Here is a 56,491-nt window from a genome sequence, read left to right on the forward strand (position 1 = left end):
TCGGCATCTTCCTCGACGAAGGCATCGAGATTCACGAGGCCATCCACGAGTGTCTCGCGCAATGGCGCGACGAGCCGGAGGCGCTCGCGGGCATTACCGCACTCCAGCAGGAGCTGCACACCCTCAAGGGCGGCGCCCGGCTGGCCGATGTCGATCCCATCGCTGATCTGGCCGAAGCCTGGCACGACCGCCTGGAAGACGTCATTGCCGACCGCGCCGACAGCGGCGCGACCGTTGCGCTCAGCGAAAAGGCCGTGGCGGATTTGGGCCGCATGCTCAAGGATATCGAGAACGGCACGACACCCGTCGCCGATACGCCGTTGATCGAAGCGCTGCGGCAACGTGCGACCGGAGCGACCGCGGTAGCATCACAGCCGGTTGAGGCTGACGCCAAAGCGACGCCGGAAGCCATCGACCCTGAAGTGCTCGAGATCTTCCTGGAAGAGGCCAGCGAGCTGCTCGACCAGATCGAAAACCTGCTGGCTGATTGGCGCAAGGAGCCGGCAAGTACCCACTTCAACCAGGAGCTGCAACGAGCCCTGCACACGCTCAAAGGCGGAGCGAGACTGTCGCAACTGGCGGAGCTGGGAGACCGGGCCCATGGTTTCGAGACCCGCTTGATCGACTTGGGCGGCAACGAACCCGACGCGGACGCCTGGCAAGCCATTACCCAGGATCACGACGCCCTGATGGAAATGGTCGGCGCGATCCGTAAGCGCTACGAAGAAGCCGGCTCAGGCCCGGTTGAGCTTCCGCGGACCGCCGAGCCGGCACCCGCAAAGCCTGAGGCTTCAGAGCCGAAGCAAGCCGCGGTACCGGCCAGCAAAGCCCCCGCATCCAAGCCGGCGCCGAAGAAGGCCGATCTCGCCAAAAACCGCAAGGCGGAAGCCGCCCGTACGGCGGCCCAGGAAACCATCCGGGTCTCGGCACCGTTGCTGGACGATCTGGTCAACCTGGCGGGCGAAACCAGTATTACCCGAAGCCGTTTGGAGCAGCAGTCCAGCGACTTCAGCCATACGCTGGACGAAATGGCCGCTACCATCGAGCGTCTGCGTGAGCAGCTGCGCCGCATGGATATCGAAACCGAAGCCCAGATCCTGTTCCGTGCAGAGAAGGAACACGGCCCGGATTATGGCGAGGATTTCGACCCGCTGGAGATGGACCGTTATTCGTCCATCCAACAGCTATCCCGCGCCCTGAGCGAATCGGCTTCGGATTTGGCGGATCTGCGTGAAACCATGTCCGACCGGACACGGGATACGGAAACCCTGCTGGTGCAGCAATCGCGGATCAATACCGAGCTGCAGGAAGGCCTGATGAAAACGCGGATGAACCCGTTCTCATCCATGGTGCCGCGCCTGCGCCGGATTGTTCGTCAGATCAGTGGCGAGCTGGGCAAAAAAGTTGAGTTCGATGTACGCAACGCCGAAGGCGAAATGGACCGCAACGTTCTCGAGCGTATGGTTGCGCCGCTGGAACACATGTTGCGGAATGCCCTCGATCATGGCATCGAGACGCCGGAAGAGCGCCGCCAGGCCGGCAAACCGGAAACCGGTGAAGTTACCCTGTCGCTGACCCGCGAAGGCGGCGAAGTGGTGCTGAGGATGATCGATGACGGCGCTGGCGTGCGTACGTCGGCGGTACGCGAAAAGGCCATCAAACAGGGTATGCTGCGTCCGGACGAAGAGCTCTCCGACCGTGAAATCCTGCAGTTTATCTTGCAGCCGGGCTTCTCCACTGCCGCCAAAGTCACCCAGATTTCAGGGCGTGGCGTGGGTATGGATGTCGTCGCCAGCGAAATAAAACAGCTCGGTGGCAGCCTGGATATCGATTCGATGCTGGGCCAGGGCACCACCTTCACCGTGCGCTTGCCGTTCACGGTGTCGGTCAACCGCGCACTGATGGTGTCCACCGGCGAGGACTTCTACGCCATCCCCCTGAATACCATCGAGGGTATCGTGCGGGTCAGCACCTATGAGCTGGAAGAGTATTACAAACCCGACGCACCGATGTACGAGTACGCCGGTCAGGAATACCGCCTGCAGTACCTGGGCAGCCTGCTGCACAGTGACCACCATCCCAAGCTGCAAGGCCAGGCTCTACCGCTGCCGGTGATTCTGGTGCGCGGTGCGGAGCAGCCGATGGCCCTGCAGGTGGATAGCCTGATGGGTAGCCGGGAAATCGTGGTCAAGTCCCTGGGGCCGCAGTTCACCTCGGTGCGCGGCGTCTCCGGCGCCACCATCCTGGGTGACGGTAACGTGGTCGTGATCCTCGACCTGCCGGCGATGATACGTTCGGACATCCTGTCCGAGCGCCAGCGCATCGCCGACTTGGAAGCGGCCCAGGAGCATGCTCGCCGGACGGCGGATCGCGCCACGGTGGTCATGGTAGTGGATGACTCGGTAACGGTCCGGAAGGTTACCTCGCGTCTGCTGGAGCGCAACGGCATGGAAGTGCTCACGGCGAAGGACGGCCTGGACGCTGTCGCGCAGCTGCAGGATCACCGTCCGGATATTATTCTGCTGGATATCGAAATGCCGCGAATGGACGGCTTCGAAGTGGCCAGTTTCATTCGTCACGACGACAACCTGCGGGACACACCGATCTGCATGATCACCTCGCGGACCGGGCAAAAGCACCGTGAGCGGGCCCTGGCTATCGGCGTGAACGAATACCTGGGCAAGCCATTCCAGGAAACCCAGCTGCTCGAGACGATTGAGCGGCTTACCGGGAACAACTGATGGCAACCGGCGAATCGCTGCAGGGGGTGGCTATCGTTTCGGATAGCCCGCTGCAGCGCCATCGTCTGCAGGACGCCATCGGCAAGTTCGGGCTCAGCTCGGCTTTTATCGGCGATCCCGCACGGCTGATGGCCTATCCGGCCATACCCGAAGTTCAGCTTTGGCTGGTGACCCTGGAAGACGAGGCGGACCACCCCGCCCTGTTCGACTACCTGCTGGAAAACACTGACGCGCCCATCCTGTTCGGGCTCGACGAGGCGCCCAGTCCCGGCAGTACCGAATTCTTCCGCTGGGAGCGGCGCTTGCTGGACAAGCTGGAACAGCAGCTCGGCGCGCTGGAACAGCTCGACGGCGAAACCACGCTGGAAGCACTGGATCAGCCATCGCAAAAGGTCGCGGCGGCGGAACGTCCATACTGGATTCCGGCCGGCCGCGAAGGCGAACCTGCCGAGGAGATTTGGGTGCTCGGCGCCTCGTTGGGCGGACCGGCTGCGGTAAAGACGTTTCTGGACAGCCTGCCCCCCGGCCTGCCGGTTGGCTTCGTCTATGCTCAGCATATCGACGCCAATTTCACCGATGTGCTGACCCGGGTACTCGGACGCCATGCGCACTACGCCCTGCGCCGGGCCGAGGAAGGGATCCAGGTGCGCAACGGCGACGTGGTGCTACTGCCCGTGGAGAACGAGTGGTACCTGGATAGTGCGGGCTGCCTGCAGCAAAAGGCCAGCCCATGGCCTGGACCCTACGGGCCGTCCATCGATCAGGTTCTGCTCAACGTGTCGGACCATTACCGACACCGCTGCCATGCTATCCTGTTTTCCGGGATGGGCAACGATGGCGCCATTGCTGCCCCCATACTCCAGGCTTACGGCAGCCGGATCTGGGTACAGGACAGCCACAGCTGCGGCAACAGCTCGATGCCGGATTCGGTCAAGGCCACCGGCTGCACCAGTTTCGCCGGTGACCCGGCGCAACTGGCGCGAAAACTGACGCAAACCATTGAAGAGGCCTGCCTGCTCAAGCGCAGGCAACAACGCGATTCCGCCTGAGGACACAACCATGGCTGATAATTCCCAAGTCCTGCCCTGCGTACTGATTCCGGTAACGGATCGTCAGCTGCTGCTGCCCAACGTCTCGATCGCGGAAATCGTCGACTACGCGGAACCGGAACAAGCCGAAGGAGGCCCGGAATGGCTTGTGGGATATTTGCACTGGCGCGGCCTGAAGCTGCCCGTGCTCTCCTACGATGCGGCCAATGGCGGCACCAAGCTCCAGCCAGACGCCATGCGTGGGCGTATCGCGGTACTCAATACGATCAGCGAAAGCCACCACAGCATGCCGTTTCTGGCCTTGTCGACCCAAGGTATCCCCAGCCAGGCCAAACTGACCGAGACCCAAGTGCAAGAGGCCGAGGGCGAAACCGGACCGGCAGACCTGATGGTCGTCGACGTGGATGGTCATACCGCCTACATCCCTAATCTGGAGTACCTGGAGTCGCTGGTTCTGGAATCAGCCGCCTGACGGCATCTCCGCGGGGGCCTACCCGGTTGGGCGCGACGCCTATCCGGTCGACAGATGCGATGTTATAATATTGCATTATTTGTCTGCCGGGATTGCCCATGACCCAAACCCCGCTACCCTATCGTCCGCATAACCATACCGCTTGTGTCGATCAAGCTCTGGCCGACGCCCATCGCATCTGCAACGCAGCCAAGGCACGCCTAACGCCGACCCGCGAGCGCGTGCTGGAGCTTATCTGGCAATCCCACAAGCCGCTAGGCGCCTACGACCTGTTGGGCGCCCTGACCCAGGACGGCCACAACGCTGCACCCCCCACGGTCTACCGGGCGTTGGATTTTTTGCAGCAGCACGGCCTGGTTCACCGTATTGCCTCGTTGAACGCATTCGTAGGCTGCGCCCACGCCGGCCACCACCATACCGGTTTTTTCCTGATTTGCCGGGAATGCCGCAATGTGCTGGAACTCTCCGCGCCTAATATCGCCGCATCCGTCGAGCAGGCCTCCAGTGACGAGGGCTTCGCCGTAGAGGAAACAACGCTGGAGATCGCCGGGCTGTGCCCAAATTGCCAGGCTAAGGACACTGACGAACCGGAGGCCGCCGGTGAGTAAGACGCTCTTAACCCTGCACGATGTCGGCGTCACCCTCGGTGGCCGGAGCATCGTCGAGCGTATCCGGCTGTCCATTAGCCGCGGCGACATCATTACGGTGATCGGACCTAATGGCGCCGGTAAAACAACGCTGATCAAGGCCATCCTCGGATTGCAGTCCATTAGCACGGGGCGTATCGAAAAGCACCCGGGCCTGAAAACCGGCTACGTGCCCCAGCATATTCAATTCCAGCCGACGCTGCCGCTGACGGTCAAACGTTTCCTCAGCCTCACCGGCGCCTCGGAAGCCGAGTGCCGCGATGCCTTGTCGCAGACGGCGGTGGGCCATCTATACGAGGCGTCCATTCATCACCTGTCCGGTGGCGAAATGCAGCGCCTGCTGATCGCCCGGGCGCTGGTGCGCCGTCCCGACCTACTGGTGCTGGATGAGCCGGCTCAAGGTGTGGACGTCAACGGTCAGGCAGCGCTTTACGATCTGATCCGCGCCCTGCGGGACCGGCTCGACTGCGGCGTGATCATGATTTCCCACGACCTGCATCTGGTGATGGCGGCCACCGACAAAGTGCTTTGTCTCAACCAGCATGTCTGCTGCAGCGGCTACCCGGAACAGGTCTCCCACGACCCCGCCTTCGTCGATCTATTTGGCCGGCATGTCGCCGATAGCGTGGCGGTGTACCACCATCATCATAATCATCGGCACGATCTCCATGGCGATGTGGTGGATCACGCCCACAATTCGGAGAGCTGTGAACACCATGCCCATCATTGATGCCATTCTCGGCGACTTCTTCTGGCGGGCTTTGATCGGCGGCTTGGGCGTCGCGCTGGTAGCCGGGCCGCTGGGCTGTTTCGTGGTCTGGCGCCGGATGGCCTATTTCGGCGACACCCTGGCCCATTCCGCCCTGCTGGGTGTGGCGCTGGGTACGCTGTTTCAGATTCAGCTCAGCCTCAGCATCGCCGTGGTCTGTATCGGCCTGGCCCTGCTGCTGGTGGTGCTTTCGCGCAGCCAGGCACTGGCGACCGATACCCTGCTCGGTATTCTGGCCCATAGTGCATTGGCCATCGGCCTGGTGACGCTCAGCTTCATGCCCGACGTTCGCCTGGACCTGACGGGCTACCTGTTCGGCGACCTGCTGGCCATGAGCCGCCAGGACGTGGCCTGGATCTACGGTGGCGCCGCCATCATCCTGAGCCTGCTGGTCTGGCTCTGGCGCGGCCTGCTGATGAGTACTATTCACGAGGAGCTGGCCAAGGTGGAAGGCCTGCCGGTGGAGCGGCTGCGGCTGGGCCTGATGCTGATGTTCTCGCTGGTGATCGCGGTCGCCATGAAGATTGTCGGCGTACTGCTGATCACCGCGTTACTGATTATCCCCGCTGCCACCGCAAGGCGCCTGGCCTCCAGTCCCGAGCGCATGGTGGTGCTGGCGGTTGTTACCGGCATGGTGGCCGTCTCTGGCGGCCTGTCCATGTCCTGGTTCCTCAACAGCCCGGCGGGGCCTTCGATCGTGGTCTCGGCCTTCCTGCTATTTCTGCTGGTGTACGGCCTGGTCCGCAATCCCCGAGCCCAGTAACTAGTGTGCCAGCGTGCTTTTTTGTGGGGCGCTACGCCGAGATTTTAGCGGGAACTTACCCCTGACTTTGGGCTCAATGAAACAGAGTCCGATGACGACACTGGACGTTTCCCGCGACCCGCACCTAAAGTAATGACTAACGACGGCCTCTTTCAGTATCTCCTTGGAGACTTTGAGCGCCGCTGTCTGTTCGGCGATGGAGAACGCCCATGACCATGCCTGAGGGAAGAAGCCTGCATATCTGGCTTCCAGGGCTCGTACTGATTATTGGCCTGTTATGCACGGTCGCCGTCAATCACCAGATCGATAAAGGTCTATCGACCCTGCGCACAGCGCTGCTGGAGAGCCATCACCAGCATTTCACCGACACCGTGCAACAGGCTCTCACGAGCCGGGTGTTCGCGCTCGATCTAATAGCTGGGAGTCTCGGCGCCGGCGATCGGTCAGCGAATATTTTCGAGCGACAGTCCGAGAACCTGCTGCGGCGGTTGCCGGACGTGCTCAACCTCGACCGTATCGTTCGCGTAACCGACGCCCAGCGCGAGACGATGGAACAGCGGCTTTCTCGTGAGAATGGCCAGAACATCACGTTTGGCGAGTGGCAGAGCAGCGGCAATACCCGTCCCGCTGGCCAACAGGCCGAGTATCAAGTGGTCTCGCAGGTCGCGGGCCGCGACAGCAGCAAGATCAGCTTGGGCTTGGTGGCGCCCTCCGTGCCCCACTGGCGCCAGCCCATGGATTCGGCGCTCCAGCACAATAAAGTTTCAGCCACCGCTCAGACCCAGATTCAACGCAATGGTCGCAGCCAGTCGGCCGTCCGTCTGTTTCGTGCCGTGGAGAACGGCGCGCCGGCCGGCGCGCGCACATTGATCAGTCTCGCTTTCTCGCCCGACATGCTGTTGCAAGAGGCGCTGCCTAATCGTATTAACCCGCGCCTGCAGGTCACCGTATTCGATCTGGATCAGCATCTGAAAACACCGCTGTTTGCGACCGATCCGGTCAATCAGCCGCAACGTCCACAAGCGTTACGCTCCGCGATCGGCCTGGCGGACCGGGAATGGATTTTGACCACCCTGCCGGACGCCGGCTTCGCCGATGGCATCCGCCAGCACATTCAGCAGGTGGTCTGGCTGGTGGGCTTGTTGACGACCCTCGCCGCGGCCCTGATCGCCCTTTGGCTCTGCCGCCGAGTCACGGTGGCACGTGCCGAGCAGTCCCGCCTCGGCACGGCGCTGCAAACCGAGGAGCAACGCCTGGAAAACGCCCGCATCGAAAAAACCGCCCTCAAGCAGGCACTGCAGGATAGCGAGCAGCGTAGCCGTGACCTGGTGGCCATCGCCGGAGGGTGCATTGCCGAACTGGACGAGGAAGGCTGCATTGGCTTTATCTCCGCTCAAACCGTCGAGCTGCTGGGTCGTGCGCCAGCCGATCTACATCGTCTGCCGATAACGGATTTGGTGCCGGACGACGACAAGTCCCGCTTCGATCAAGGCTTGACGGCATCACGCCAGGAGCGCCAAGTCATCCGGCTCGATCTGCACATGCTGAATAGCGGCGGTGAGGCCGTACCGGTCACCGTGCGCGTCAAACCGGTCGTGGACACCCTGACCGGCTGTGCCGGCTTTCGCCTCTCCCTGCATGCCCGACCGGGGATGCCTGAGGAGCCCTCAGGGCCGCCATCGAGTGTTACTTAATCAGATGTCCGCCGGCGGTTGTGCCAAAATAACAGCCGTGCCCGTATGAACGGCGGCATGCGGGCACGCTGACAGGAAACTAGAAGAAAATTGGAAGCAAATCAGAGAGGCTGCACGACATCGGCGATGCGTCCGTTTTCCAGCAGCTCGAGAAAAGCGTCCCCCAGCCGGTCGCTTTCCGCTGCCGCCCGGCGCCACGCCCTCTCTCGAGCGTCGTCGTTACCGATATAGCGCTCGAAATCCTTGCGATCTGGCAGCTTCTTATCCGGCAATTGCGCCAGATAGTCCCGCGAAGGCGCGATGAGGACCACGTCCTGCATGCGCGTGGCATCGCCCCGGCGCCACGGCAGCGTCTTGTCGAACCAGCCGGGAATGATCCGGTCCGTGAAATGCGGATAAAGCACCACCCCCGGCTGCTCGTACGGCAGGTCGAGGTGATAGTCGAGCAGACCGCCGTCCCGATAGAGGCCCTCCGGCGCACCGGCAATACTCTTGACGCCGGACATCACCATGGGTATCGACGCAGACGCCAACAGCGCTGCCGTCAGATTATCCCGGCTTAGAGGCACGTGATGGCTACGGAAATCGATCAGGTCGCCCAACGGGGCCTTGTCACGCGGATCATGCAGGATCCCGCGTTCGAGAAAACGTCCCAAGTGGCGACGACTCACCATATTGGCGCTGATGGCAGTCATCAGGCCCAGCGCCAGGCGGCCCCGGGTATCGTGCTGGAGCATCCCCAGGCTGCGGACCACCACAATGCTCAAGCGATAATGCGGATGGCTGAGGATCGCCTCTTCCCGACCGCCGAGCAGCTCTTCCAGGAACGTCACGCTGCGCCGCGTCACTTCCGCCATGCTAACACCCTTGGGGAAACGCTGACTGGTGTAGAGGTCCGCCAGCCGCGACAGCTGTTCGCGCGGCTCGCCGGACGCGATGGCGGCAAACCGCCAGCTGCCAATGGACGCGCCGATCAGCGAGCGCACCTGGGGCGCCGCCGGCAGCCAATCGCCAAAAATCGCCTTGTCCAGCCCGCTGATGCCCAACGCCTTGGGACCGCCGGCAGCGCCGGGAATCACGTGCACGTCTCCGGCGTTCAACCCATCGGCGCGGATACGCTCGTAGGCACGGCGACCGGCACGAATCGTCAAAACCGAGGACAGTGGCAAAGGTGAAGACATAGCGCTTTCCTGCACGGCACAAAACGTAGAGCGCGAGTCTAGCGAAGATCATCGGTAGCGGCCAGAGGACTTGTTCTGCCGCGCGACGCCGGTGTGCTGTCTGGTTATACTGCCCCGACATTTTACCGAGTCCCGAGCATGGCCCGCGCAACCCACGGCGAAGCGACCCGACAGAACATCGTTCTTACCGCCCTGAAGCTCTATGCCGAGCACGGCCTGGACGGCGTTTCCCTACGTACCCTCAGTGCTGAATCCGGCACCCGTAACTCGGCCGCCGCCCATTACCACTTCGGTAGCCGGCTGGGGGTGCTGGAAGCGGTGGTCACATTCATCACCGACTATACCCGGCCTCGGTTCGAAAGCGGCTTTACGGCGATTGAAGCCCATCCGTCCCCATCCCTGCGGGACGTCGTGAAAGCGATGACCACGCACTATCTTTCCCTCACGCTATCGCCGGATTGGGGGCCATCCGCGCTACGCTTCATGGCGCATCTGCATGCAGACAACACACCGGACATCGTACAATTAATGAACACCCACTTCCGCCCGGATGTCGAACGCATCGAAGCACAGCTTCACCGGGTGCTGCCGCATATCCCGCGGGATATCCTGCGCATTCGCCTGGCTTTTACCTTCGTCAGCCTGATCCATGGCGCAGCGGAGATCGATAGATTGTCCAATACCCCGTTCGGCAATATCCGTCCAGACGACCGTACGCTGTTCGCCTATTTTGTGGATTTCGTCGAGGGTGGCCTCTCGTTCGTCCCGAAGAACTGCTCATAAATTATCCAGCGATAGCCGGTATTTTCTTTCTGCTGTCGCTTCGAGAAGCGCTGATCGTCAACACCTTGTTTATCGCGACCCTGTCCGCGGTGTCCTATCTTCGCTTTCCGGAGCCGGAGTTCTGGCGCATTACGTTCTCCCTGAGTCTGACCGGCATCTTTGGGCGGCGAGGAGTTCATGATCGTACTGCCGGAGACCCGGCTGCAATCCGCTGTAGAACAGGCGCGGCAACTGCTGACGACCCTCAGCCTGGCGCCGTTTCACAGCGATATCCAAATCACCGCCAGTGCCGGGGTCACGGAAGTTATCAAGGGGGAAACCTGGTCAACCTGGCTCAATCGTGCCGACCAGGCGCTCGACTCCGCCAAGGCAGCGGGCCGTAACCAGGTCGTCAGCCTGGATGGCTGGAGCCGGAAAACCCATCCGGAAGCCGATTCCATCGCCGCGGACATCAGGCCGCAGAAATCACAACGCTGAAATCGCGATCGAGAAGATAGACAAGTCGGGCGTCAATCCCGCTCCCAAAATTGCTGCAGGGCGAGCAGCACCTTCACCGGCGCCTCGAAATGCGGGTAGTGGCCGACACCTTCCAGCGCAACGATATCCGGCTGTTCGATGATCTGACGATAACGGTCTGCCATAGCGATGCCGGACACCGGATCAGCCGTCCCGGAGATCAACCGCATGGGCTGCCGGGCCTCGACAAGTGCCCCGACCCAGCGATTGCGGTGGCAACGCCGCTCCTCCATGTAGCGGATCAGCCGAGGCAGGATACCGCGGCCGTTATTGTAGTCCAGTAGCTGCCAGAAGTTGTCCAGCTCCGCCGCCGAGGGTTTGCTGGCGGGCGCGAACAGCTTGGCAAAGTTGTGGTCGAATACCCTGCGGGTCAACCCGCGGCTGACCAGACCGCCTAAGGGCCCCGCCAATAGTCGTTGGATCAGGATGGGCTGGTGCACCTCTGGAAACAGGGCTCCGTTCAAGAAGCAGACGCTGGCAATCTCGAACGGCAGCCCCTCCTCCTGGTCACGGGCCAATAGCTCTTGGGCCACACTGCAACCATAGTCATGGGCCAGCAAATGGACACGCTTTACGCCAAGCGCCTCCAGCCAACCCTGCTGCAAATCCGCCTGATCGACGATGCTGTAGTCGTAGTCAATCGGTTTATCGGAAAAGCCAAAACCCAGCATGTCGGCGACCAGCAACTGACGGGCCTGGCTCAACGGCCGCCAGAGACGGTTCCAATCCCAGGAGGCGGTGGGGAAACCATGCAACAACAGCAAGACTTCCCCACTGCCTTCCATGCGACTGAAGATGGCATGTTCACCGTAAGAAAACCATTTGCCACCCTGCTGCCAGCGGTGGACGGGAATCCCCGTTGCAGCGTCGCTAGCGGGTATATCCAGAGAGACCACGCGTTCCATAAACCCTTTTCCGTTACTGTGGCTGGTCAAATACTGTAAAGCAGAGTTTACACCCGTCGGCCGTCCGCGCCTGTGACTCGCCTGCAGCCTTTAGCACCAAGCTCTTCACATTCTCTGGGCATTAGGGAAAGCCGCTACCCCACTGCTCTTGGTTCAATGTTATCCGCCCCCACATCCGATGGTACGGATAGTGCTTCAATCCCAGTGTAGTCATTTTTTGATCCCTTTCTTGACATCGGGATCGCCTATTTCGCGTGCGAGGTAATTCCATGCGCATTATCGAACCGTCCCAACCGATGTCGCCGGCACATAGCCGTCTTGATCGTCTATATCGTCTGAAACAGCAACAGTTGCAGCGTGCCGCCGGTAAGCGCAAGGACAGCCTGCTGTGCCGGGTCCTGGCTGCCGAGGCTGATGCCATCAGCAACGCTATCCAACGGGAAGCGCCGAAAAACCGACGCTAGTGCATTAGGCGCCTACCCAAATTTGGGCTTTACGCCGGAAATAGCTTAATCTCTTCGAATTACTGACGCCTTTCACGACCTGCCCGACCCCGCATCTGGCCCGGTCAGAACAACGTACTTGGTGTGATAACACGGTGTTGATGTGAAACCACTGTTAAAAGTACGTGGCTAAAAGTACAGGGTGAGGACAGACAACGTCCGATACCGTTCAGGCAGTCTGACAGTAGCTCAAGAGAACCGGTGATGACGGATAAAACAGACGCAATCGCGCAATACTACGAGAAAATCATGCAGGCGCTGGGCGAGGACACCCAGCGCGAAGGCTTGCGCAACACCCCGCAGCGGGCCGCCAAGGCGATGCAGTTCCTGACGCAGGGTTATGACCAGGACCTGGAAAGCGTGGTGAACAACGCGACCTTCGAGTCCGATATGGATGAGATGGTCGTGGTGCAGGACATCGAACTCTACAGCCTGTGCGAACATCACTTGCTGCCGTTTATCGGCAAGTGCCATATCGCCTATATTCCCCAGGGCCGGGTACTGGGCCTGTCCAAGCTGGCCCGAATCGTGGACATGTACGCCCGGCGCTTCCAGATCCAGGAAAACCTGACCCGCCAGATTGCCGAGGCGGTCGAGAACGTGACCGGCGCCGAAGGTGTGGGCGTCGTTATCGAGGCTCAGCACATGTGTATGATGATGCGCGGTGTCGAAAAACAGAACTCCCTGATGAAAACCTCGGTGATGCTCGGCAGCTTCCGCAAATCCCAAGCGACCCGTAACGAGTTTCTGACGCTCATCAGCCGGCGCTGACCACCACCGCGCCCTTTATCGAGAAGTTGCCATGACGCCACCGACCATCGAACACCAGGCTACCGTACGTATCAAGGATCTTTTGCTGCGCACCTATATCGGTATCAAGGAAGAGGAAATCAATAACCAGCAAGACGTGCTGATCAACGTCAAGTTACGCTATGACGCCACCGCCGCTGTCGACAATAACGAGATCGAATCGGCGCTGAACTACCGCACCATCACCAAGGAAATTATCCACCACGTGGACGGCAATCGCTTCGCCCTGCTGGAGCGCATGACCCATGAAGTGTTGATGATCGTGATGGCGCACGATGCGGTCCAATGGGCCCAGGTGGAAATCGACAAGCCTCACGCGCTACGCTATGCCGAATCCGTCTCGGTGTCCCTCCAAGCCCACCGCGACGCTGCCTGACCATCGCTGCCGAGAGAGCGCAAACCATGCCGGAAAGCCGTCCCGACCAGTTACGCCAGATCCTTGAAACCGTCCGTACGATTGCCCTGGTGGGCGCCAGCGAAAAGCCGCACCGCGACAGTCATAGCGTCATGGCTTATCTACAAGGCCGCGGCTACCGGGTCATTCCCGTAAACCCGAGGCTGGCCGGCAGCCAATTGCTGGGGGAAACGGTCTACCCCAATCTCACCAGCATCCCTGACGCCATCGACATGGCAGACCTGTTCCTCGCCAGTCACCGGGTGGGTCCGGTGGTAGACGACGCTATTCGCAAGGGCGCAAAAGTGGTGTGGATGCAGATCGGCGTGATCGACGAGGCAGCAGCACTGCGCGCCGAAGAGGCCGGCCGGCAGGTCGTCATGGATCGCTGCCCCAAGCAGGAAATTCCTCGCCTCGGTGTGCCTCTGGCCAGAGCGGTATAAAGTGACCGAACAGGTCACTTTTTTACGCTCCGCAATCTCGCCGTAAAGCGGCTAACGCCTCCCACGTTTCCGACCTCGCCCGCCGTACAGCGGCAACCGTTCAGCACACCGTTCTTTGGCGTCACCTTTCTTTACAGCGGCACCCGGACGAAGTCTAGAGTGCACATGAGCTTCTCGACTCAACCTGGCCTGGCGTTTCCGGTTTTCATCAAATGGACTCATTCTTGCGACATGTAAATAGGTGGGCGTGTCCCGCTGCCCAATGATCCACTACACAATGAACCGCGAGCCCTATTCGCCAGTATCCGCTCAAGACGAGCGAGCCGGCGCGCCACAACTGGAGGTGTCACATGGTCGATCAGCTGGTCTCATTCGCAAAGATTACCGCCGTTACCGGCGTCTTCTTCGTCGCATCAGCCTACGTAGGAGGGGTGGGCGTATAGCCCCCCAATAAGCGTTGAGGCCACGTTTATTCGAACGGTCTCAAGCACATGCTCGCCCCGGATCGGGATTTCGGCGAACCACGCTCCCATCCGGTGGCGAATTGTATAAAAAATCGTCAAATCCAATCGCAATGCGACACACTGATGTCATAATAAGGTTCAGGTTACACTGAGATCCGTCGCATTATGCCGTTCCGACGCCCTACCCAAAAGAATGCTTCCAGCAAGACGCCCCGCCGCTACACCGATACACTTGTGCGTACGCGTCTACCGGTCGATCTTCTTGGCGTTGGGATGCGGGTGGTCAAGCTGGATCGCCCCTGGGCCGAAGTACCCGTCCTGTTCCAGGGTTTTACCGTCGAAACCGACGAACAGTTGGGGCTGCTGCGCCACTATTGCGATTGGATCATGGTGGAAGCCACGGCTCGGGTGCTGGCACCCTTACAGGCACAGATTGAAGCCCGACGCCAGCGGCGCGAGCAGCCCCTGCCGGAATCCCGCAGCCTACACGAGGAACTCCCTCGCGCCCGGAACGCTTTCGAAGAAGGCCAGCATTTTGTCGGTATCATGCTAAACCAGATCGAGGCCGGACAGGAGCTCGACCTTTCAGCGGCCCGGCCAATCATCCAACACTGCGTCAAAAGCATCAGCGCCAATGCCAATGCCATGTTCTGGATGAACCGTATCAAGCATCAGGACGCCTACACGGCTGAACATTGCCTGCGCGTGGCTATCCTCGCAGTCGCTTTCGCACGCTACCTGGGCATGCCCGAACGGGATATGGAAGTGGCTGGCCTCTGCGGTCTGCTCCACGACATCGGCAAAATGCGCGTACCCGATGCCATCCTCAACAAACCCGGCGCCCTTTCCCCAGAGGAAATGGACGAAATGCGACGCCACACCGAGTACGGTTACCGCATGCTAAGCGAGCATCACACACTCGACCCTATCGTCGCCAACGTATGCCGCGATCATCACGAACGCGTGAACGGCAACGGCTATCCCCAGGCGCTGCAAGCCTGGCAGATCAGCCGCTTTGCCCGCCTGATTGCCATTGTCGACGTGTTCGACGCCATCACCAGCGACCGCTGCTACCGCGACGGCCTTCCCACCGTGGACGCTATGCGGATTCTTTACCGGGAGCGGGGCAAGCACTTCGACCCCGAGATGATCGAAGCCTTCATCCGCATGGTCGGCGTCTATCCGCCAGGTAGCCTGGTGGAAATGAACACCGGCGAAGTCGCCGTCGTGATTGCCACCCATCCGTCCTACAAATTGCGCCCGAGGGTTGAAATTCTCCGGAATGCAGACAAGAATCCGGTCATACCTCGCCTGATCGATCTCAAGGACGAACCCGTCGCCGAAACCGGCGAACTCTATAGCATTGCAGCGCCCCTGCCCGACGGCGCCCATGGGATCACCCTGGCGGCCCGCATCAGCGAACTGACCGGACGCGCATGAGGACCAGTGAGTTACCTCGATAACCTGCTCTTTTCACTTTCCGTAACCGCTCCCATCTTCCTGGTGATGGCTGCTGGCTGGCTATTGCGGCGCATTCACTGGATCGACGACGCCTTCGTGGAAACCGGATCCCGTCTGGTGTTCAACCTGGCCCTGCCAGCACTGATCCTCACCAGTTTGGTCGACCTCGACCTCTCCAGGTGGGTCGACCCTCGGCACGTGGGCTTCGGCATGGGCGCCACCGTCGCCAGTTTCGTCGCTCTTTGGCTCGTCAGTGCGTGGTGGCCAGGGTCCGGCCCCGACCGCGGCGTATTTGTGCAGGGTGCCTTCCGCGGAAACCTGGGGATCATCGGCATCGCTGTGTGCGCCAGCCTCTACGGCAAGACCGGTTTGGCGGTCGGATCGGTACTGCTCGCCGGTATGACGCTGCTCTACAACGTCCTATCGGTATTCGCTCTGACTGCGGCGTCGGGGCGGGGAAGCACCTCCTGGCGCAGCATTGCCCACGGACTGGTTCGAAACCCGTTGATCGCCAGTATCATGCTGGGACTGGCACTGGCTGCCCTGCAAATACCGGTGCCCGAGCTGATTCTCACCAGTGCAGCCTACTTCGGCCAGATGACGCTGCCTTTGGCGCTGCTTTGCGTGGGTGCTACCCTGAGCCTGAACGCATTGCGCATGGGCTCGGCGACGGCCATCGTGGCCACGGCGGTGAAGCTGGTTGCGTTGCCCCTGATTTTTACCCTAGCCGCACTCCCTCTCGGGTTTGACGCCTTACAATTGGGGACCCTGTTCGCCATGTTTGCATCGCCCACGGCCACAGTGAGCTATGTCATGGCCCGCAGCATGAGCGGCAACCACCAGCTGGCGGCCAATATTGTCGCTTTGACGACGCTGTTCGCCCCTTTCACACTGAGTCTGGGCATTTATCTGCTACGGACGCTGAATCTGATCTAGAGAGCCTCCCTAGGGAGCGATCTCGATTCGCTTCAGGTCCCGGTCCTCAATCTATCCAGTCTATAATGACTCATGAACGCCATCTCGCGTTATTGGCAGTCGGTTCGCCTGAGAGCCTGCCCGAATAGGCCCTTGATCGACGCGTCCCGAATAGGCCACTGAGCCGTACTCAATTGCAAATAGTTGTAAACTTTAATGAATTTACTTGGGTACTGGTCGAGAATCTATACTGACGTGTAGCGCGAGCACTAAGGACAACAACAGGACCTGCATGCATAACGAATCCTCCAACCCGTCCCGGGGACTTTCGCGGGCCTTGCTCCATCCCGTGCTGCCGGCCATTCTTATCCTTGCGTTCGTTGTGCTTACCGTCGGGTTCTGGCGCGGCGTCGAATCCCAGGCCCGTCACCAGATCCAGCTCACTTTGCAGGCCGAAACCAGCGCCTTGGCGCGCGAACTGCAGGGGGATTTCCAAAGTCACGTGCGTGCCCTGCGCCGAATGGCAGAGCGCCGCGCCGCGCTGCCAAGCCTGCCGCAAGCGGTCTGGAAAATTGACGCCGACAACCACCTGCGCGATTTCAATCACTACCAAGCCATCGAGTGGGTCGACAGCGACTACCGTATCCGCTGGATAACGCCGCTGGCCGGCAACGAGAATGTCGAGGGCTTCAATGTCGCCTTCAACGCCGAACGTTTAGCCAGCCTGCAACGGGCGACCCGGACCGGCCAAGTGGATTTCTCCGGAATCATCGAACTCAGACAAGGTGGTACTGGCATCGTCGTGTATGCCCCCATCGTCCACGAGGGTACGAGCCTAGGCTATATCGCCGGGGTTTTTCGTATGGAAGGGCTGATCGAGGCCCTGATCACGCCGCGCATTCTGGATAACTTTCAGGTGGAAATCATCGAGAGCGGCACCAACCGCTTCGTTGTCGTGCCGGACGCCCCGGTGACTGCGAGTATCGAGCAAACTACCGCGCTGGACGTTCCCGGCCTGGATTGGCATCTGCGCCTGACGCCCACTCAGCCGTGGGTTGAGAGCCATCGGGGGGAGTGGCCACACGTCGCACCGCTTGGCTTGATGGGTTTGGGCGTGCTGATCAGCGCGCTGGTATGGCTCGCACAACTGATCATGCGCCGCAATCAGGCCCTGACTCAGGCCCAGGACGCGTTACAGGAAGAAGTCTATCAGCGTGAGTCCGTACAGCAGGATCTCGCGCGTATCGAATCTACCGACAGCCTGACCGGACTGGCCAACCGCCGATTTTTCATGGAAGACCTGACCCATACCCTGGCGATTGCCGACCGTCATTTCCGCCAAGTCGCGCTGATCATGCTCGATCTGGACCGCTTTCAGATCCTTAATGACACCCTTGGCCATCACTTCGGCGACGAGCTGCTGATCAAGGTGGCCGATCGCCTCAACCGTTTCAGCACTGAACGTGTACTCGTGGCCTATTCCAGTGGCGACGAGTTTATGATTTCGCAGCAGCACATCGAAGATATCGATGAGGTCATCTACCTGCTAGGCCAGATCAAGCAGTGTTTCGCCGAGCCTTTTATCGTGCAGGAGCAGGAACATCACGTCAGCGCTACCCTGGGCGTGGCCGTTTACCCCCAAAGCGGCCTGGATGCGGACATCCTGCTGCGCAATGCCGACGTGGCGCTCTATCGCGCCAAGGAGTCGGGCCGCAACCATTATCAGTTCTACACCGAAGGCATGCAGGACCGGGAAGTCCGCCGGCTAGAGCTCGACAAGGATCTCAACAAAGCCTTGAGCGAAGACCAATTAGTGCTGCACTTCCAGCCCCAGTTGGACCTAGCGACCCAGCAAATCGGCAGCGTCGAAGCACTGGTGCGCTGGCAGCATCCTACCCGGGGCCTGCTGCCACCGGCAGACTTTATTCCCCTTGCGGAAGAGAGCGGACGCATTTCCGACATCGGCCGCTGGGTCGCCCTGGCCGCCTGCCGCCAGCTCGCCGCCTGGCAGGGCGGGCCTTTGGGTCATCTGCGCGTGGCTATTAACCTGTCCGGCCGCGAGCTGGAAGATCCAGACCTGGTGGAAAACATCGAGAACGCACTGCGCAACAACAACGTTAGCGCCAGCCAGCTCGAGGTCGAGCTGACCGAGGAGATCTTCATCGAGAACCTGGAGCGCAACCTCGACCAACTCAAGCGCCTGAATCAGCTCGGCGTCCATCTCGCTATTGACGATTTCGGCACCGGCTACTCGTCCCTCGCCTACCTGCGAGACTTCCCGGTGGATCTGCTTAAAATAGATCGCTCGTTTATTACCCGGGTCACCGAACGCCATGACGATGCGATCATTACTCGTGCCGTCATCAATCTGGCCCATAACCTGGGCATTCAGGTCGCGGCGGAAGGCATCGAAACCGAAGCTCAGCTCAGTTTCCTGCGCACGCACCGTTGCGACTTGGCCCAGGGTTATCTGATTGGCCGGCCGCTCCCGGTGCGCGAACTGGAATCGCTCGTGGCCAAGGGCGTGGACATCGGCGATCTGTCACATCAGTCGCCTTAAGACGTAGCGCTTCGTTGAATCGTCAGTGGTAACTTCAGTGAACGGCCACAGACACGATGACGTAAACATCAGTAAGATAACGTCGATCAACCACTGACTTGCGGAACGCCATGACCGTACCCAACCCCCGCTACCTGACTCCGGACCAGGACCAGCAGCTACGCCGCTGGGAAAACTGGAACCGCCGCTACTTCATCTTTGCCTTCATCGCCCTGGTGACGCTATTGGTGTTCAGCAGTCAGCTGGGCCTGTCCAGCGGTCGGGAATGGGGGCCCCTTGGCTTTCTATTGGCGGCGCTGATAGCGCCTATCATCGCGCTGCAACTACGCTTGCGCTGCCCGCAGTGCTATCACCGCATTGGCTGGCAGGCCAAACTGCAGGCGCCGGACCAATGCCGGCATTGCGGCGCCTTCCTGCGTGCGCGCCGATAGCCTTCGCGCCTATAAATAGCGCTCGCGCCTGACAGACAACAGACCGGTAAATCCACTTAATCGTTTTTCGCTTGACCTTTGAGCCGCTCAAAGGTTTTAAACTGACATCAACCCATTCAGCTTGGGAGTGATGCAATGAAGGTGAGCGAAATCGCCCGCGCTGCCGGCGTCAATCCGGAAACCGTGCGCTACTACACTCGCGAGGGTCTACTGAGCCCGGCGCGTAATCCGGACAATGGCTATCATCGGTACGACGGCAATGACCTCCAACGTCTGAAATTTGCCCGCAAGGCCCGACAGCTGGGTTTTGCCCTGAGCGAGATCCAATCGATCCTGGGTGAAGCCGACCACCACCATTCGCCCTGCCCGATGGTCAGGGACATGTTTACCCGCCGCTTGCAAGACGTGGAAGCGCGCCTGGCCGAACTGGAAGCCCTGCGCGACCGCATGCGTGAGGCCATGGCCGCGTGGGAAACCATGCCCAACGGTAATCCGGACGGCCATACCATCTGCCGCCTGATCGAAAAATGGGACGAAGCCACCGGCGTCGACGGCCAAGAGGCTGGCGTGGACCAGCCCGGCTCAGGCAAAGCGATTGCACCTAAGGGTACACGTCAGACCGGAGGGGCCGCATGAACATCGCCCAACAGCCCTCTCGTCAATTAACCATCTCCGGCGCGTCCTGCCAGGGCTGCGTGAAGAAAATCCGCCAGGCTCTGTCGCCCCTTGTGGATGACGCCGATGCGGTAAGTGTCGATCTGGAACGCCAAACCGTTGCCCTGCCGGTCACGGTCGATCCCGCCGAGGCCGCGCGCCTAATCACCGGCGCGGGCTTTCCAGCCGAAGCATCCGCGGACACGGCGGAGCAACAGGATGCCGGGGCGTACCGTACCTCGCCGCCGTACCGTACCTCGCCGCAAGGGGCCGCCAAGCATGGGGAAGAGGCCGCTCAGCCCGACGTTCGCGATGCCGGCGAGAGTCCGGTGGTCCAGATGGCCATCACCGGCGCCACCTGCGCGTCCTGCGTCAACACCATCGAAAGCGCGATGCGCCGGGTGCCGGGCGTAACCTCGGCCCGCATGAACCTGGCCGATCTGACGGCCACCGCTTACGGCAGCGGTTCGGCGAGCGCTCTGATCCAGGCCATCGAGAGTGCCGGCTATGGGGCCTCGGAAATACACGATAGCGATGCCGCGGATGAGCAACGCCAGGAAGCCGACGCCCGCGAATACCGGTCGTTACTGATCAAGATGGCGGTTGGACTGGGCTTGGGTGTCCCGCTGATGGTTTGGGGCCTGCTGGGCGGCACCATGAGCGTCACCCCGGCAAACCAGCCGGGATGGCTGGCGGTCGGCGCCGCTACCCTCGCCGTACTGGTCCTGGCGGGTGGCCATTACTTCACCGGCGCCTGGAAAGCCTTCCGCCACCATAATGCCAATATGGATACCCTAATCGCCCTGGGCACCGGAACCGCCTGGGCCTATTCCATGGTGGTGGTGGCGTTTCCGGACGTTCTACCCCAGGCCGCACGGCATGTCTATTTTGAGGCCTCGGCCATGATCATCGGCTTGATCAACCTGGGTCAGGCGTTGGAGTTGCGCGCCCGCGGCCGCACCTCCCAGGCCATCCGCCGGCTACTCGACCTGCGGGCCAAGACCGCACGGGTGATCCGCGACGGCGAGGAGCGGGATATTCCGGTGGAGGACGTGCAGATCGGTGATCGCTTTCGGGTCCGGCCGGGCGAGAAGGTGCCGGTGGATGCCAGGGTCACCGACGGTCACAGCCGCATCGATGAAAGCATGCTCACCGGCGAGCCCATGCCGGTGGCAAAGGCCGAAGGCGACGAGGTGGCCGCGGGCACGCTGAATACCAGCGGTTCACTGGTGTGCGAGGCCACGCGTGTGGGGGCCGAAACCGCGCTGGCGCAAATCATTCAGATGGTCAAAAAGGCCCAGGGAGACAAGCCCCCTATCGGCCGGCTGGCGGACAGGATCTCGGCGATCTTCGTGCCCACTATCCTGCTGATCGCCATTGCCGCTGCGCTGGCCTGGTATAACTTCGGTCCCGCGCCTCAGGTGGTGCACATGATGGTCGCCGCGACGACGGTTCTGATTATTGCCTGCCCCTGCGCACTGGGTCTGGCGACCCCCATGTCCGTTATGGTCGGCGTCGGCAAAGCCGCCGAACACGGCATCCTTATCCGCCAGGGGGAGGCCCTGCAGCTTGCCGGGCAAATCGACACCGTGGTGCTGGACAAAACCGGCACCATTACCGAAGGCAAGCCCCGGGTTACGCGTGTCGACACGGTTGATGGCTTGAACGAGGCGGACTTACTGCGCCTCGCCGCCGGTTTGGAGCAGCACTCCGAACACCCCCTGGCCCAGGCGATTCTAGCGGCGGCGGATGAGCGGCACATCGACCGTGCCGGCGCCCGTCACTTCGAAGCGTTCAATGGCCAGGGCGTCAGCGCCGAATGGGAGGGCAAAACGCTACGTCTGGGGAACCGCCGCTGGCTGGAAAGCGAGGGCGTCGATCTGCAAGCGCTCGCCGAAGCGGCAGCCGCTATTTCCGGCCAAGCCGGTACGCCGCTGTTCCTAGCTCGCGATCGTCAGGCCCTGGGTGTCATTGGCGTGGCGGACCGGATCAAGCCTGACTCGCGCGATGCCATCGCGGCGATGCAAGCCCAAGGCATTCGCGTGGTGATGCTGACCGGCGATGTCGAAGCCAGTGCCCAAGCCATCGCCCGGGAAGCCGGTATCGATGAGGTCCATGCCAACGTCCTGCCGGAGGACAAGGCCAGCATCGTCAGCCGGTTGCGTAGCGAAGACCGGCATGTGGCCATGGTCGGCGACGGCATCAACGATGCCCCGGCTCTGGCTGCGGCAGACGTCGGTTTTGCCATCGGTGCCGGGACGGACGTCGCCATCGAGAGCGCGTCGATCACGCTGATGCGCAGCTCATTGAGCGGCGTCACCGACGCCATCGCCATTTCCCGCGCCACGGTGCGCAACATCCGTCAAAACCTGTTCGGTGCCTTCGTCTACAACAGTCTCGGCGTACCTATCGCCGCCGGTATTTTGTACCCGGTTTGGGGCCTCCTGATGAGCCCGATACTGGCCGGCGCGGCCATGTCCCTATCCTCGGTTACGGTAGTGACCAACGCCAACCGGCTGCGGCTTTTCAAGCCCGGGAAAACGCATTCGGGCAAAGAGGACGTATCACGATGACGGCCATTTTGATCAACGGTGCCGGACTGTTACTGGCGGCCTTTGTGGTCGGCTGGTTCTGGCTGAGCGCGCCGTCTGAAAAAACCGACGAAAATCAACAACACCATCATTGAGGAATAGCCATGACCAAGGCGAAACCGTTTTTACGCGCATCCCTACTAAGCATCGTTAGTCTGGCGGTTTCACCCGCCCTGGTTCACGCCGCCGAGGCGATCACCGTGCATAAATCCCCCACGTGCGGCTGTTGTACTGATTGGGTCCGGCACCTGGAGGAGAACGGGTTTGAGGTTACGGTACATGACACCCAGAACATCAATCAGATCAAGGTGGATGCCGGTCTGACGCGGGAACTGGCAAGCTGTCATACCGCCTTTGTCGGCGACTACGTCATCGAAGGCCATGTGCCGGCAACCGACATCCACCGGCTGCTACAGGAGGCGCCGCAAGCGCGGGGCCTCGCCGTACCCGGCATGCCGATCGGATCCCCGGGTATGGAGATGGGGGATCGTCAGGACCCTTACACCGTATTGCTGTTCAACGGGGCGGGGCAGAATCGTCCATTCGCCACCTATCCCTAACCTCCCTTTATCCGTGCCGACCCGGATAGCACCGGTCAGCCTGCTCGGCCGGTGCTGTTGCAGTGGGCGCGGAATTCCAGCTCGCTGATGCTTTCGTCACCGTCGGCGTCGATCACCTCCAGCATCCGCCGTCCGGCTTCGAAATTCGTTGCCGGCTGACGCTCGTCAACGGTCTCCGGTACGTCGCCGCAGGTAAGGTCCTCGCCCACCCCGCACTGGCGCAGATAAACCAACTCCGCGCGGTCGATGTAATCGCTGCCGTTGCGATCGGCGCACTCGAATTGCCCCTTGGGACCTGGCGACAGTTTCTGCGACGCCGGCGCCTTCGGGGTATCCGTTGTCGTGCAGCCGGCGAGCACAAGACCGGCTACGGGTATCAAGACTGTACAAATCCGCTTTATCATCGAATGTCTCCTGTTATTGGCTGTTGCCTATTACGAATGTTGGCTATCGCCGTATTACTGGTGATCGCCTTGGCAATCCCGTCATATGAAGTATGGACGACAGGACAGAGCGTGTCAGACTGATCGAGGACGTTTATAGGTTCCTTCAACCACAGACCGACAGATAGAAACAACCGACATGCTGGAAAAAGCAAAGAACAGGCCTCGCTTACTGCAGCTCATGCTGATCGGGCTTTTCCTCTACGGCAGTTTCAGCTATGCGCTGAGCCTGCTGGAGTACACCTGGTTTCAGACCCAAGGCTCGGCCATATTGGGCGTCAGCGAATCCTACAGCAGCCTGACCACGGCCCAGCGCGCCGCGCTCGACGATAAATGCGGCAGCCACCTTCTACCAGCCGCAGGGATCGCGCTGACGGCAGAGCAGGCGCGCGTCGTCTTGCGCTGCGGACGATTCTGGCCCTTCCATCGTTACTCGATTGAAGCACCCAACGGCCCGGTCAGTATCGACCTGTCCGACGACAATACCCGGACCATCTACCTGATCAATATGACGTGGCTGGTATTGTCTGCGGCTGTGATGAGTCTGGCGGGCTACACCGTTTACCGGGTGGTGCGTCGCGATGAGTCTGCCGCCTACCGCTGGAGCCTGGTCTCCTTTGCCAGCAGCCTCCTGATGGTGGCACTCTATGTAGGTCTCATGTTCTGGGCCGACCCGCATTTCGGGTTGGGCTGGTAGCCGAAACGAATGTTATCCATGAGGCCGTTCTGACGCAGACGCGCAGAACCGGTATACTGCCGGTCCATTTTTTAACGATCCCGCCAGCCAGGTTCCATTGCATGCTAAACGCCGACGCCCTTTCGCAGTTGCGCCAGCTCAAAACCGACATCGAAGCCCACAAGGTGGTCTATTCCGGCACGGTCAAGGCCACCAGCGGTCGTTTCGGTTTCGTTGCCCTCGACGATGGTCGGGACCTTTATCTGCCCCAGGAACAGATGCAGCGGGTCTTACCCGGCGATCGCATCGAGGTGATCGAGCACGAGGGTGAAAAGGGCAAGGTGTTCGCCGAGGTCGACCGCCTCGTGGAATCGCCGTTGAAAACCTTTGTCGGCCGCTACCAGGTGCGTGGTAAAGGACACTTCGTCGCACCGGAAACACCGGGGCTGAATCACTGGCTGTTCATCCCGCCCAAGCAGCGCGGGGGCGCCGAGCCCGGCGATTTCATCTATTGCCGCCTGAGCCGCCACCCGGTGAAAGATGGCAAAGGCCAGGCCAGCGTCATCCGAGTGCTGGGTAAACCTAACCAGCCCGGTATCGAGCGCGCCTTTACGCTGGCTCAGTTCGATCTTAACGAGGCATGGCCGGAGGACGCCCGCAAGGAGCTCGAAGCCCTGGGCGAGTCTCAAATCGAGGCATTGGCACAGCAGCGCGTCGATCGCTCCGCCGACCCGTTCGTCACCATCGACAGCCCCAGTACCCAGGACATGGACGATGCGCTTTGCGCCGTACCCAACGCCACCGGCTGGACCCTGTCCGTGGCTATCGCCGATCCGACCGCGCTGCTCTCGATCAACGGGCCCGTCGAGCGCGAAGCCCGCGACCGGGCCACGGCGATTTACTTCCCTGGCGAGCCGAGGCCGATGCTGCCCGACGCCATCAGCACCCAGCTCTGCTCGCTGGTGCCGGATACACAGCGTTTGGCGGTGGTTTGCGACGTCCAAGTCAACAACGACGGCTCCCTGGGCGATTTCAGTCTGCAGGAAGCCGTGATCCGCTCCCACGGCAAGCTGAGTTACGATCTGGTCGACGGCGTGATCGCCGGCCGCAGCGACGACGACATCCAGGCCTTGCCGGACGCGATCGTCGCCAGCCTGGACCAGGTGCATCAGGCAGCCAGCGCTTTACGTCGCTGGCGTGAAGAGCACGCACTGCTGAATCCGGACCGGCCGGAGTTCCGCCTGCGACTGGACGAAAATCGTCGCATCCGCGTCATCGAGCCGAGCGAGCAGAACGAAGCCCACCGGCTGGTGGAAGAATGCATGGTGGCAGCTAACCGATGCGCCGCGCGCACCCTGACGGAAAATAGCCCGGCGGGACTGTTCATCACTCATCCCGGGGTACGGGACGACCGCATCGACAACATCCGTGAATTGCTCAAACGCCATGCCCCGGACCTGGCGGAGGTCGATCCGGCCTCACCGGAAGGTTTCCGCCGCATCATGCGGGAAAGCGAAGGCGTCGCAGCCGAGGTACCGGTCAAGGCCGTCGTTTCACGCCAGCTGGCTCGCGCCGAACTGGCCTTCAGCGCCGCGCCTCACCAGGGCATGGGGCTACCGGCCTACACCACCTTTACCTCGCCGTTGCGCAAATACTCCGACTTTCAGGTTCATCGTCTGCTACGCGCTGCCCTGTGGGGCGGACAAAAATCCGAGCTTTCCGAGCAGCAACTGGCCGACCTGCAACAGACACAACTCAATGCCCGCAAGGCTGCCGGTAGCCTGGAACAGTGGCTCAAATGCCTGTATGCGCCCCAGCTCGGCAAGGATGTCCATAGCGGTGTTATCAGCCGTGCCACGTCGTCCGGCTTTTACGTGCGCCTGGACAGCAACGGCATCGAGGGCTTTGTCAGCACCAAGGACATGAAAGGCAAGTACAGTTTCGATCCGGTCACGCTGAGTCTTAGCGGACCCAATGATCGCGTATTTCTGCTCGACCAGCCGGTACATGTGACCTTGGCTGGCATCGACAACGACCGGCGTCAGATTCTGTTCACGCTGCACCCGGAGGCGGCGGACAACAACAGCGCTGCTTGAAAAGACGGCGTCACAAGCTCATAGTCATGGGCGAATGCGTCTCAAAGACGCCGTATGCCTCCTTGTTAGGCACAAGAGTTAGGCACAAGTCTCGTAGCAAGGAGTAAGTGTCGTAAGGCATAAGTGTCGGAGGAAGCGCGGACAGAGGCGCTCGAGTAAAGCAATAACAACGATAAACGGGAAACTTAATATCGATTAAATTTCGGCCGGAACGGCCCCGCCGCCATAAATTCACACAGCGACGTCGACCGGAAGCGACCAGTGACGGGTGGTATCAGTGTTCAGGGAAAGAAAGACCAGGGAAAATGAGTCCAGGGAGAGCGAAAGCGATTTCCGGAACAGCATCAATGCTGTAGTCCTACAGCTTCGCGAGCGTCTTGTTCGCGGTGACAGTGTCGCTGTGACTTCCGATTCGTCCGATCCGGATGTTCAGCAGCTCCTCAATTCAGTGCACCATGTGCTGGCGCTGTTGGATCAGGCGATCCACGAGCAGAAATATGTCGATATCGATAGCGGTTTTGCCAACGTCGACTACCTGGAAGAGCAACTTGAGCGCCGCCTGCAATCGCCCGGACCACCGGCGCTGTCTTTAATCCTCCTCAGCATCCCTAACCGTACACTGGTCGCCGAGACCCTGAATGCCCGGGAGACTCGCCAGCTCAAGATGGCGTTGCGCCAGCGCTTGCAGCGCAGCCTGGCCCACAATGAACTCATCGCCAGCCTGCCCGACGGCACCCTCGCCTTCATCATCCCGATGGACAGCGAGCCGAAGTTACGGCTGCGCGCCCAACACATGATGAACGCCCTCGAGGACCCCTTTAGTTTAGGTGAACGTCAGGTATGGTTATCGGCGGTGTCCGCCGCTGCCCGGGCCCAGGAAGACGGACCCGACACCGCGCCCAGTCTGATTCAGGCCGCCCGCGCCGCGCTGGGGGAGTCCCGCAACAAGGGGACGGGCAGCTTCGTACTGTTCGAGGACACCATGCGTGCCCAGCGCCACGGTCGCCTGGATATGGAGCAGACGCTCCGGTCGGCCCTGCGTCGTGGCTGGCTGGAGACTTATCTTCAGCCCTTGGTCGATCTACAGCAGGGTACCGTAACCGGCTTTGAGGTTCTGGCCCGTATCAATCACCCCGAACGTGGCCTGATCTCGCCACACGTTTTCGTACCGGTGGCGGAACGTACCGGACTGATACGGCCCATGAGCGACCAGATGATGCGCCAGTCCATTCCCCTGCTCCGTGATAAGCGGCTGCAGGAGCGCTATGGCGAAGACTTTACCCTCAGCATCAACCTATCCCCGACCCAGTTGCATGACCCCAGCCTGGCGGATCAGATTCTGCAAACGCTAAGCTGGGAGAGCATCGAACCCCGGCGTCTGAAGATCGAGCTGACGGAAACCGCGGTCATGGCCGACCCCAACGTGGCCACCCATCTGATCCGCAAACTGCGCAAACAGGGCGTGGCCATCGCAATGGACGACTTCGGTTGTGGTTACTCCTCCCTGGCTTACATCCGCAACCTGCCCCTGGATCAGCTAAAGATCGACCGTAGTCTGGTATCGGGCCTGGATCACGACCACGAGAAGCGGGCTATCCTGGAAATGATTCTGACCCTCTGCGAGCGCTTATCGCTGGACGTGGTCGCTGAAGGAATCGAAACCGAGCCGGAACTCGGCTGCTTACTAGGCATGGGCGCGCACTACGGCCAGGGGTTTCTCTTCAGCCGGCCCAAACCGGTAGAGGAGCTCCTGGAGCTCGTACCGGCCAGAGGCTTGTTGGAGCCTGCCGTTACGGATGAGCTGGTGCGTTAAGGTAGTAGGCTACAGCCGTTCGGTGTCGCCAAAGCTTTGGACCACACCCTGAACCCTACCGCTGCTGTTTCGGGTCCAAAAGCCCATCCAGCATGACATCCTTTTCAGACCAGATACTGGCCAGCCAGCCCTTCATTTCCCTGCGGTATTCAGCCTCTTCGCTGTAATTGCGGCCCTTGAGATGTCCCGGCACGGGCACGGTGTCGATGCGCATCCGAATCTCGGGCACCCGGCCGCAGAGAAAATCCCAGAAACTGGGCGAACCACCGGGATAGGCAATGGTGACGTCCACCAGCGTTTCAATGGCATCGCCCATGGCGTCCAGCACGAAACCGGCACCGCCAGCTTTGGGCGTCAACAGGTGCTTGTACGCCGACTTCTGCTTGGCGTGTTTGATGGGCGTAAATCGGGTGCCTTCGACGAAATTCATCACCGAAACCGGTGCAAAGCGGAATTTTTCACACGCCCGGCGGGTAGACACCATGTCCTGACCGCGCTTTTCCGGATGCTTGATCAGGTATTCACGGGTGTAGCGTTTCATGAAGGGAAAGTCCAGGCCCCACCAGGCGAGGCCAATCACCGGCACCCAAATCAGCTCCCTCTTGAGAAAGAACTTGAGGAACGGCGCCCGGCGATTAAACACCCGCTGCATCGCGAAAATATCCACCCAGCTCTGGTGATTGCTGAGCACCAGATACCAGCCCTGGCGGCGCAATTTGTCCGCACCTGCCACGTCCCACTGGGTCTTTTGCGTCAGCTTCATCCAGCCGGTGTTACAGGCCACCCAGGCTTCGGCAATCAAAATGATCAAACGGGTACACAAACCTTGCCACGGTTTAATGGGAATCAGCTTCAATAAGGCCGGGATGTACAGCAATACACACCAGAACACCGTATTGACGGCCAGCAAGATCGAGGCAATCACGCCCAGAACAGGCGCGGGAAGAAAGCTCAGCATTATTCTTATCCATCTCCGGGCAACGGGGAAAACGCCGACATCATAACAAGCGATTAGCCAAAATGCCCGATAGTACTGCGGGCTAAGCCACCGATTGGCGCCGCAGGGTAAACCCAACGGCGCATCAGCGGCTGCGCCTAGCCCAAGCTCGCCAGCGTGTCCGGCAACTCCTGCAGACTGCGGATGATAGCGGAGGGCGCGATCCCCCAATCCTCGAAAACGGTGTCCGGGTCGCGCTGTACCCAAACCGCCATCAAACCCGACGCCCGCGCGCCGATCACGTCCCAGCCGTTGCTGGAAACCAAACACAGCGGCTGATCCATGGCTCCGGTGGCCCGGCGGGCATGAGCATAGACTGCCGGATCCGGCTTGAAACTCTTGATATCGTCCACGGACACCAGTCCGTCCAGGTGCTCTAGCAAACGGTTGTGGCCCAGCACTTTCTCCAGGGCCGGATAGCTGCCGTTGGAAAACGCGTAGCAGGGATAAACCCCGTTCAGGGAGGCGAGGACGGGACTGGCATCGGCAAAGGCCGGCAGCGTCAGGTAGGCCTGCAACAGTTCGTCCTCCCGCGCCGGCTCCAGATCGAAGCCGTGGCTGGCCATGGCATAGCGCAACGCCTGGCGCGTGCAGACGCCAAAATCCTCGTACAACCGCATCAGCCCGCGACGAAAGGCGAACTCCAGTTGCTTCTGGCGCCACAATTGACTGACCGCAGCGGCCTGATCGCCGGCATCGGCGGCTAGATGGTCGACCATACCCTGAGGATCGACCAACGTGCCGTAGACATCGAAAGCGAGGTGGACTGTCATAGAGGGAACTCCCTGTGGTTACAAAGACTGGGAACAGACTGCGTATACGTGCCTCAGTCATTCTGGTTGAAAGGCCATCGCGAAAACAGTGTCTTTAAATAACCCACCCCACCCGCATCCCGGTAACTACGTTTTGACTCTCCGACCGTACTGGCTGGCGCCGGCGAATCACCTTACACTGCGATTCATGAATCCGATCGATAGTTTTAATCTCGACATCCGCGCCTTGTCCGTTTTTCTGGCCGTGCTGGATGAAGGTAGTGTCTCCGCCGCGGCGGTCAAGCTAGGCGTTAGTCAATCCGCCGTTAGCCACACGCTGGACCGGTTGCGCCAGACGCTGGGCGATCCCTTGTTCGTCAAAGCTGGGCGCGGTATTACACCGACCAGCTATGCGGTTCGGACCGGTCCGCACCTGCGCCAGATCATCAACGATTTGCGCGGCCTGGCCGTGGGGCCACCGTTTTCGCCCGATAAAACGGAAATGACCCTCCGGGTCGCCGCCAACGACTATCAGCGCGAGCTTCTACTGCCGGGCCTTGCACAGGTGCTGAGGGAGCAGGCCCCGGGTATTCGGCTGCACGTGGTGCCCTCGGGCATCCCCACACCGGATCGTCTACGCCGGGAGCTTTGCGATTTCATGATCTCACCACATCCGCCCCCCGCCAGCGACATCATGCAACAACGGTTGCTGGACGACCGCATGGTGGTGTTCTACGACGCCAGCGTTCGCGCGCCCCCTGAGGATGTGGAAAATTACCTCGCCAGCCAGCATATTTCTATTGTCTTCGCTACCGGAGAGCGCTTGAGTCTGGATGAAACGCTCCGCGCCCAGGGCATCGAACGCGACGCGGCGGTGACCGTATCCAACTTCGCCGGCATGCCTGCTTTCCTGCGCGGCTCGCCCTGGTTGGCCAGTGCCCCGTCGAGGCTGCATCAGGGCATGATGCGGGAGTTTGCCCAGGCGCCGCTACCCTTTCCGCACCGGCCCTTTACGCTGTACCTGCTCTGGCATCAGCGTTACCAGCAGGATCCGGCGCATCGATGGATTCGAAATCAACTCCTGCAAATCGCCAGTCGTCTCGCCCGCTAATTCATCACTTTTTTTCATAGGTCAAATGAACGCAGCGGCCGTTATCTTGCGCTGCCGCCTGCGTATGCTGTGGCTTCCGGTTACCCCGATTGAATCTTAATCCGCTTGGAGCGAACGCAGCCATGCTGCAACTCACCAGCCTGTCGACCACCATTCTGTTAGCGGCTGCCGTCGCCCTCGGCCCACTAGCGACCGATATGTACCTGCCAGCGCTACCGGAGTTGAGTCATGCGTTCACCGCCGAGACCGGACAGATTCAGCTCACTCTCAGCCTCTACATGGCGGGTTTTGCGTTCGCTCAGTTGATTTGCGGTCCGTTGGCGGATCGCTTTGGGCGTAAGCCGATCATGATCGGCGGCCTGCTGTTGTTTGCGCTGGCAAGCGCTGGCTGCGCTCTGGCCGAGTCCATCGATGCCCTGCTGATCTGCCGCTTTCTACAGGCATTGGGCGGTTCGGCGGGCCCGGTCCTGGGCCGTGCGGCCGTGCGCGATATCCACAAACCGAGGGACGCGGCGCGCATAATGGCGATTCTGGCCGCCATCATGGCTATCGCGCCGGCGCTGGCCCCTACATTGGGCGGTGTGCTGCTGGCCGGCTTTGGCTGGCCATCGATTTTTCTGGCCTTGGCCGGTTATGCCTTGCTCGTCTGCGCCATCGTTGCGTTCGGCCTACCGGAACCCCTGGATCCCGCTTATCGTCAGAGTCTGCGGTCGGCCATCTTGGCGCGTAATTACTGGACAGTGCTTTGCGACCACGCATTCCAAGGCTATGCCTTAACCAATGCGCTGATCTTTTCCGGACTTTTCGCTTTCCTTTCCGGTGCCTCTTTCGTACTGATCGACTTCCTCGGGGTCACCCCGTCGGCGTTCGGCGCCTATTTCTCGGTGATGGTGTGCGGCTACATTATCGGCAGCTTCCTGACCGCGCGGATGAGCCGGCACTACACCCCGGATCAACTTTTGCGTGCGGGCCTGATGATTAGCGTCGTCGGAGGCGGAATGATGGCGGCTCTTGCCTGGACAGAGGTTTTTACCAAAACCGCCGTCATCCTGCCGCAAACGATATTCATGATCGGCGTGGGCATGGTGCTGCCACAGACCATGGCCGGGGCGCTGGCCCCTTTCCCCCACATGGCCGGCTCGGCTTCCGCCCTGTTCGGCTTCATCCAGATGGGCGCTGCCGCCGGTGCCGGCGTTTTAGTGGGACACCTGCACAACGGCACCAGCCAGGTCATGGCAACCGTCATTGCCGCCTGCGCTGTGGCTTCAGGCGTGGCCTATCTGCTCTGCATAGCCCGCTATTCTGCGCCCGGCCTTAAAGCGGCTCCCAGTCACGGTTGAAAGCCCGCTCACGAATGACTCACGGATGAAAGTCAGCCGCCAGTTTGTGCTTTTATCGCTACATTTGGCACAGTGCGTCTACACTTCTGCCAGTTCCATCGGCGAGTTACCCAAAAGTCGTGGCATCCGACAGCCACCCAAAAAGGGTATTCTTCTGGATCCATCGGCTTACATGACAAGGAGCACACCATGAGCAAAGTCACTCTCGACGGCAATCCCATCGACGTAGACGGTACTTTCCCGGCCAAGGGCGATACCGCACCTAACTTCACGCTGACCAACATCGGCCTGGAAGATACGCCGCTGACCGCCTGGAGCAGCAAGCGCAAAATTCTGAATATCGTACCGAGTGTGGATACCGGCGTCTGCGCGGCTTCGACCCGCAAATTCAACGAGAAGGCCAGCAGCCTGGATAACACCGTCGTCCTGGTCATTTCAGCCGACCTGCCGTTTGCGGCCGGTCGTTTCTGTGGCGCCGAAGGCCTAAAGGACGTGGTGACGCTATCCACCTTCCGCGACGACAGCTTCCGCAAGGACTACGGCGTGGCGATCGAGAGTGGCCCGCTGCGCGGCCTCTGCGCCCGTGCCGTGATCGTGCTGGACGAAGATAACAAGGTCATCCACAGCCAACTGGTCGACGAGATCAAGGAAGAACCGGACTACGAGGCTGCACTGGCCGCGCTCTGATCGGGTTCGACGCTTATCACTCGCCGGGGCCCGCCCCGGCATCCTTCCCGCCGGACTGTTACACTGCGTGATCGTTTGATCTCCAAAAAGCGCGGTAAGCCCGACAGTGAGTCCCCTGGTCGACAAATCCCTGCCCCTCAGCCGACAACTGCTGGCCATGACCTGGCCCATGCTGTTTGGCGTACTTTCGCTGATGAGTTTCCAGCTGGCGGACAGTGTTTTTATTGGCCAACTCGGACGGGATCCGCTGGCCGCACTGGGTTTCACCGTGCCGATGCAGCAGCTGATCATCGGCTTGCAGGTGGGGCTGGGTATCGCCACCACCGCCATTATCTCCCGCACCCTGGGAGCCGAGGACGTGACCCGGGCCGAACGTCTCGGCGGGCTGGTGGTGCTGTTGGGGGGCGGTCTCGTGCTGGTCCTGGTCGCCACGCTCTGGTTCTGCCGCGAATGGATCATGGGCCTGCTGGGGGCCGACGACGCCCTGCTACCGCTGATCTCTGCTTACTGGGTGCCCTGGCTGGGTGCCGCTTGGCTGGGTGCCATGCTCTACTTCGGGTATTCCGTTAGCCGCTCTCACGGCGACACCAAGCTGCCCGGCTACATGATGGTGTTCACCAGCCTGCTCAATATCGCACTCGACCCGCTCTATATTTTTGTCTTTGGCTGGGGACTGCCCGGCGCGGCCCTGGCGACCATCACCGCCTTCGGCACCGGCTGCCTGGTGGTCTATCCCAAGCTGATCCGGCGGGGCTGGCTGCGCTTCGATCTAGCGCAACTGGCCCTGGGCAAAGCCACCCGTCAACTGAGCGGTATTATGGCACCCGCCATGCTCAGCCAGCTTATGCCGCCGCTTGCCGCCAGCCTCGCTACGGCGCTCGTGGCCGGTTTCGGTACTGCGGCTGTCGGCGCCTGGGGGTTGGGTACGCGGCTGGAATTCTTCTCCATCGTTGTTGTGCTGGCGCTGACCATGTCCTTGCCGCCCATGATCGGCCGGTTACTCGGCGCCGGCGACATCGGCCAAATCAAGACGCTGGTCCGGATCGGCGTGCGATTTGTGGTGGTTTGGCAGCTTGCGATTGGTGTGATCTGGCTGTTGCTGTCCGGGTTCGTGTCGGAGCTGTTCACCTCAGATCGGGCTGTCACCGACATCCTGCACAGCTACCTCGTGCGGGTGCCACTGAGCTACAGCGGTCTAGGTGTGTGCATGCTGATGGTGTCGGTATGCAACGCGCTGGGCCTGTCGTTGCGGGCGCTGTTGATTTCCATTCTGCGGCTGTTCCTGTGCTACCTGCCGTTCCTCTGGCTGGGCGCGCAAATTGATGGGATCAACGGCCTCTTGACCGGTGCACTGATTGGGAATCTATGTGCTGGCGCCCAGGCCTATCTGTTTTACCGCCAAGGGATGCGCAGGCTACAACAAACTTAAGAAGTCCCCGAGTCTACTTTAGGTCTGAAGCGGTCGGAGACCGTTGCTGGAGAAGGCACATGGGCGTCATGGCTGGCACGGCTCTCCACACCGGCTAAGGAAATTTAGCGCGAAACCCCTCAGGCATAGGCACCACCTTCTTCTCGGTATAGTTGAAGAAGACAAACCCATACTTGGCCAGAGCCACCGCCTGGCCGGACTCCGCTTTGGTGACGCGGAACACAAAGTCCCCGCCGTACCGGTTGAAATCGGTCAGACCTATTTCAAAGCGCAGCACTTCCGGAAAGAAAGATTCGGATTGATACATGGTCGCCAGGTCCGTGACGATAATGCCGACCCCGTTGCGATCCGCCTCCTGCACGCCGTACTTCACCAGCAATTGAGCCCGCGCCTCGGAAAGCATCGAAATCAGTGCATCGTTCCCCAGGTGATTGGCACCGTTAATATCGGTGATGCGTACCGGCATCTCTGTGGAAAAGACAAATACATCGTCCGGGAAGGACAGTTTGACTCGGGCCATAATACGTCGCTCTGTGGTCTCTCATCGTCGCTATCTGTAGTTACTAATCGCCACTAGTCGTTACTAGCCGTCACTACATGCTGTAGTCATTAGTCCTGCCTACGTGGAGGCGCAAGTGTACCCGGATCGGCATACAAACGCAGTCGCAATGGGACCCGTGAGGCGTTATCTTAGGGAGCTAAGGAAACCCGCGACGGATAACAATAGCCATGCAACCACGTCCAGCGTCCACACTCGCACTGCTGCGTGAATCCACCTCCGGCTTCGAGGTGCTGATGCTCCAGCGCAGCCACCAAGCCGTTTTTATGCCCGGATTCTATGTCTTCCCCGGCGGCGCCGTGGACGAGGGCGATCAACACGACGACCTGTTGCCCCACTTGGAAGGTCACGACGACGCCTCGGCCAGCAAGTTGCTGAACCTGAAGACCGGTGGCCTGGGTTACCTTACTGCCGCCATCCGCGAATGCTTCGAGGAAGCCGGCCTGCTGCTCGCCCAGGATCGCGACGGCAAACCGGTGGGCACCGAACATCCCGCCTTTAACGACGCCCGCGAACGCCTGGCCCGGGGCGAGCTCGATCTACCGGCCCTGTGCCAGAACCATAACCTGCGCCTGCCCCTGGACCGTCTGGCTTACATCGACCACTGGATTACGCCACCGGGTCCGCCGCGGCGCTTCGACACCCGTTTCTTCGTGGCGGAAGCCCCGGCGGGACAAATCGCCCGCCACGACGGCGAGGAAACCATCGATCATTGCTGGCTTAACCCACAAGCAGCGCTCGAAGAACACCGTGCGGGCCAACGACTTTTCGGTGCGCCGACGTTATCTGTCATACGCCGCCTGGCCCGCTATAAAACCTTGGACGAGGCATTGGGCAGCGCGATTCGCGCCAAACCCATGAGCTTTCCCACCGAACCTTGGCCAGCCCGGCGCAACGATGAAATCGTCCAGCTCAGCCCGGGGCAGCCCGCCTACCAAGAGGCGCGCAAGCTCGACCCCAAAGGCCAAGGCACGGTAAACGCGGATATCGAACCCGGTGCGTGGGTTCGGTTAGCGGAAAACATCTGGCGCCTGACGGTGCCCAACCCCAGCGTGATGACCGGACCGGGCACCAACACCTACGTGATCGAAGATCCGGCCGGGCACCTGGTCATCGATCCCGGCCCCAGACATGAAGAGCACCTGCAACGTATCCTTGAGAAGACCGGGGGCAAGGTTCGCGCGATCCTGGCCACCCATACCCACAGCGACCACAGCCCCGGCGCCGGACCGCTGAAGGCGGCTACCGGCGCCGAAACCATCGGCCTAGCGCCACCCGGTGACGGTTTGCAGGATATGACCTTTGCGCCCGATTACACGCCTGAGGATGGCGAGTGGATCGAACTGCAAGGGTCTCGGCTCAAAATGATTCACACGCCGGGCCATGCCTCCAACCACCTGTGCTTCCTCCACGAGGGCGAGCGCGTGCTGTTTTCCGGCGATCACATCATGCAAGGTTCTACGGTGGTGATTAATCCGCCGGACGGCGACATGAAGGCTTACCTGAATTCCCTCAACCGCTTGCTGGAAGAGGATATCGACTGGATCGCCCCGGGCCACGGCTTCCTCATGGGCTACCCCCAGATGACGGTGGACTACCTGGTCACCCACCGCCTATCCCGGGAGCACAAAGTCATTGCCGCCCTGCGCAAGTTAGGCCCGGCGCCGCTGGAAACGCTGGTGCCGGAAGCCTATGCCGATGCTGCGCCAGCACTGCACCGCATCGCCGCTCGGTCGCTCCTGGCACACCTGCTAAAGCTGGAACAGGAAGGCCGTGCCCAGCTGCAGGACGGCCATTGGGTGTGGAGCGCTTAGGGAACCTCTGATTAAGTCTATTGGCGATTCTGGCTTTCCCTGAAAACCGGAATCAAGGCGAGGCTTCACAGGAAGGCTGGTTGCCTTTCAAGAAGGCTCGACGCGGAGTCCGGTTTTCAGGGAAAGCCCCTGCGGGCAAGCGTTGAGAAGCTCATTGGCCGCGTTGCAGCTCTTAGCAAGGGCTCAGGCCATTACCGGCGAACCGCGCCTTGCCACTGAGCTTCTCAACGCTTGCAGAATCGCCAATAGACTTAATCAGCGGTTCCTTTCCTAGTCTAAGCTATCCCCTGCAATCCGCTTGAGCACGGTTGCGTGCAAATCCGCATCGGCCTCGCTGAACAGCACGAAGCGAATATGCCGCACCGTGCCTAACTTGGGGGCCGCCGCCAAGAGCGTGGCGAAAGCTACCTCGGCCGCGTCCTCCATCGGATAGCCGAAAGCCCCCGCCGACAAGGCCGGGAAGCCTATGCTGGCCAATCCCTGCTCTTCAGCCAGTTCCACCGCGTTCCGGTAGCAACTGGCCAGGAGCTGATGGGCTGGCTCGTCTTTACCGAAAATCGGACCCAGGCAATGAATAACACGGGCGTTGGGCAACCCGTAACCGTCGGTGATCACCGCATCGCCGGGATGGATCGGCGCCAGTGGCCGACAGGCGTCGTCCAGCTCCGCTCCAGCGGCGCGATGAATGGCGCCGGCCACCCCACCGCCAGGACGTAATTCCGCGTTGGCCGCATTGACGACCACATCCAGATCCGATTGCTGGGTAATGTCCCCCTGGATACAGCGGATCCCGACATCATTTCGAGTGATTTCAAACATATCCGCCTCTTGATTCGCTTCTTCGCAAAAATTTAATGACTATCTCGTAAACTCACAAACCATTACAACTTGCTGAAAATTAAGACTATTAACTTAAAAAATATACACCGCTAGCGGCGACCTGTCAGCGAAAGTTGCACGCTTTTCATACAGAAAACTAACCTAGCTGCTATTTTTAATCGTATAAGTCCTATGATTGAAGCCCTGAAACAAGGGCGCCCTGACGAATGTTATGACCTGGAAAGTGAAAAGCAACAACCGCACACACAAGGAGAAGGTGCATGATCAGGCATAAGAACACAGGCCGAACTGCTCTCGTACTCGGACTGTCCACCTTGATGGCGGCGTGTGCCAGCAAAGGCACCCCGCCGTCCCAAGATTTGAATGCCGCTGAAGAATTCGTCCGCCAGGCTGAAGCCGCGGATGCACGCGACTTCGAGCCGGTGCTTCTCAATCGCGCGCAAAATAAGGTCGCCGACGCCCGACAGCTGATCGATGGCCAGAAGTATATGGAGGCTGAGCGCGTGCTCGAAGAGGCGCAAGTGGACGCCCAACTGGCTGGAGCGCGCTCCGAATCGGCGAAAGCTGAAAATGCGGTTGAGGAAATCAACCGGAACATCGAACAGCTGCGTCGGCAAATTAACGAATCTCAGCAACAGTGAGACTAGACCAGGAGGTTACAATGACTAAACGGATATTGATGTCAGGTACCGCACTCGGTCTGTCTGCTTTGTTGACCGCGTGTGCCAGTGCGCCACCCAACCCCAAAGTCGAGGATGCCCGCGCTGCCTATGAGGCGATCGAGGACGATCCCTACGTTGCCCGTGCCGGCTCCGGCCATCTGCGCGATGCCGAGCAAGCGCTTCAGCATGCCGAAAGCCTGATGGAGGAAGACGTCGACAGCGTCGAAGTGGATCACGCCGCCTATCTGGCAAACCGCCATGCGGAAATCGCCAGTGAGCAGGGTAAGCGCGCTCGATTGCAGGACGAGATCGCCAATGCCGAGAATCGGCGTAAGCAACTCACACTCCAGGAGCAGACCATGAGGGCGCAACAGGCCCAGTCCGAAGCGGAACGTCTGCGTCAGGAAATGGAAGCACTGCAGGCCAAGCAGACCGAGCGAGGTATGGTCCTGACGCTGGGCGATGTGCTTTTCGACTTGAACAAGTCGGAGCTCAAGTCCTCTGGTGAGCGCACTGTCGAACGTTTGGCTGAGTTCATGCGGGAGTATCCGGAACGCCGGGTTCGCGTTGAAGGCTACACGGACAGCACCGGTGCCGCCGATTACAACCAGCAGTTGTCGGAACGTCGCGCGGAAGCGGTCCGCAATGCTCTGATGCTGGCAGGTATCGAATCGTCACGGGTCGAGTTGCAAGGCTTCGGCGAGCAGTATCCGGTTGCCAGCAATGACGACGCCAGCGGCCGTCAGCAGAATCGTCGCGTGGAAATTGTTATTTCCGATCAGGAAGGCAACATTCAAACGCGCTGATCCAACCTTCAATCAGCCTTTAAATGGCGATTTGAAGCACCCAGAAGAGGCCGGTCGACAATGACCGGCCTTTTTCATATACAGCCCATACCACGATGGCCCCCTATGGTCTGGCGTCTCGCGGCCGACATCGTGTTGGTCCTGCACCTACTGTTTATCCTGTTTGCCGTCTTTGGCGGGTTGGCTGCGTTCTGGCGGCGCGGGGTAATCTGGTTCCACCTGCCGGCCATGGCCTGGGCGGCGCTCGTCATGCTCAACGGCTGGTTCTGTCCGCTCACGCCGCTGGAGGTCCATCTGCGCCAGATCGCGGGCGACGCCGGTTATCAGGGTAGCTTTATCGCCCACTACCTACTGCCGCTCATCTATCCACCGGGGCTGACTCGTGGCGTGCAGGTGCTTTTAGGTACCGCTGTGGCTACATTTAACCTGGTAGTTTATGGCGCCCTGCTCTACCGCGCCTGGCGACGGCGGCACCCAACATTATATTAATGTTCTCGTCCACAGGGGGCAGGCAAAATGGTTCGGTCTACCCACACTCATCCGACAGAACGGCTTTACTATGCATGATCGCAGTTCATCGCTTCGCCCTGCCCGATTGGCGCCCCTGCTTGCGCTGGCTTTAATTGCTTTACCGGCCTATGCCCAAGAGCCTGACGGTGCGCAACCGCATCCGGTGGAGCTATCCGAGGACGAGAGCGTGGAGGATATCGAAGCCAGTCAGGAGCGACCCGGGAACGAACCCGGGCCGGAGCCGCACGCCGAGGCATCGGGAAGCACCGGGGAAAAGCCACCCAACGAACAGGCTACCCGCGTTGCGCCCAACGTCGATCTGAAAGAGGTCACGCCGCCGACGGAGCCTGCTCCCGATACATCCGACGTTGAAAGCGCCCCGACTTCGGACGACGCAGCGGCCCCTGCCACAACCACGCCCGACACGGCCGAGGCGATGCCTGGGGAACCGCAGACGCCGGCTGTTTCGCCCCAACCGGACCCGGGCCAAGCCTCAAGTGCACCCGCAACAGCGACTGACGACGAACAGGCCGCGGACTTAGCGGCGGCGCCCCCGGCTGAGCCCCTCGTGATCCTCGGCGCCGAAGTGCGCCCGGGCACCAGCACACGGCTATCCTGGACCCCGGACACGTCCATGGCGGGACTGAATCAACCCACACCGGTGCTGATTATCAACGGCGCCGAACCCGGCCCCAACCTGTGCCTGACCGGGGCCGTTCATGGCGACGAGCTCAACGGTATCGAAATCATTCGCCGCGTGATGTACGACATCCAGGCCGAAGAGTTGAGCGGCCGTATCATCGGCGTCCCCATCGTCAATGTGCAGGGCTTCCAGCGCGGCTCACGCTACCTGCCGGACCGGCGCGATCTGAATCGCAACTTTCCCGGCGATCCTGCCGGCAGCCTGGCCTCCCGCATTGCCTACTCCCTGTTCAACGACGTGATCAAGCATTGTGACATGCTGGTGGATATCCATACCGGCTCCCTCAAGCGCAGCAACCTGCCCCAGCTACGCGCCGATATGCACCACGCGCAGGTCGCTCGCTTCACCGAGGGTTTCGACAAGATGGCGGTGGTTCACAGTGAGGGCTCGCCGGGAATGCTGCGCACGGCGGCGACGGATCACGGGATCGTCGCGGTCACTTTGGAAGCGGGGGAATCGCTACGCATCCAGGAGAATCAAATTGAAGCCGGCGTCAACAGCGTCAACAGTCTGCTGGAGAAGCAGGGCATGCTGTCGCGCCTGTTCGTCTGGGGCCAGCCGGAGCCGGTCTATTACAACTCCAGCTGGATTCGCGCCAATCACGGCGGCATCCTGGTGAGCGACGTCGAGTTGGGGGAGGAAGTCGTGACCGGCGAAGTGCTTGGCATCGTCACCGATCCCATTACCAATGCCCAGCATCCCATCCGGGCGGAGCAGGACGGCCGGGTGATCGGCATGGCCGTCGATCAGGTGGTCATGGCCGGTTTTGCGGCCTATCACCTTGGTACCGAAGCGCGCGGGCCGGAGCGCGCGCGCGAAGAGGATTGAGGGCTGGCCGCAGATGGGGTGCGCACAGGAACGTCTTTACAGCGCGTTCTGGGTGGCCACGACGCTGACCGGCGCAGGCCTCCCGAAGCCCGGATAGCGGCGCTTCAATGCGGCGCCGCCTGGGAAAACACATTGAGAATCAGCACCCCGATGACAATAAACAGAATGCCGATGATCGCGGCAAGATCCAGGGTCTGGCTGAAGAACAGCCAGCCAATCAGCGTAATCAGCGCCACACCCGTGCCAGCCCAAATGGCATAGGCAATCCCCACCGGGATGGTGCGCAGGGTGAGCGCAAGGAAATAGAACGCCAGCGCGTAGCCGGCCACCACCAGCACCGACGGCCACAATTTCGAGAACCCCTCCGATGCCTTGAGCGCGGAGGTCGCCACCACTTCAAAGCAAATCGCCGCCGCCAAAAACAGCCAGTTCTGCATGGTCTATCCTCCATTCACCGCTGGACGAGCCGGCATCCGGCAGCCGACTTCAATCGGGGGGAGGATACCCACTTCACACCGTCCCGGCCATCCGGGTATGCCACCCGATGTTTTCGGCGCGGTACGTAGTGCGCCTGGCTGCCTGTGCGGCCCATAGCCCGGGTACTTGATTCCCCATGCTTTCCCCGGCAGTCTGTCGTTTCTGCCAATAAGCTTCGACAACGAGCCTGAACATCCCGAATCAGGACCCGTCCCCCCAAACAGATCGATGGACTTCGCCATGTATCGTTCCGCATTTTTACTGGTACTGCTGACGCTGTTCGCATCAACAGCCGCTGGCGCGCGCAACCCGTGCTCGCCGGACGCTAGTGCCTGGGTACCCAGCCGCTATTACGATGCGGGCGCCATCGTGTTCCACGGCGGTGACTGGTATGTCGCGAGAGAATGGCAGGAAGGCCGGCGGCCGGGGCGTGGCGAGTTCGCCTGGCAGGCGCTCGACGCGCCGCCCGACTGTGCCCGTGCAGACGTGACTCAAGCTAACAGCGAGCCCGAAGCCGATGAGCCTGGCCGTGGGGACGAATCGGTACCCGTGTTCCCGGCCGACGATGTCACCGAGGACATAAACACGATCCAGTCCTCGGAAACCAAGTGCAAGCCAGCACCAACATGGACCTTTTCCGATTCCTACACCGTCGGTCGCTGGGTCACGTACGAAGGCCAGGTCTATCGGGCAATCCGGCCGTCCACCGGCGACATGCCCGGTGTTGTCGAGCCGCCGCACTGGGTTCCGGTGGAGGCTAATTGCCCAGCACAACCCTAGTGCACTAGGGGCAATCGCTTTGCTTTAACGGGCGGGGCAGCCACATCCTTTACCGCGAGTGCCAGCTCTTCGTCCCGCACCGCCAACCAGCGGGCCAGATTACGCAGTATGCGTCGCGCCAACTTACGGGCCTTTTCGGTATAGGGACCCTCAAAGTAGCTATCCAGGGTGTGATTGAAGTGGTCGAACCAAAGCTCGAAATGCTCCCGGCTCAGGGGAAATTTGTCGTGCACCCGTTCGTGGCGGTAGACCATGTTGCGATGGTAGGTGTCCTTGCCCAGCAGCATCTTGCACCAATAGCTCTCGATCATGGGCAGATGCTCGGCTAAATGGACACCGGCCACCTCGGTGAAAACCGGCTCCATCACCGGATCGTCCAGTAGACTGGCGTAGAAAAGCTGCACCATCCGATGAATTGCGGCAGGGTTGTCGAGATCCATATTGCCCTCCGGTCTGCTGAGCACATAACGGGTGGACACGACCGAACACCGGCCGTCACCGACGTCGGCCTCTTATCATAGCGCAAATTTCAACCCGGTCAGCCCGCCGTTCGGTGTTCCGTCGCTTCCGCTACGACGGCCTAACCCGCCAGGCCGACACTACGGATAAAGCCCGCAATACCGGTCATTACAATTTCCGCGGCCATGGCCGAGAGGATGAGGCCACTGATCTTGGACATGATATTCAATCCGGTCTTGCCCAAGCCCCGCTCCAGATAGCCTGACAGGTAAAGCAGAGCGGCTAGGGCCAGAAGGCCGGTAATCAATCCCAGCACGCCGCCCGCCATTTCCGGCAAGGTTTTAAGCTCGGCGCCGTAAACCAGAATGGCACCGATAGTGGCCGGACCGATAATGATGGGAATCGCCAGGGGCACTACCGCAATATCGTCGCGGTCTTCCGTAGGCAACCCAGTGGCGTGGTTACGCGTACCGCTGGTGACCAGACTGATGGCCGTCAGAAACAACAACGAACCAGCGCCGATACGAAAGGAATCCAGGGTGATGCCGATGGCATCGAACAGCACCGGACCGGCAAAGAACAACGCCAGGCCCAGGATCAGGGCAGACAGACAGGCCCGGTGGATCACCTTGTGCTTGTGCGCCGTATCGTCCCCGCGCGTCAGGGCGAGGAACATCGTCACCACGAAGAAAGGCGCCAACAGGAACAAAAAGCGAATGGAGCTGCTCAAGTAAGTGGCAAAAAAGGTCTGCAACATGAACGTCTCAGTCAGAACGGAAAGGAATGATGGGAAGCGGCCGGGAGGCTAACCCAGGCGGAGCCAACGAACCATGCGTAGTTCCGCTAGTGCACTGGGAAGCCTGGCCATTATTGGCTCGACTATGGGAAGCTGCAGCCTCAGCCCATAAAGCGTAGCGTCAACGGAGGACAACATGCATCTAAGCAGCCCCAAACGCCTGAACACCCCCCGCGGCACCTTCAGTTGGCGCGAAGGTGGCAGCCCTGACGGTTTTCCTGTGGTGATGATTCACGGCTGGCCGGAAAGCAGCTACTGCTGGGAACAGGTCGCGGCCCGCCTGGATCGGCAACTGAGGGTCATCGCGCCCGACCTGCGGGGACTGGGCGACAGCGAGCGCACTGAGGGCGCGGAGCACTACCGCAAGCAGGCACTGGCCGAGGATGTCGTCAGCATGCTGGACGCGCTGGCCATCGATGACTTCTATCTGGTCGGCCACGACTGGGGCGGCATCGTGGCTCAGGAAATGGCGCTGGCCATACCGGATCGGATCCAGAAGCTGGTGATCATGAACATCGCGGTGATCAACAACCTCAAGGGTAACCGGGAAGTCATCGACAAGGTCCGTGCCGGTAGTGGCAGCGCCTATTGGTATCAGCATTTCTTGCAAACGCCAGACCTGCCGGAAGCCATGATTCCCGGCAACGAGGCGGCCTGGCTCGGGCACTTCCTGCGCACCTGGAGTAAGGACGGCTTCCCGCAAGACGCCTTCGACGAGTACGTGCGCATGTATAGTATTGCCGGCACCGCAGGCGCCGGCGCCAACTACTACCGCGCCTTCCATGACGACGCCAAACGCTGGGGCGCTACTGCCGGCCATATCTGGCCCATGCCCGCACTCTACATCTACGGCAACCGCGATCAGGTGATCATTCCCGAGTATCTAAACCATATCGAAGAATGCTTCGCCAGCCTCCGCGTGGAGCAGGTCGACGCCGCGCACTTCCTTCAGGAGGAGAAACCGGACGACGTCGCCCGGCATATGAACCCGTTTTTTCTGACGGATTAGCGGCGGCGCGGGCCTGTCAAACAGGGCCCTTAGCCTTTGCCGCCGGTACCTGCGAAGGCTTGCGGAATAGCACGTAGTTGCCTAGCAACGCCAGCGCTGCGCCAATAATCGCCGTCACCGTCCATTCGAAGCCTTCCAGCCAGGTGGAGACGCTGAGGGCGACCACGGGGAACAGCACCGTGGCATAGCCGGCGCGATCGGCTCCCAGCGTACGGATAACCGTGAGATAGCTGTAGAAGGCGACGATTGAACCGGGAATCGCCAGAAACACCGTCGCGCCCCAGAACGAATCGGACGCCGGCAGATGCCAGTCGACACCCTGGATCAGACACCAGGTACCCAGAATCAACGCCCCATAGAACATGGCCCACGCATTGCCCGCCAGCAACGGGACATCCGCTGCACGGACCCGCAAGCTAATGAGGTTGCCGAAGGAAAACCAGAAGGTGCCACCGAGGGCAAACAGAATCGCCGGGAGCGTGGCATTACCCAAGTTCAAATCGTGCCAGAATAGCAAGGCGACACCGGACACCCCCAATGCCACAGCGGGGTAAATGCGCCGGTTAGGCACCAGCCGCATTAATAGCCAGCCGTTGAAGGCGTTGAATAGCGCGGCCAGCGAAAAGACCACGGCCAACAGGCCGGAGGTCATGGTTTCCGCCGCGCGGTAGATCAGCAGGAAGTTCACGCTATACAACGTTAATCCCTGCAGAACCAGCAAACCGTGCTGATGGGGGCTCAACCTGGGTAGGCGCCGGACCACCGCCAACACTGCAAGCGCGGTAGCCGCCGCCATGGCAAAGCGATAGAAGACCGCCAGGTCCACGGACGCCGCTTCCACTTGCAGACGGATAGCCGTCCAGGTCAGGCCCCAGATCAGGACAGTCAGGACGTAATGAGCGGCGATGGGCATGGACGGCGATTCCTTGCTGCAAGTCGGACAAGCCCCCGCAGGATAAACGCTCAGTCCAGCGACAGATAGCCCGAAACCCCATTGAAGTCATGACCTCAGCGTCAAACGGCAAGAGGCCCTCCCTTCCCTGGAAAAATGAACCCGCGCACATTCTGAGTATCTGCCATTTAGCGCATTAATAAACTTTAATCCAATCCACTTCCGATGGCCCTCCGCCATCTTGCCGTGAAGCCAAGATTTTTTCTGAGATAGGGGGTTTGTTCTTACGGCTTAAGATTAATATTCAGTAATTCGCGCGACTGGTCCAACTCGCCGTCATCAACCATATTGTGCCTAACTTTCGAGAACAGCGTCGAACAGGGGCATAAAATGCGACATACCAAAATTTTATTCATGACGCTGACAGCTATAGTCGGCGGCCTTGCCTGGCTTATCTACCCACAGGCTGGTGACGATGAGGCTGTCCTCAACGCCCAGCAAACCCAAGCGCAACCCCAGCCTCCAGCACCACCGGCGGCCGCACCGGCGCATCAAGGCCAGTCGCAGACGCCGTCGGGTCCGGCGCCGGGCCCCGTCGTCGCCACGCCGTCCCCGGCTCCCGCGGGGTCCGGCAGCCGCAATACCGCCAATATGCCCCTGCCGGAACCCATCCCGCGCGCATCCCGCCAGCCTCAGGCAGAACTCTGGCAGGTGAGTACCAACGCGCCCGCGACTCAGGTGGACGGTATTCCCGCAACGCGCATTTCCGTCCAGCCACGCGTGCTCGATACCATGCATGTAGGCCAGGAAGTGACCCTGCCCATCCCGAACCTTAATCGCTCGGTGACCGCCAAGATCACGTCCACGCACAACCAGCTTAATAACGTCGAAGTCTTCAAAGGTCCGATAACCGACGGTCACCCTAAGGACAATGTCATTATCACCCGCGGCCAGACCAGTACCTATGTCGTCGTCGCGACACGGGAAGGCGTCTATTCCGCCACCATCGATAACCGCACGGGCAACGCCACCCTTACCGATGAAGGCGATATCAACGAAGGCATCCAACCCGGTGACGACAGCGTTACCGTGCCCGGCATTGAGATGCCCACCCCTGAATCGAGTTAATGACCATGAATAACGACAAAAACGGACGTCTATCGGACGTCCAGGGTACAGCTGTACCCGGTAAAACCAACCAAATCGCAAGGCAGAAAGAATGATGAAAAGGACGAGTCAATGGGTGGCAGGGCTGGGCGCCACCTGTATTGCTTTAGGCGCACAGGCGACGGAAACCATCGACGTGCTGGTGCTGTATATCGACGACGCCACGCAGACCCGTAACGGCAGCGATATCGACGCCCGCGTCGCCTCGTATATCGAATATACCAATCAGGCCTACCAAAACAGCGAGGTAGACATGCAGTTGCGCCTGGTAGGCGCTGAGAACGTAGACCTGCCTTATACCTACGTCACCGGCGACAATCTCGGGGCGTTCCGCAACGACGGAACGGTGGCGCAGTTGCGCCAGCAGTACGGCGCCGACCTTGTGACCCTGCTCAATCTGCGCGAGCCGGTCAATGGGGGCTACGTCTGTGGTATTGCCTACGTACCGCCGGGGCAGCCCGGCACCGGCCAGTTCTATAGCAACGCCCCCAGTCTGGGCTTTAGCCTGGTGGGTATCGATTGCGGTTACAGCACCTTCAGTCACGAACTCGGTCACAACATGAGTTTGGGCCATTCCTACGTCCAGCAATCCGAAGGCGGCCTCTACCCCTGGGCCCGGGGCCACGGTGTCAACGGTCTGTTCAGCACCATCATGGCCTACCCCCAGGCCTACGGCACCCGCAACCAGGTGCAGCAGTTCTCCAGTCCGCAGCAACGCAAGTGCGAAGGCCAGCTTTGCGGGGTCGATCGCAATCAGCCGGACGGCGCGGATTCAGTGGGTAACCTACGGGTAGTGGCCAGTCAGGTGGCCGGCTTCGTGCCGACGGTCAACCCCGGTGACGACGATGGCGGTGGCAACGGCGATTTGCCGATCTGCAACAAGCCGGAGCTGGAGGGCAACCTGCTGCAGCAAGGCGACTTCAACAGCCTGTCCGCCTGGGACGCATTTGCCAATGCCGCCACGCTACAGCAAAGCGCCTTTACCGCCGATTGCGGCCGGGATTACGTGCTGCGCGTCACCGACCGCTCCCAGTTCTACGGCGGCCCGGTGCAAGACATGACCGGCGTGGTGGAGGGCGGCCAGCAATACCGCCTGACCGCGAAACTCGGTATTGCATCCGGCGCCGAGCGCGACAACATCCGCGCCACAATCCAGCTCAGCGACAGCCAGGGCACGCGCTATCAGTACCTGCCGGAAGCCTCGTTCAGCAACAGTGAGCTGAGCACCTACGACCACACCTTCACTCTGGATGGCGACTCGTCGTTGAATGGTGCTCAACTGGTGTTCTATGGCCCGGAACCCGGCGTCGATTTCTACGTGGACGAGGTGAAACTGGTCAACGCCGGTACCCCCGAGACAGAGGAGCCCAAGCTGCTGGTCGACGAAGGATTCGAGAATGGCGCCACCGGCTGGGGCGCGTACTTCGGTACCGGGCTCTACTTCTCCCGCACCGCTCAATCCGGTAACTACGGGCTGCTGTCGGCGAACCGGAACAGCTGGTACTCGGGCCCCGGCTTTGACGTGCATGGCGTACTGCAAGCCGGGCAGACCTATCAAGCCAGCGTGGATGTGTTCCTGCGCAACTCGGCGCTCGGCTCGGACAATGCCCAGCTCTGGGCCTACTACGTGGATGACGCCGGCCCCCATTGGCAGCAGCTTGGCGGCGAAGCCATCGCCACCCATGCCTGGCAGCGGATCGAAGCCAGCTTCCGCGTCGACGCCGAAGGACCGGTGACCCAACTGCGTCTCCATGTGATGGGACCGGAAGCGGCCACCCGGCTGTATATCGATAACCTGCAGGTGCGCCAGTAACATTCTGGCCGCCGAGAGCATGACGAAAGTGAGCCGGGCCACGTGCCCGGCTTTTTAATTCTCTTCCCTGAAACCCATAACCACCCGCGCCATCAAATCCTCGATGCGGCCGATGGCGTTGTCGTCCTCGCCACGCCCGGTCAGCACTACCTGGGAACCGATGGTGGCAACGTAAAGCAGCAGCGATAGGTCCCGGGTGCGCTGGGGGTCCTTGCTGATGTGCTGGAACAGAATGCAGTTCTGGCTGATTCGCGCCTCGTCCACCTGCTCGACAATACCCGCCGCATAGGCGTCCCGCCGGGCGAAATCCCGCACCGCCAGTTCCACCTGCAACCGCCGCACGTTACGCGCGGCATCGGTCAGCAGCAGTTCGAGGATCTGTCGCAACTCCTCTGAGGTGTTCTCGCCCTTGGGCTTCCAGTATTGCAGCTCGTGCAGGCGGCGATCCCGCCAGCGGTCGAGGAAGCTCACTACCAGGTCTTCGTGGTCGCGGAAATGCCAATAAAAGCTGCCCCGGGTGACGCCCAGCTTCTTGGCCAGGGTCATCACCCGCAGATGGCCAAAACCGCCTGCGGCAATCTCGCCGGCAGCCGCATCCAGCCAGTTATCCCGGGTCAATTGCGCCTTGTCGGACGTGCGTGAGCTGCGCTTGGCCTGGGTTTTAGCCTCATTCATGCCGGTTGCTGATCCTGTTGCCGAAATATGAGCGACGAATTCTACATGATGCGGTCAAGTCCTTCGCCAGCGTTGACCACTTCTTCAACATACATTAGTGTACGGAAAAACAATACACCAGTGTATGGAGTCTTCGACCATCGATTCCTGCACCTGTCCTCGATCCAATGCGGGGGTCGGCGTCAGCAATTCGCTCCGCCCCGCGTGCCAATAAGGAGCACTCGAATGAGCACCGCGCACTACGACGTGAACGGCGACATCGCCGTCATCCGCCTGGACAATCCGCCAGTCAACGGCCTGGGCCTGGCCTTGCGCCAGGGCATCGTCGACGGCATCAAGCAGGCCGAAAGCGATGACGCCATCAAGGCCGTCGTGCTGATCGGCTCCGACCGCGCCTTCTCCGGCGGCGCCGACATCAGCGAATTCGGCACGGACAAGATGCTGGCCGAGCCGATCCTCACCACCGTGATCAACTACCTGGACACCGCCAAGAAGCCGGTGATCGCAGCCATCAGCGGCGCCTGCATGGGCGGCGGGCTGGAGCTGGCACTGGGCTGTCACTACCGCGTGGCCAAGCCCGATGCGCAGATTTCCCTGCCAGAAGTGAAGCTGGGTATTTTGCCCGGCGCGGGCGGTACCCAACGCCTGCCGCGTCTGATCGGCGCAGAGCACGCGCTCAACATGATCGTCTCCGGTGCCGCAGTCCCGGCCAAGCAGTTCCAGGGCAGCCCGCTGTTCGATGACATGGCCGAGGGTGACCTGCTCGAAGGCGCCTTGGCCTACGCCAAGAAAGTGATCAGCGAGAACCTGCCGCTCAAACGCGTGCGTGACCTGAAAGCCAAGCACGAGAATCCGGAAGGTTTCTTCATGTTCGCCCGCAATACCGTGGGCGCGGTGGCCAAGAACTACCCGGCGCCGCTGAAGTGTGTCGATGCCGTTCAGGCCGCCGTTACCAAGCCTTTCGACGAGGGCATGAAGGTCGAGCGCGAAGCCTTCGCCACCCTGCTGCAAACCCCGGAATCCAAGGCCCTGCGTCATGCGTTCTTCGCTGAGCGCCTGACCAGCAAGATCGCCGATGTACCGAGCGATACCCCGACCCGCGAGATCAAGCAGGTCGGTGTGATCGGTGGCGGCACCATGGGCACCGGCATCAGCATCAATTTCCTCAATGCCGGCATCCCGGTGACCTTGGTGGAAATGAAGCAGGAAGGTCTGGACCGTGGCGTCGCGGCCGTCCAGAAGGTGTACGAAGGCCGGGTCAAGAAAGGCAAGATGAGCGAGGATAAGGCCAAGGCCTGCATGGACCTGCTCACGCCCAGCCTATCCTACGACGACCTGAAGGATGCCGACCTGGTGATCGAGGCGGTGTTCGAGGAAATGGGCGTCAAGCAGTCGGTGTTCGAACAACTGGATGCCACCTGCAAGCCGGGCGCGATCCTCGCCTCCAACACCTCCACCCTGGACCTGAACAAGATCGCCAGCTTCACCAAGCGTCCAGAAGACGTTATTGGCCTGCACTTCTTCAGCCCGGCCAACATCATGAAGCTGCTGGAAGTGGTACGCGGCGACAAGACCGCCAAGGACGTGCTGGCCACCGCCATGAAGCTGGCCAAGACCATTAAGAAAACCGCCGTGGTGTCCGGCGTGTGCGATGGCTTCATCGGCAACCGCATGATCAACCAGTACCAGCGTGAAGCCATATTGATGCTGGAAGAAGGCGCCACCGTGCAGCAGATCGACAAGGCCATCGAGAAGTTCGGCTTTGCCATGGGCCCGCTGCGCATGGCGGATCTGGCCGGCGGCGACATCGGCTGGGCCATCCGCAAGCGCCTGTACGCCGAAAACCCGGATATGAAGAAGATGGTGGTGGCCGACCGCCTGTGCGAGATGGGCCGCTACGGGCAAAAGACCGGCGCTGGCTTCTATCGCTACGAGCCGGGTAACCGCAACGCCCTGCACGACCCGGAAGTGGACAAGGTGGTCGACGAGGTGCGCGCCGAACTGGGCATCACCCCGCGCAAGATCAGCAACCAGGAAATCGTCGAACGCTGCGTCTACGCCCTGGTCAACGAGGGCGCCCGCCTGCTGGACGAAGGCATCGCCCAGCGCGCCTCCGATATCGACATGGTTTACCTGACCGGTTACGGCTTCCCGATCTTCCGGGGCGGCCCCATGCACTACGCCGAGGAAGTGGGCCTGCCCAATGTGGTCCGCGCCATGGAAGCCTTTACCGATACGCATACCCAACCAGGTTTCTGGGAACCGGCCCCGCTGCTGGCGCGCTGCGCAGCAGAGGGCAAGCGTTTCGATGAGCGCTCCAAATAACTCGGGTATCCGGTCAAAGAATTCAAGCGGGGTCGCCTCCGGGCAGGTCCGCCAACAGGAGAATTGTTATGTCCAATGATGTCGTCATCGTATCCACCGCCCGTACCCCGCTGGCCAAGTCCTGGCGTGGCGGGCTGAACATGACCCACGGCGCCACCCTGGCCGGCCATGCGATCCAGTACGCGGTCGAGCGCTCGAAGGTCGATCCCAACGAAATCGAAGACGTGCTGATGGGCTGCGCCCTGCCCGAAGGCTCCACCGGTAACGATGTGGCCCGCATGGGCGCGATCCGCGCGGGGCTGCCGGTTTCCGTAGGCGGTGCGACCATCAACCGCTTCTGCTCCTCCGGCCTGCAGGCCATCGCCATGGCGGCTCAGCATATCGCCGTGGATAAGGTGCCGGTGATGGTGGCCGGCGGTGTCGAGTCCATTTCCACCGTTCAGGCCAACGTCAACCAGAACTACTTCATGGAGCCCTGGCTGGCCAAGAACAAGCCGGAACTCTACTGGTCCATGCTGCAAACCGCTGAAACCGTGGCCCAGCGCTACGGCATCAAGAAAGAAGACATGGACGAGTACGGTGTGCGCTCGCAGCAACTGGCCGCCAAGGCCCGCGAGGAGGGCAAGTTCAACGACGAGATCGTGCCCATCACCACCACCATGGGCGTGGCGGACAAGGCCACCGGCCAGTTGAGCACGAAAGAAGTGACCGTCAGCCAGGACGAAGGCATCCGTCCAGATACCAACCTCGAAGGCGTAAAAACGATCCGCTCTGCCATGCCGGGTGGCGTGGTGACGGCGGGCAATGCCAGTCAGTTCTCCGACGGAGCCTCCGCCTGCGTGCTGATGGACGGCAAGCTGGCCCAGCAACGCAATATCGAGCCGCTAGGCATCTTCCGCGGCTTTGCGGTCGCCGGTTGCGAGCCGGACGAGATGGGCATCGGCCCGGTGTTCGCCGTGCCCAAGCTGCTCAAGCGCCATGGCCTGAGCGTGGACGACATCGACCTATGGGAGCTGAACGAAGCCTTCGCCGTGCAGGTGCTCTACTGCCGCGACAAGCTGGGCATTCCCCAGGATCGCCTGAACGTCAACGGCGGCGCTATCGCCGTGGGTCACCCCTACGGCACCACCGGCTCGCGTCTCACCGGCCATGCGCTGATCGAAGGCAAGCGTCGCGGCGCGAGGTACGTGGTCGTCACCATGTGCGTCGGCACCGGCATGGGTGCTGCCGGCCTGTTTGAAGTGGCTTGATTTGGCAGCTAACACCGAGCTTTAAAGCTTGTGTAGCCGACGCTTCAGCGTCGGAGCAGGCGTCAAGCCTGCCGAGACCGGCCGGGGGACTGACGTCCCCACCGAAGCTGAAGCGTCGGCTACACCAACAACAGCACACAATCGCTCAACGGGTTTTTACGTCTCACAACGAGGTTTGCCATGGACCTGAACTACTCCCCCGAGCAGGAGGCCTTTCGCGCGGACGTGCGCCAGTTCCTGCAGGACAACCTGCCCGACGATATCCGCCAGCGCGTCAAAAAACGCCTGCGGCCGGACAAGGCCATGACCCAGCGCTGGCAGAAAATTCTGTTCGATAAAGGCTGGGGAGGATCGACCTGGCCCAAGGAACACGGCGGCCCAGGCTGGAGCCCGATCGAGCAGTTGATCTTCGAAGAGGAATGCGCCCTGGCCGGGGCGCCGCGCCAGCTCGACTTCGGTCTGCGTATGGTGGCACCGGTGATCATGACCTTCGGCAACGAGGAGCAGAAAGAGCGCTTCCTACCGGGCATTCTCAATGGCGAGGACTGGTGGTGCCAGGGCTACTCCGAGCCCGGCTCCGGCTCAGATCTGGCCTCTCTCAAAACCAAGGCAGTACGCGAAGGCGATCACTACGTGGTCAACGGCCAGAAAACCTGGACGACCTTGGGCCAGCATGCGGACTGGATCTTCTGCCTGGTGCGCACCAGCAGCGAAGGCAAGCCGCAGCAGGGTATCTCCTTCCTGCTGATCGACATGAAAACGCCGGGCATCGACGTACGCCCGATCATCATGCTCGACGGCGAGCACGAGATTAACGAGGTCTACTTCGACAACGTCAAGGTGCCGGTGGAAAACCTCGTCGGCGAGGAAAACCGGGGCTGGACCTACGCCAAGTTCCTGCTGGGTCACGAGCGCACCGGCCTGGCCAATGTCGGGCAGTGGAAAGCGCTGATGCGCCGGCTCAAGGAAGTCGCCCGGGAAGAACGCGACGGCGAGCGGCCGTTGATCGAGAACACCCGCTTCCGTGATCGCCTGGCTCAGCTGGATACCGAACTGCGCGCGCTGGAACTGACGACGCTGCGGGTACTGACCGACGAGAAAGGTCCAGGGCCGCAGGCGTCGATTCTCAAGATCCGGGGGACCGAGATCGGCCAGGGCCTGTTCGAGCTGTTGATGGAGGCCGGCGGACAAGACGCCATCGCCCATATTCCGGACGCGCTGGAACTGGATTACGAGGGGCCGCGCGTAGGCTCGTTCGATGCCACGCCAGCCGCAGGCGATTACTTCAACATGCGCAAGTTGTCGATCTTCGGCGGGTCCAACGAGATCCAGCGCAACATCATCGCCCAACTGGTTCTGGGCCTGTAAGGAGCGCGTTATGAACTTCAATCTGACCGAAGAGCAGCAGATGCTGCAGGATTCCCTGCGCCGCTTCCTGGCTAATGAATACGGCTTCGACAAGCGCGGGAAAATCATCGAATCCGGCAAGGGTCTGGACCGCACGACCTGGAACGCCTTCGCCGAAATGGGCCTGCTGGGCTTTACCTTCCCCGAGGACTACGAGGGTCTGGGCGGTAACGCCATCGACACCATGCTGGTGATGGACTGCTTCGGCAGGGCGCTGGTGGTCGAGCCCTATCTGGCGACCGTGGTGCTGGGCGGCGGGCTGATCCGCGATGCTGGTTCCGAGGCGCAAAAGGCGGACATCCTGCCGAAGATCGCCGCCGGTGAGCACTTGCTGGCCTTCGCACACAGCGAGCCGGGCGCCCGCTACAATCTGGCCTACGTGAAAACAACGGCGCAGAAAGACGGCGACAGCTACGTTCTCAGTGGCCGCAAGACCGCGGTCATTCACGGCGCGCAGGCGGATCAGCTGATCGTCTCCGCCCGTACTGACTCAAAGTCCGGCGACGCCGAAGGCCTCTCGCTGTTCCTGGTCGACCGCGAAGTCTCGGGTGTGAGTGTGCAGGACTTCGCCACCCACGACGGCCATCGCACTGCAGAGATCCACTTCGACAATGTGCGGGTCGGAGCCGACGCATTGATCGGTGAAGCCGGTCAGGCGGGCCCGGTGATCGAGAAGACCGTCGATCTGGGCATTGCCGCACTCTGCGCCGAAGCGGTGGGTGCCATGGAAGCACTGAACGAGACTACACTAGAGTACGTTAAAACCCGAAAACAGTTCGGCATACCCATCGGCAAGTTCCAGGTGCTGCAGCATCGTATGGCGGATATGTTCATCGCCGCCGAGCAGGCCAAATCCATGGCGATCCTGGCCGCCAGCGAGGCGGATTCGGATGACCGCAACAAGCGGCGCGAGGCCATCTCCATGGCCAAGACCCTGGTGGGCCAGTCCGCCCGCGACGTGGGCCAGCAGGCCGTTCAGCTGCACGGCGGTATGGGCGTGACCGAAGAAATGTTCGCCGCCCACCTGTTCAAGCGCCTGACCCTGATCAACCTGCTGTTCGGCGACGCCGACCACCATCTGGCCCAGGTCAGCGACGGGCTGCTTAAGAGCGCCTAAAACAAGACAAGGAGCGACAGCATGAGCGTAAAACAACTTCTCGACCTGACCGGCAAGGTGGCGCTGATCACCGGCGGTTCCCGCGGACTGGGCCTGCAAATGGCCGAGGCCCTGGGCGAAATGGGCGCCAAGGTGGCCCTCACCGCCCGCAAGCAGCACGAACTGGATGAGGCGGAAAAGCACCTGAAGGCTCAGGGCGTCGATGTCCTAACTTTGGCGGCGGACATGTCCGACCTGGAAAGCATTCCCGCCGTTGTGGACAAAATCGTCGAAGGCCTGGGCGATATCGATATTCTGGTCAACAACGCCGGTACCACCTGGGGCGCGCCCGCCGAAGACTACCCGGCGGAAGGCTGGATGAAGGTGATGAACCTCAACGTCAACGCGGTGTTCTTCCTCACCCAGACCGTGGCCAACACGTGCTTTATCCCGCGCAAGGCCGGCAAGGTGATCAACATCGCCTCCATCGCCGGCCTGTCAGGCAACCCGGAAGCCATGAAAACCATCGCCTACAACACCAGCAAGGGTGCGGTGGTGAACTTCACCCGGGCGCTGGCCGCCGAATGGGGCCATCACAACATCAACGTGAATGCCCTGTGCCCGGGCTTCTTCCCGTCCAAAATGTCCCAGGGGCTGCTCGACGCCCAGGGCGACACCATGCTGGAGCGGATACCGCTGAACCGGTTTGGCGGGGATGAGGATCTGAAAGGCGCGGCGGTGTTGCTGGCCTCGGAAGCCGGACGGCATATTACCGGGCAGTGTCTGGCGGTGGACGGGGGGACGTTGGTCTCGTGAGTTGAAAAGGCTCCCCCGCAATATGTAGCGGATGCTTCAGCTTCCGAGCGGGCCGCAGGCTCGCCGATAACCCGGGGGCCCTGGCGGGCCCTCCGAAGCTGAAGCATCGGCTACATTTTCCGACACCTCGACGCCATGGAAGACACGTTACCGCTGA

The 56,491-nt window shown here is 60.9% G+C and carries 53 protein-coding genes (1 of these 53 cut by a window edge); 41 read left to right on the plus strand and 12 right to left on the minus strand.

Annotated features, from left to right (window positions below; all coding sequences use genetic code 11):
* From FXO11_RS19690 to FXO11_RS19720, 7 genes are all read left to right on the plus strand, one after another.
* Positions 1-2,741, plus strand: partial view of an Hpt domain-containing protein gene (locus FXO11_RS19690; RefSeq protein ID WP_148864634.1) — the final stretch only. The gene continues 5,428 nt to the left of window position 1, outside the view; only the last 2,741 of its 8,169 coding nucleotides appear in the window; its start codon lies off the left edge, out of view; it ends in the stop codon at positions 2,739-2,741.
* Positions 2,741-3,790: a chemotaxis protein CheB gene (locus FXO11_RS19695; RefSeq protein WP_148864635.1), complete on the plus strand. Its 1,050-nt coding sequence runs from the start codon at positions 2,741-2,743 to the stop codon at positions 3,788-3,790. The genes FXO11_RS19690 and FXO11_RS19695 overlap by 1 nt, the downstream gene beginning before the upstream one ends.
* 10 nt (positions 3,791-3,800) lie before the next feature.
* Positions 3,801-4,262 carry a chemotaxis protein CheW gene (locus tag FXO11_RS19700; protein ID WP_148864636.1) on the plus strand — a complete coding sequence of 154 codons (462 nt, stop codon included), beginning with the start codon at positions 3,801-3,803 and terminating at the stop codon, positions 4,260-4,262.
* 98 nt (positions 4,263-4,360) lie between these two features.
* Complete coding sequence (locus tag FXO11_RS19705; RefSeq protein WP_148864637.1) at positions 4,361-4,870, plus strand: Fur family transcriptional regulator; 510 nt, start codon at positions 4,361-4,363, stop codon at positions 4,868-4,870.
* Entirely contained in the window at positions 4,863-5,639 is a 777-nt protein-coding gene (gene znuC / locus FXO11_RS19710; RefSeq protein WP_148864638.1) for a zinc ABC transporter ATP-binding protein ZnuC, read from the plus strand. Before FXO11_RS19705 ends, znuC begins: the two co-directional genes overlap by 8 nt.
* Positions 5,626-6,441 (plus strand): zinc ABC transporter permease subunit ZnuB, encoded by an 816-nt coding sequence (znuB, locus tag FXO11_RS19715; RefSeq protein WP_148864639.1) that lies wholly within the window; start codon positions 5,626-5,628, stop codon positions 6,439-6,441. Before znuC ends, znuB begins: the two co-directional genes overlap by 14 nt.
* A gap of 209 nt (positions 6,442-6,650) precedes the next feature.
* Complete coding sequence (locus FXO11_RS19720; protein WP_148864640.1) at positions 6,651-8,135, plus strand: CHASE domain-containing protein; 1,485 nt, start codon at positions 6,651-6,653, stop codon at positions 8,133-8,135.
* Positions 8,136-8,236: 101 nt separating this feature from the next.
* Here FXO11_RS19720 and FXO11_RS19725 read toward each other — a convergent pair whose 3' ends face one another.
* Positions 8,237-9,316: a patatin-like phospholipase family protein gene (locus FXO11_RS19725; protein ID WP_148864641.1), complete on the minus strand. Its 1,080-nt coding sequence runs from the start codon at positions 9,314-9,316 to the stop codon at positions 8,237-8,239.
* A 138-nt stretch (positions 9,317-9,454) separates the two neighbouring features.
* On the opposite strand from FXO11_RS19725, the gene FXO11_RS19730 reads away from it, so the two are divergent.
* Both FXO11_RS19730 and FXO11_RS20550 read left to right on the plus strand, forming a co-directional pair.
* Entirely contained in the window at positions 9,455-10,099 is a 645-nt protein-coding gene (locus FXO11_RS19730; RefSeq protein WP_148864642.1) for a TetR/AcrR family transcriptional regulator, read from the plus strand.
* Positions 10,100-10,276: 177 nt separating this feature from the next.
* Positions 10,277-10,576 carry a diguanylate cyclase domain-containing protein gene (locus FXO11_RS20550; RefSeq protein ID WP_264766189.1) on the plus strand — a complete coding sequence of 100 codons (300 nt, stop codon included), beginning with the start codon at positions 10,277-10,279 and terminating at the stop codon, positions 10,574-10,576.
* A gap of 32 nt (positions 10,577-10,608) precedes the next feature.
* Here FXO11_RS20550 and FXO11_RS19740 read toward each other — a convergent pair whose 3' ends face one another.
* Positions 10,609-11,520, minus strand: a complete 912-nt coding sequence (locus tag FXO11_RS19740) for an alpha/beta fold hydrolase (protein ID WP_148864643.1) — start codon at positions 11,518-11,520, stop codon at positions 10,609-10,611.
* 269 nt (positions 11,521-11,789) lie between these two features.
* On the opposite strand from FXO11_RS19740, the gene FXO11_RS19745 reads away from it, so the two are divergent.
* The 11 genes from FXO11_RS19745 to FXO11_RS19795 all read left to right on the plus strand — a co-directional run bounded on the left by FXO11_RS19745 (position 11,790) and on the right by FXO11_RS19795 (position 23,306).
* Complete coding sequence (locus FXO11_RS19745) at positions 11,790-11,984, plus strand: hypothetical protein (RefSeq protein WP_148864644.1); 195 nt, start codon at positions 11,790-11,792, stop codon at positions 11,982-11,984.
* Positions 11,985-12,227: 243 nt separating this feature from the next.
* Positions 12,228-12,794: a GTP cyclohydrolase I FolE gene (folE, locus tag FXO11_RS19750; protein ID WP_148864645.1), complete on the plus strand. Its 567-nt coding sequence runs from the start codon at positions 12,228-12,230 to the stop codon at positions 12,792-12,794.
* A 31-nt stretch (positions 12,795-12,825) separates the two neighbouring features.
* Complete coding sequence (gene folX / locus FXO11_RS19755; RefSeq protein ID WP_148864646.1) at positions 12,826-13,209, plus strand: dihydroneopterin triphosphate 2'-epimerase; 384 nt, start codon at positions 12,826-12,828, stop codon at positions 13,207-13,209.
* Positions 13,210-13,235: 26 nt separating this feature from the next.
* On the plus strand, positions 13,236-13,670 hold the full coding sequence (locus FXO11_RS19760; protein ID WP_148864647.1) for a CoA-binding protein: 435 nt from the start codon (positions 13,236-13,238) through the stop codon (positions 13,668-13,670).
* 629 nt (positions 13,671-14,299) lie between these two features.
* Entirely contained in the window at positions 14,300-15,574 is a 1,275-nt protein-coding gene (locus tag FXO11_RS19765; RefSeq protein ID WP_148864648.1) for an HD-GYP domain-containing protein, read from the plus strand.
* Between the two features lie 6 nt (positions 15,575-15,580).
* Positions 15,581-16,531, plus strand: coding sequence for an AEC family transporter (locus FXO11_RS19770; RefSeq protein ID WP_148864649.1), 951 nt, complete (start codon positions 15,581-15,583; stop codon positions 16,529-16,531).
* Between the two features lie 271 nt (positions 16,532-16,802).
* A complete protein-coding gene (locus FXO11_RS19775) occupies positions 16,803-19,070 on the plus strand; it encodes a putative bifunctional diguanylate cyclase/phosphodiesterase (RefSeq protein ID WP_148864650.1) in 2,268 nt (755 codons plus the stop codon).
* A 110-nt stretch (positions 19,071-19,180) separates the two neighbouring features.
* On the plus strand, positions 19,181-19,501 hold the full coding sequence (locus tag FXO11_RS19780; protein ID WP_148864651.1) for a hypothetical protein: 321 nt from the start codon (positions 19,181-19,183) through the stop codon (positions 19,499-19,501).
* Between the two features lie 135 nt (positions 19,502-19,636).
* The gene (locus tag FXO11_RS19785; protein ID WP_148864652.1) at positions 19,637-20,137 is read left to right on the plus strand and encodes a MerR family transcriptional regulator; all 501 of its coding nucleotides are present in this window, start codon (positions 19,637-19,639) and stop codon (positions 20,135-20,137) included.
* On the plus strand, positions 20,134-22,728 hold the full coding sequence (locus tag FXO11_RS19790; RefSeq protein ID WP_148864653.1) for a heavy metal translocating P-type ATPase: 2,595 nt from the start codon (positions 20,134-20,136) through the stop codon (positions 22,726-22,728). Before FXO11_RS19785 ends, FXO11_RS19790 begins: the two co-directional genes overlap by 4 nt.
* A gap of 122 nt (positions 22,729-22,850) precedes the next feature.
* The gene (locus FXO11_RS19795; protein WP_148864654.1) at positions 22,851-23,306 is read left to right on the plus strand and encodes a DUF411 domain-containing protein; all 456 of its coding nucleotides are present in this window, start codon (positions 22,851-22,853) and stop codon (positions 23,304-23,306) included.
* A 35-nt stretch (positions 23,307-23,341) separates the two neighbouring features.
* On the opposite strand, the gene FXO11_RS19800 is transcribed toward FXO11_RS19795, so the two are convergent.
* The gene (locus FXO11_RS19800) at positions 23,342-23,710 is read right to left on the minus strand and encodes an EF-hand domain-containing protein (RefSeq protein WP_148864655.1); all 369 of its coding nucleotides are present in this window, start codon (positions 23,708-23,710) and stop codon (positions 23,342-23,344) included.
* A gap of 178 nt (positions 23,711-23,888) precedes the next feature.
* On the opposite strand from FXO11_RS19800, the gene FXO11_RS19805 reads away from it, so the two are divergent.
* The 3 genes from FXO11_RS19805 to FXO11_RS19815 all read left to right on the plus strand — a co-directional run bounded on the left by FXO11_RS19805 (position 23,889) and on the right by FXO11_RS19815 (position 28,334).
* Positions 23,889-24,446 (plus strand): hypothetical protein, encoded by a 558-nt coding sequence (locus FXO11_RS19805; protein ID WP_148864656.1) that lies wholly within the window; start codon positions 23,889-23,891, stop codon positions 24,444-24,446.
* A gap of 101 nt (positions 24,447-24,547) precedes the next feature.
* Positions 24,548-26,521 carry a ribonuclease R family protein gene (locus tag FXO11_RS19810; protein ID WP_148864657.1) on the plus strand — a complete coding sequence of 658 codons (1,974 nt, stop codon included), beginning with the start codon at positions 24,548-24,550 and terminating at the stop codon, positions 26,519-26,521.
* 400 nt (positions 26,522-26,921) lie between these two features.
* A complete protein-coding gene (locus tag FXO11_RS19815; RefSeq protein ID WP_168203208.1) occupies positions 26,922-28,334 on the plus strand; it encodes a putative bifunctional diguanylate cyclase/phosphodiesterase in 1,413 nt (470 codons plus the stop codon).
* A gap of 55 nt (positions 28,335-28,389) precedes the next feature.
* On the opposite strand, the gene FXO11_RS19820 is transcribed toward FXO11_RS19815, so the two are convergent.
* Together FXO11_RS19820 and FXO11_RS19825 are read right to left on the minus strand one after the other, a co-directional pair.
* A complete protein-coding gene (locus FXO11_RS19820) occupies positions 28,390-29,292 on the minus strand; it encodes an acyltransferase (RefSeq protein WP_148864659.1) in 903 nt (300 codons plus the stop codon).
* 137 nt (positions 29,293-29,429) lie between these two features.
* Entirely contained in the window at positions 29,430-30,104 is a 675-nt protein-coding gene (locus FXO11_RS19825) for a haloacid dehalogenase type II (protein ID WP_148864660.1), read from the minus strand.
* Between the two features lie 187 nt (positions 30,105-30,291).
* Here FXO11_RS19825 and FXO11_RS19830 point away from each other — a divergent pair, with 187 nt between their 5' ends.
* The 4 genes from FXO11_RS19830 (at position 30,292) to FXO11_RS19845 (ending at position 34,650) form a co-directional block, all read left to right on the plus strand.
* On the plus strand, positions 30,292-31,194 hold the full coding sequence (locus FXO11_RS19830) for a LysR family transcriptional regulator (RefSeq protein WP_148864997.1): 903 nt from the start codon (positions 30,292-30,294) through the stop codon (positions 31,192-31,194).
* A 122-nt stretch (positions 31,195-31,316) separates the two neighbouring features.
* Positions 31,317-32,534 (plus strand): Bcr/CflA family multidrug efflux MFS transporter, encoded by a 1,218-nt coding sequence (locus FXO11_RS19835; RefSeq protein ID WP_148864661.1) that lies wholly within the window; start codon positions 31,317-31,319, stop codon positions 32,532-32,534.
* Between the two features lie 189 nt (positions 32,535-32,723).
* Positions 32,724-33,221, plus strand: coding sequence for a thiol peroxidase (tpx, locus tag FXO11_RS19840; protein WP_148864662.1), 498 nt, complete (start codon positions 32,724-32,726; stop codon positions 33,219-33,221).
* 157 nt (positions 33,222-33,378) lie between these two features.
* Positions 33,379-34,650, plus strand: coding sequence for an MATE family efflux transporter (locus tag FXO11_RS19845; RefSeq protein WP_148864998.1), 1,272 nt, complete (start codon positions 33,379-33,381; stop codon positions 34,648-34,650).
* A 94-nt stretch (positions 34,651-34,744) separates the two neighbouring features.
* Here FXO11_RS19845 and FXO11_RS19850 read toward each other — a convergent pair whose 3' ends face one another.
* On the minus strand, positions 34,745-35,170 hold the full coding sequence (locus FXO11_RS19850) for a thioesterase family protein (protein ID WP_148864663.1): 426 nt from the start codon (positions 35,168-35,170) through the stop codon (positions 34,745-34,747).
* A 209-nt stretch (positions 35,171-35,379) separates the two neighbouring features.
* Here FXO11_RS19850 and FXO11_RS19855 point away from each other — a divergent pair, with 209 nt between their 5' ends.
* Positions 35,380-37,023 carry an MBL fold metallo-hydrolase gene (locus FXO11_RS19855; protein WP_148864664.1) on the plus strand — a complete coding sequence of 548 codons (1,644 nt, stop codon included), beginning with the start codon at positions 35,380-35,382 and terminating at the stop codon, positions 37,021-37,023.
* A gap of 270 nt (positions 37,024-37,293) precedes the next feature.
* Here FXO11_RS19855 and FXO11_RS19860 read toward each other — a convergent pair whose 3' ends face one another.
* Entirely contained in the window at positions 37,294-37,842 is a 549-nt protein-coding gene (locus tag FXO11_RS19860) for a macro domain-containing protein (RefSeq protein WP_148864665.1), read from the minus strand.
* A 281-nt stretch (positions 37,843-38,123) separates the two neighbouring features.
* On the opposite strand from FXO11_RS19860, the gene FXO11_RS19865 reads away from it, so the two are divergent.
* The 4 genes from FXO11_RS19865 (at position 38,124) to FXO11_RS19880 (ending at position 41,372) form a co-directional block, all read left to right on the plus strand.
* Positions 38,124-38,504: a DUF4398 domain-containing protein gene (locus FXO11_RS19865; RefSeq protein ID WP_148864666.1), complete on the plus strand. Its 381-nt coding sequence runs from the start codon at positions 38,124-38,126 to the stop codon at positions 38,502-38,504.
* 20 nt (positions 38,505-38,524) lie between these two features.
* Entirely contained in the window at positions 38,525-39,331 is an 807-nt protein-coding gene (locus FXO11_RS19870; protein ID WP_148864667.1) for an OmpA family protein, read from the plus strand.
* A 105-nt stretch (positions 39,332-39,436) separates the two neighbouring features.
* Complete coding sequence (locus tag FXO11_RS19875) at positions 39,437-39,820, plus strand: DUF2784 domain-containing protein (RefSeq protein ID WP_148864668.1); 384 nt, start codon at positions 39,437-39,439, stop codon at positions 39,818-39,820.
* Positions 39,821-39,890: 70 nt separating this feature from the next.
* Positions 39,891-41,372, plus strand: coding sequence for a succinylglutamate desuccinylase/aspartoacylase family protein (locus FXO11_RS19880; protein WP_148864669.1), 1,482 nt, complete (start codon positions 39,891-39,893; stop codon positions 41,370-41,372).
* Between the two features lie 104 nt (positions 41,373-41,476).
* On the opposite strand, the gene FXO11_RS19885 is transcribed toward FXO11_RS19880, so the two are convergent.
* Complete coding sequence (locus tag FXO11_RS19885; protein WP_148864670.1) at positions 41,477-41,809, minus strand: DMT family transporter; 333 nt, start codon at positions 41,807-41,809, stop codon at positions 41,477-41,479.
* 280 nt (positions 41,810-42,089) lie between these two features.
* Between FXO11_RS19885 and FXO11_RS19890 the strand changes: the two genes are divergently transcribed.
* On the plus strand, positions 42,090-42,629 hold the full coding sequence (locus FXO11_RS19890) for a carbohydrate-binding protein (RefSeq protein WP_148864671.1): 540 nt from the start codon (positions 42,090-42,092) through the stop codon (positions 42,627-42,629).
* On the opposite strand, the gene FXO11_RS19895 is transcribed toward FXO11_RS19890, so the two are convergent.
* Both FXO11_RS19895 and FXO11_RS19900 read right to left on the minus strand, forming a co-directional pair.
* A complete protein-coding gene (locus FXO11_RS19895) occupies positions 42,626-43,069 on the minus strand; it encodes a group III truncated hemoglobin (protein WP_148864672.1) in 444 nt (147 codons plus the stop codon). The genes FXO11_RS19890 and FXO11_RS19895 overlap by 4 nt on opposite strands.
* Positions 43,070-43,209: 140 nt before the next feature.
* Complete coding sequence (locus tag FXO11_RS19900) at positions 43,210-43,845, minus strand: MarC family protein (RefSeq protein WP_148864673.1); 636 nt, start codon at positions 43,843-43,845, stop codon at positions 43,210-43,212.
* Positions 43,846-44,020: 175 nt separating this feature from the next.
* Here FXO11_RS19900 and FXO11_RS19905 point away from each other — a divergent pair, with 175 nt between their 5' ends.
* The gene (locus FXO11_RS19905; protein ID WP_148864674.1) at positions 44,021-44,893 is read left to right on the plus strand and encodes an alpha/beta fold hydrolase; all 873 of its coding nucleotides are present in this window, start codon (positions 44,021-44,023) and stop codon (positions 44,891-44,893) included.
* A 16-nt stretch (positions 44,894-44,909) separates the two neighbouring features.
* On the opposite strand, the gene FXO11_RS19910 is transcribed toward FXO11_RS19905, so the two are convergent.
* The gene (locus FXO11_RS19910) at positions 44,910-45,806 is read right to left on the minus strand and encodes a DMT family transporter (RefSeq protein ID WP_148864675.1); all 897 of its coding nucleotides are present in this window, start codon (positions 45,804-45,806) and stop codon (positions 44,910-44,912) included.
* Positions 45,807-46,175: 369 nt separating this feature from the next.
* Here FXO11_RS19910 and bamI point away from each other — a divergent pair, with 369 nt between their 5' ends.
* Together bamI and FXO11_RS19920 are read left to right on the plus strand one after the other, a co-directional pair.
* Entirely contained in the window at positions 46,176-46,913 is a 738-nt protein-coding gene (gene bamI / locus FXO11_RS19915; RefSeq protein ID WP_148864676.1) for a biofilm-associated metzincin protease inhibitor BamI, read from the plus strand.
* Positions 46,914-47,004: 91 nt separating this feature from the next.
* Positions 47,005-48,765: a biofilm-associated metzincin protease Mep72 gene (locus FXO11_RS19920; protein WP_202980263.1), complete on the plus strand. Its 1,761-nt coding sequence runs from the start codon at positions 47,005-47,007 to the stop codon at positions 48,763-48,765.
* A 54-nt stretch (positions 48,766-48,819) separates the two neighbouring features.
* On the opposite strand, the gene FXO11_RS19925 is transcribed toward FXO11_RS19920, so the two are convergent.
* Positions 48,820-49,440 carry a TetR/AcrR family transcriptional regulator gene (locus FXO11_RS19925; protein ID WP_148864677.1) on the minus strand — a complete coding sequence of 207 codons (621 nt, stop codon included), beginning with the start codon at positions 49,438-49,440 and terminating at the stop codon, positions 48,820-48,822.
* Positions 49,441-49,665: 225 nt separating this feature from the next.
* On the opposite strand from FXO11_RS19925, the gene FXO11_RS19930 reads away from it, so the two are divergent.
* The 5 genes from FXO11_RS19930 (at position 49,666) to FXO11_RS19950 (ending at position 56,334) form a co-directional block, all read left to right on the plus strand.
* Positions 49,666-51,765: a 3-hydroxyacyl-CoA dehydrogenase NAD-binding domain-containing protein gene (locus FXO11_RS19930; RefSeq protein ID WP_148864678.1), complete on the plus strand. Its 2,100-nt coding sequence runs from the start codon at positions 49,666-49,668 to the stop codon at positions 51,763-51,765.
* 68 nt (positions 51,766-51,833) lie between these two features.
* A complete protein-coding gene (locus FXO11_RS19935; protein WP_148864679.1) occupies positions 51,834-53,015 on the plus strand; it encodes an acetyl-CoA C-acyltransferase in 1,182 nt (393 codons plus the stop codon).
* Between the two features lie 180 nt (positions 53,016-53,195).
* Positions 53,196-54,383: an acyl-CoA dehydrogenase family protein gene (locus FXO11_RS19940; RefSeq protein WP_148864680.1), complete on the plus strand. Its 1,188-nt coding sequence runs from the start codon at positions 53,196-53,198 to the stop codon at positions 54,381-54,383.
* Between the two features lie 10 nt (positions 54,384-54,393).
* The gene (locus tag FXO11_RS19945; protein WP_148864681.1) at positions 54,394-55,539 is read left to right on the plus strand and encodes an acyl-CoA dehydrogenase family protein; all 1,146 of its coding nucleotides are present in this window, start codon (positions 54,394-54,396) and stop codon (positions 55,537-55,539) included.
* Positions 55,540-55,560: 21 nt separating this feature from the next.
* On the plus strand, positions 55,561-56,334 hold the full coding sequence (locus tag FXO11_RS19950; RefSeq protein WP_148864682.1) for an SDR family oxidoreductase: 774 nt from the start codon (positions 55,561-55,563) through the stop codon (positions 56,332-56,334).
* Positions 56,335-56,491: the final 157 nt, after the last annotated feature.

The sequence above is a fragment of the Marinobacter fonticola genome (genome assembly GCF_008122265.1).
Taxonomy (GTDB): domain Bacteria; phylum Pseudomonadota; class Gammaproteobacteria; order Pseudomonadales; family Oleiphilaceae; genus Marinobacter_A; species Marinobacter_A fonticola.

What these genes read in the sequence shown, in the direction of transcription:
- FXO11_RS19695 (WP_148864635.1), top strand. Translation starts at nt 2,741, where the DNA reads ATGGCAACCGGCGAATCGCTGCAGGGGGTGGCTATCGTTTCGGATAGC.
- FXO11_RS19700 (WP_148864636.1), top strand. Translation starts at nt 3,801, where the DNA reads ATGGCTGATAATTCCCAAGTCCTGCCCTGCGTACTGATTCCGGTAACG.
- FXO11_RS19705 (WP_148864637.1), top strand. Translation starts at nt 4,361, where the DNA reads ATGACCCAAACCCCGCTACCCTATCGTCCGCATAACCATACCGCTTGT.
- znuB (WP_148864639.1), top strand. Translation starts at nt 5,626, where the DNA reads ATGCCCATCATTGATGCCATTCTCGGCGACTTCTTCTGGCGGGCTTTG.
- FXO11_RS19720 (WP_148864640.1), top strand. Translation starts at nt 6,651, where the DNA reads ATGACCATGCCTGAGGGAAGAAGCCTGCATATCTGGCTTCCAGGGCTC.
- FXO11_RS19725 (WP_148864641.1), bottom strand. Translation starts at nt 9,316, where the DNA reads ATGTCTTCACCTTTGCCACTGTCCTCGGTTTTGACGATTCGTGCCGGT.
- FXO11_RS19730 (WP_148864642.1), top strand. Translation starts at nt 9,455, where the DNA reads ATGGCCCGCGCAACCCACGGCGAAGCGACCCGACAGAACATCGTTCTT.
- FXO11_RS20550 (WP_264766189.1), top strand. Translation starts at nt 10,277, where the DNA reads ATGATCGTACTGCCGGAGACCCGGCTGCAATCCGCTGTAGAACAGGCG.
- FXO11_RS19740 (WP_148864643.1), bottom strand. Translation starts at nt 11,520, where the DNA reads ATGGAACGCGTGGTCTCTCTGGATATACCCGCTAGCGACGCTGCAACG.
- FXO11_RS19745 (WP_148864644.1), top strand. Translation starts at nt 11,790, where the DNA reads ATGCGCATTATCGAACCGTCCCAACCGATGTCGCCGGCACATAGCCGT.
- folE (WP_148864645.1), top strand. Translation starts at nt 12,228, where the DNA reads ATGACGGATAAAACAGACGCAATCGCGCAATACTACGAGAAAATCATG.
- folX (WP_148864646.1), top strand. Translation starts at nt 12,826, where the DNA reads ATGACGCCACCGACCATCGAACACCAGGCTACCGTACGTATCAAGGAT.
- FXO11_RS19760 (WP_148864647.1), top strand. Translation starts at nt 13,236, where the DNA reads ATGCCGGAAAGCCGTCCCGACCAGTTACGCCAGATCCTTGAAACCGTC.
- FXO11_RS19765 (WP_148864648.1), top strand. Translation starts at nt 14,300, where the DNA reads ATGCCGTTCCGACGCCCTACCCAAAAGAATGCTTCCAGCAAGACGCCC.
- FXO11_RS19775 (WP_148864650.1), top strand. Translation starts at nt 16,803, where the DNA reads ATGCATAACGAATCCTCCAACCCGTCCCGGGGACTTTCGCGGGCCTTG.
- FXO11_RS19780 (WP_148864651.1), top strand. Translation starts at nt 19,181, where the DNA reads ATGACCGTACCCAACCCCCGCTACCTGACTCCGGACCAGGACCAGCAG.
- FXO11_RS19785 (WP_148864652.1), top strand. Translation starts at nt 19,637, where the DNA reads ATGAAGGTGAGCGAAATCGCCCGCGCTGCCGGCGTCAATCCGGAAACC.
- FXO11_RS19790 (WP_148864653.1), top strand. Translation starts at nt 20,134, where the DNA reads ATGAACATCGCCCAACAGCCCTCTCGTCAATTAACCATCTCCGGCGCG.
- FXO11_RS19795 (WP_148864654.1), top strand. Translation starts at nt 22,851, where the DNA reads ATGACCAAGGCGAAACCGTTTTTACGCGCATCCCTACTAAGCATCGTT.
- FXO11_RS19800 (WP_148864655.1), bottom strand. Translation starts at nt 23,710, where the DNA reads ATGATAAAGCGGATTTGTACAGTCTTGATACCCGTAGCCGGTCTTGTG.
- FXO11_RS19805 (WP_148864656.1), top strand. Translation starts at nt 23,889, where the DNA reads ATGCTGGAAAAAGCAAAGAACAGGCCTCGCTTACTGCAGCTCATGCTG.
- FXO11_RS19810 (WP_148864657.1), top strand. Translation starts at nt 24,548, where the DNA reads ATGCTAAACGCCGACGCCCTTTCGCAGTTGCGCCAGCTCAAAACCGAC.
- FXO11_RS19820 (WP_148864659.1), bottom strand. Translation starts at nt 29,292, where the DNA reads ATGCTGAGCTTTCTTCCCGCGCCTGTTCTGGGCGTGATTGCCTCGATC.
- FXO11_RS19825 (WP_148864660.1), bottom strand. Translation starts at nt 30,104, where the DNA reads ATGACAGTCCACCTCGCTTTCGATGTCTACGGCACGTTGGTCGATCCT.
- FXO11_RS19830 (WP_148864997.1), top strand. Translation starts at nt 30,292, where the DNA reads ATGAATCCGATCGATAGTTTTAATCTCGACATCCGCGCCTTGTCCGTT.
- FXO11_RS19835 (WP_148864661.1), top strand. Translation starts at nt 31,317, where the DNA reads ATGCTGCAACTCACCAGCCTGTCGACCACCATTCTGTTAGCGGCTGCC.
- tpx (WP_148864662.1), top strand. Translation starts at nt 32,724, where the DNA reads ATGAGCAAAGTCACTCTCGACGGCAATCCCATCGACGTAGACGGTACT.
- FXO11_RS19845 (WP_148864998.1), top strand. Translation starts at nt 33,379, where the DNA reads ATGACCTGGCCCATGCTGTTTGGCGTACTTTCGCTGATGAGTTTCCAG.
- FXO11_RS19850 (WP_148864663.1), bottom strand. Translation starts at nt 35,170, where the DNA reads ATGGCCCGAGTCAAACTGTCCTTCCCGGACGATGTATTTGTCTTTTCC.
- FXO11_RS19855 (WP_148864664.1), top strand. Translation starts at nt 35,380, where the DNA reads ATGCAACCACGTCCAGCGTCCACACTCGCACTGCTGCGTGAATCCACC.
- FXO11_RS19860 (WP_148864665.1), bottom strand. Translation starts at nt 37,842, where the DNA reads ATGTTTGAAATCACTCGAAATGATGTCGGGATCCGCTGTATCCAGGGG.
- FXO11_RS19865 (WP_148864666.1), top strand. Translation starts at nt 38,124, where the DNA reads ATGATCAGGCATAAGAACACAGGCCGAACTGCTCTCGTACTCGGACTG.
- FXO11_RS19870 (WP_148864667.1), top strand. Translation starts at nt 38,525, where the DNA reads ATGACTAAACGGATATTGATGTCAGGTACCGCACTCGGTCTGTCTGCT.
- FXO11_RS19875 (WP_148864668.1), top strand. Translation starts at nt 39,437, where the DNA reads ATGGTCTGGCGTCTCGCGGCCGACATCGTGTTGGTCCTGCACCTACTG.
- FXO11_RS19880 (WP_148864669.1), top strand. Translation starts at nt 39,891, where the DNA reads ATGCATGATCGCAGTTCATCGCTTCGCCCTGCCCGATTGGCGCCCCTG.
- FXO11_RS19885 (WP_148864670.1), bottom strand. Translation starts at nt 41,809, where the DNA reads ATGCAGAACTGGCTGTTTTTGGCGGCGGCGATTTGCTTTGAAGTGGTG.
- FXO11_RS19890 (WP_148864671.1), top strand. Translation starts at nt 42,090, where the DNA reads ATGTATCGTTCCGCATTTTTACTGGTACTGCTGACGCTGTTCGCATCA.
- FXO11_RS19895 (WP_148864672.1), bottom strand. Translation starts at nt 43,069, where the DNA reads ATGGATCTCGACAACCCTGCCGCAATTCATCGGATGGTGCAGCTTTTC.
- FXO11_RS19900 (WP_148864673.1), bottom strand. Translation starts at nt 43,845, where the DNA reads ATGTTGCAGACCTTTTTTGCCACTTACTTGAGCAGCTCCATTCGCTTT.
- FXO11_RS19905 (WP_148864674.1), top strand. Translation starts at nt 44,021, where the DNA reads ATGCATCTAAGCAGCCCCAAACGCCTGAACACCCCCCGCGGCACCTTC.
- FXO11_RS19910 (WP_148864675.1), bottom strand. Translation starts at nt 45,806, where the DNA reads ATGCCCATCGCCGCTCATTACGTCCTGACTGTCCTGATCTGGGGCCTG.
- bamI (WP_148864676.1), top strand. Translation starts at nt 46,176, where the DNA reads ATGCGACATACCAAAATTTTATTCATGACGCTGACAGCTATAGTCGGC.
- FXO11_RS19920 (WP_202980263.1), top strand. Translation starts at nt 47,005, where the DNA reads ATGATGAAAAGGACGAGTCAATGGGTGGCAGGGCTGGGCGCCACCTGT.
- FXO11_RS19925 (WP_148864677.1), bottom strand. Translation starts at nt 49,440, where the DNA reads ATGAATGAGGCTAAAACCCAGGCCAAGCGCAGCTCACGCACGTCCGAC.
- FXO11_RS19930 (WP_148864678.1), top strand. Translation starts at nt 49,666, where the DNA reads ATGAGCACCGCGCACTACGACGTGAACGGCGACATCGCCGTCATCCGC.
- FXO11_RS19935 (WP_148864679.1), top strand. Translation starts at nt 51,834, where the DNA reads ATGTCCAATGATGTCGTCATCGTATCCACCGCCCGTACCCCGCTGGCC.
- FXO11_RS19940 (WP_148864680.1), top strand. Translation starts at nt 53,196, where the DNA reads ATGGACCTGAACTACTCCCCCGAGCAGGAGGCCTTTCGCGCGGACGTG.
- FXO11_RS19945 (WP_148864681.1), top strand. Translation starts at nt 54,394, where the DNA reads ATGAACTTCAATCTGACCGAAGAGCAGCAGATGCTGCAGGATTCCCTG.
- FXO11_RS19950 (WP_148864682.1), top strand. Translation starts at nt 55,561, where the DNA reads ATGAGCGTAAAACAACTTCTCGACCTGACCGGCAAGGTGGCGCTGATC.